This window comes from Pseudomonas sp. S35, from assembly GCF_009866765.1.
In the GTDB taxonomy this organism is placed as follows: domain Bacteria; phylum Pseudomonadota; class Gammaproteobacteria; order Pseudomonadales; family Pseudomonadaceae; genus Aquipseudomonas.
Genome location: NZ_CP019431.1, coordinates 4,985,109 through 5,041,242, shown reverse-complemented (window position 1 = coordinate 5,041,242; position 56,134 = coordinate 4,985,109). Strand labels below are relative to the sequence as shown.

At 60.4% G+C, this 56,134-nt stretch carries 58 protein-coding genes and 4 tRNA genes (2 of these 62 only partly in view); 47 read left to right on the top strand and 15 right to left on the bottom strand.

The genetic code is table 11. The features are described from left to right. The 5 genes from csrA to mgtE form a co-directional block, all read left to right on the top strand. Positions 1-10, top strand: the final stretch of a protein-coding gene (gene csrA / locus PspS35_RS22595) for a carbon storage regulator CsrA (RefSeq protein ID WP_003175645.1). Its footprint begins 179 nt before the window's first position; the window shows 10 of its 189 coding nt (coding positions 180-189); its start codon lies off the left edge, out of view; its stop codon occupies positions 8-10. A gap of 62 nt (positions 11-72) precedes the next feature. Next, positions 73-163, top strand: a tRNA-Ser gene (locus PspS35_RS22590). 108 nt (positions 164-271) lie between these two features. Further along, positions 272-348, top strand: a tRNA-Arg gene (locus PspS35_RS22585). Between the two features lie 72 nt (positions 349-420). Further along, a tRNA-Arg gene (locus PspS35_RS22580) sits at positions 421-497 on the top strand. A 339-nt stretch (positions 498-836) separates the two neighbouring features. Next, on the top strand, positions 837-2,279 hold the full coding sequence (mgtE, locus tag PspS35_RS22575; RefSeq protein WP_159936863.1) for a magnesium transporter: 1,443 nt from the start codon (positions 837-839) through the stop codon (positions 2,277-2,279). A gap of 102 nt (positions 2,280-2,381) precedes the next feature. Here mgtE and PspS35_RS22570 read toward each other — a convergent pair whose 3' ends face one another. The 3 genes from PspS35_RS22570 to PspS35_RS22560 form a co-directional block, all read right to left on the bottom strand. Beyond that, the gene (locus PspS35_RS22570; RefSeq protein ID WP_003193592.1) at positions 2,382-2,708 is read right to left on the bottom strand and encodes an Arc family DNA-binding protein; all 327 of its coding nucleotides are present in this window, start codon (positions 2,706-2,708) and stop codon (positions 2,382-2,384) included. Positions 2,709-3,098: 390 nt separating this feature from the next. Continuing rightward, positions 3,099-3,278, bottom strand: coding sequence for a PA3371 family protein (locus PspS35_RS22565; protein WP_159936862.1), 180 nt, complete (start codon positions 3,276-3,278; stop codon positions 3,099-3,101). A gap of 11 nt (positions 3,279-3,289) precedes the next feature. After that, a complete protein-coding gene (locus PspS35_RS22560; protein WP_159936861.1) occupies positions 3,290-3,517 on the bottom strand; it encodes a hypothetical protein in 228 nt (75 codons plus the stop codon). A 327-nt stretch (positions 3,518-3,844) separates the two neighbouring features. Between PspS35_RS22560 and PspS35_RS22555 the strand changes: the two genes are divergently transcribed. Beyond that, a tRNA-Arg gene (locus PspS35_RS22555) sits at positions 3,845-3,921 on the top strand. A 320-nt stretch (positions 3,922-4,241) separates the two neighbouring features. Then, entirely contained in the window at positions 4,242-5,624 is a 1,383-nt protein-coding gene (locus tag PspS35_RS22550; protein ID WP_159936860.1) for an MFS transporter, read from the top strand. Between the two features lie 61 nt (positions 5,625-5,685). On the opposite strand, the gene PspS35_RS22545 is transcribed toward PspS35_RS22550, so the two are convergent. From PspS35_RS22545 to flgA, 4 genes are all read right to left on the bottom strand, one after another. After that, positions 5,686-6,435 (bottom strand): flagellar brake protein, encoded by a 750-nt coding sequence (locus PspS35_RS22545; RefSeq protein ID WP_159936859.1) that lies wholly within the window; start codon positions 6,433-6,435, stop codon positions 5,686-5,688. A 96-nt stretch (positions 6,436-6,531) separates the two neighbouring features. Beyond that, complete coding sequence (locus tag PspS35_RS22540) at positions 6,532-7,002, bottom strand: flagellar protein FlgN (protein WP_159936858.1); 471 nt, start codon at positions 7,000-7,002, stop codon at positions 6,532-6,534. A gap of 48 nt (positions 7,003-7,050) precedes the next feature. Further along, positions 7,051-7,368: a flagellar biosynthesis anti-sigma factor FlgM gene (flgM, locus tag PspS35_RS22535; protein ID WP_099587193.1), complete on the bottom strand. Its 318-nt coding sequence runs from the start codon at positions 7,366-7,368 to the stop codon at positions 7,051-7,053. A 140-nt stretch (positions 7,369-7,508) separates the two neighbouring features. After that, complete coding sequence (gene flgA, locus PspS35_RS22530; RefSeq protein WP_159936857.1) at positions 7,509-8,273, bottom strand: flagellar basal body P-ring formation chaperone FlgA; 765 nt, start codon at positions 8,271-8,273, stop codon at positions 7,509-7,511. A gap of 80 nt (positions 8,274-8,353) precedes the next feature. Between flgA and PspS35_RS22525 the strand changes: the two genes are divergently transcribed. The 6 genes from PspS35_RS22525 (at position 8,354) to flgE (ending at position 13,317) form a co-directional block, all read left to right on the top strand. Beyond that, positions 8,354-9,286, top strand: coding sequence for a chemotaxis protein CheV (locus tag PspS35_RS22525; protein WP_159936856.1), 933 nt, complete (start codon positions 8,354-8,356; stop codon positions 9,284-9,286). A 43-nt stretch (positions 9,287-9,329) separates the two neighbouring features. After that, a complete protein-coding gene (cheR, locus tag PspS35_RS22520; RefSeq protein WP_032886774.1) occupies positions 9,330-10,157 on the top strand; it encodes a protein-glutamate O-methyltransferase CheR in 828 nt (275 codons plus the stop codon). 233 nt (positions 10,158-10,390) lie between these two features. After that, positions 10,391-10,798 carry a flagellar basal body rod protein FlgB gene (gene flgB, locus PspS35_RS22515; RefSeq protein WP_159936855.1) on the top strand — a complete coding sequence of 136 codons (408 nt, stop codon included), beginning with the start codon at positions 10,391-10,393 and terminating at the stop codon, positions 10,796-10,798. Positions 10,799-10,801: 3 nt separating this feature from the next. Continuing rightward, positions 10,802-11,245, top strand: coding sequence for a flagellar basal body rod protein FlgC (flgC, locus tag PspS35_RS22510; protein ID WP_003175632.1), 444 nt, complete (start codon positions 10,802-10,804; stop codon positions 11,243-11,245). 16 nt (positions 11,246-11,261) lie between these two features. Then, positions 11,262-11,981, top strand: a complete 720-nt coding sequence (gene flgD, locus PspS35_RS22505; protein WP_159936854.1) for a flagellar hook assembly protein FlgD — start codon at positions 11,262-11,264, stop codon at positions 11,979-11,981. A gap of 31 nt (positions 11,982-12,012) precedes the next feature. After that, the gene (flgE, locus tag PspS35_RS22500) at positions 12,013-13,317 is read left to right on the top strand and encodes a flagellar hook protein FlgE (protein ID WP_159936853.1); all 1,305 of its coding nucleotides are present in this window, start codon (positions 12,013-12,015) and stop codon (positions 13,315-13,317) included. A gap of 372 nt (positions 13,318-13,689) precedes the next feature. On the opposite strand, the gene PspS35_RS22495 is transcribed toward flgE, so the two are convergent. Next, positions 13,690-16,584 (bottom strand): ribonucleoside-diphosphate reductase subunit alpha, encoded by a 2,895-nt coding sequence (locus tag PspS35_RS22495; protein WP_159936852.1) that lies wholly within the window; start codon positions 16,582-16,584, stop codon positions 13,690-13,692. A 715-nt stretch (positions 16,585-17,299) separates the two neighbouring features. Between PspS35_RS22495 and PspS35_RS22490 the strand changes: the two genes are divergently transcribed. Then, positions 17,300-18,025: a response regulator gene (locus PspS35_RS22490; protein WP_159936851.1), complete on the top strand. Its 726-nt coding sequence runs from the start codon at positions 17,300-17,302 to the stop codon at positions 18,023-18,025. After that, positions 18,022-19,632 carry an ATP-binding protein gene (locus tag PspS35_RS22485; protein WP_159936850.1) on the top strand — a complete coding sequence of 537 codons (1,611 nt, stop codon included), beginning with the start codon at positions 18,022-18,024 and terminating at the stop codon, positions 19,630-19,632. Before PspS35_RS22490 ends, PspS35_RS22485 begins: the two co-directional genes overlap by 4 nt. A 10-nt stretch (positions 19,633-19,642) precedes the next feature. On the opposite strand, the gene PspS35_RS22480 is transcribed toward PspS35_RS22485, so the two are convergent. Then, positions 19,643-20,359 (bottom strand): 4'-phosphopantetheinyl transferase, encoded by a 717-nt coding sequence (locus PspS35_RS22480; RefSeq protein ID WP_159936849.1) that lies wholly within the window; start codon positions 20,357-20,359, stop codon positions 19,643-19,645. A 125-nt stretch (positions 20,360-20,484) separates the two neighbouring features. Between PspS35_RS22480 and PspS35_RS22475 the strand changes: the two genes are divergently transcribed. From PspS35_RS22475 to PspS35_RS22465, 3 genes are read left to right on the top strand one after another with little or no spacing between them, the layout of a single operon-like run. Then, complete coding sequence (locus PspS35_RS22475) at positions 20,485-20,793, top strand: hypothetical protein (protein WP_159936848.1); 309 nt, start codon at positions 20,485-20,487, stop codon at positions 20,791-20,793. A gap of 18 nt (positions 20,794-20,811) precedes the next feature. Further along, positions 20,812-21,489, top strand: a complete 678-nt coding sequence (locus PspS35_RS22470; protein ID WP_017138377.1) for a response regulator — start codon at positions 20,812-20,814, stop codon at positions 21,487-21,489. Next, positions 21,486-22,832, top strand: a complete 1,347-nt coding sequence (locus PspS35_RS22465) for an ATP-binding protein (RefSeq protein ID WP_159936847.1) — start codon at positions 21,486-21,488, stop codon at positions 22,830-22,832. Before PspS35_RS22470 ends, PspS35_RS22465 begins: the two co-directional genes overlap by 4 nt. 49 nt (positions 22,833-22,881) lie before the next feature. Here PspS35_RS22465 and PspS35_RS22460 read toward each other — a convergent pair whose 3' ends face one another. Next, complete coding sequence (locus tag PspS35_RS22460; RefSeq protein WP_159936846.1) at positions 22,882-23,880, bottom strand: AraC family transcriptional regulator; 999 nt, start codon at positions 23,878-23,880, stop codon at positions 22,882-22,884. 339 nt (positions 23,881-24,219) lie between these two features. On the opposite strand from PspS35_RS22460, the gene PspS35_RS22455 reads away from it, so the two are divergent. From PspS35_RS22455 to PspS35_RS22445, 3 genes are all read left to right on the top strand, one after another. Then, positions 24,220-25,551, top strand: a complete 1,332-nt coding sequence (locus PspS35_RS22455; RefSeq protein WP_099587180.1) for a dicarboxylate/amino acid:cation symporter — start codon at positions 24,220-24,222, stop codon at positions 25,549-25,551. Positions 25,552-25,696: 145 nt separating this feature from the next. Continuing rightward, a complete protein-coding gene (locus PspS35_RS22450) occupies positions 25,697-26,683 on the top strand; it encodes an XdhC family protein (RefSeq protein WP_159936845.1) in 987 nt (328 codons plus the stop codon). Beyond that, a complete protein-coding gene (locus PspS35_RS22445) occupies positions 26,680-27,258 on the top strand; it encodes a nucleotidyltransferase family protein (RefSeq protein WP_159936844.1) in 579 nt (192 codons plus the stop codon). The genes PspS35_RS22450 and PspS35_RS22445 overlap by 4 nt, the downstream gene beginning before the upstream one ends. Before the next feature lie 74 nt (positions 27,259-27,332). Here PspS35_RS22445 and rne read toward each other — a convergent pair whose 3' ends face one another. Then, positions 27,333-30,485 (bottom strand): ribonuclease E, encoded by a 3,153-nt coding sequence (gene rne / locus PspS35_RS22440; protein ID WP_174244833.1) that lies wholly within the window; start codon positions 30,483-30,485, stop codon positions 27,333-27,335. A gap of 758 nt (positions 30,486-31,243) precedes the next feature. On the opposite strand from rne, the gene rluC reads away from it, so the two are divergent. The 3 genes from rluC to PspS35_RS22425 are packed head-to-tail and all read left to right on the top strand — an operon-like array spanning position 31,244 to position 33,857. After that, positions 31,244-32,203 (top strand): 23S rRNA pseudouridine(955/2504/2580) synthase RluC, encoded by a 960-nt coding sequence (gene rluC, locus PspS35_RS22435; RefSeq protein WP_159936842.1) that lies wholly within the window; start codon positions 31,244-31,246, stop codon positions 32,201-32,203. Then, entirely contained in the window at positions 32,190-32,852 is a 663-nt protein-coding gene (locus PspS35_RS22430) for an HAD-IA family hydrolase (RefSeq protein ID WP_159936841.1), read from the top strand. The genes rluC and PspS35_RS22430 overlap by 14 nt, the downstream gene beginning before the upstream one ends. A 21-nt stretch (positions 32,853-32,873) precedes the next feature. After that, on the top strand, positions 32,874-33,857 hold the full coding sequence (locus PspS35_RS22425) for a S49 family peptidase (protein ID WP_159936840.1): 984 nt from the start codon (positions 32,874-32,876) through the stop codon (positions 33,855-33,857). A 114-nt stretch (positions 33,858-33,971) separates the two neighbouring features. Here PspS35_RS22425 and PspS35_RS22420 read toward each other — a convergent pair whose 3' ends face one another. Then, positions 33,972-34,550 (bottom strand): nucleoside triphosphate pyrophosphatase, encoded by a 579-nt coding sequence (locus tag PspS35_RS22420; protein ID WP_159936839.1) that lies wholly within the window; start codon positions 34,548-34,550, stop codon positions 33,972-33,974. Positions 34,551-34,655: 105 nt separating this feature from the next. Between PspS35_RS22420 and PspS35_RS22415 the strand changes: the two genes are divergently transcribed. The 20 genes from PspS35_RS22415 to PspS35_RS22320 all read left to right on the top strand — a co-directional run bounded on the left by PspS35_RS22415 (position 34,656) and on the right by PspS35_RS22320 (position 52,241). Beyond that, positions 34,656-35,186: a YceD family protein gene (locus PspS35_RS22415; RefSeq protein ID WP_032886799.1), complete on the top strand. Its 531-nt coding sequence runs from the start codon at positions 34,656-34,658 to the stop codon at positions 35,184-35,186. Positions 35,187-35,199: 13 nt separating this feature from the next. After that, on the top strand, positions 35,200-35,382 hold the full coding sequence (rpmF, locus tag PspS35_RS22410; RefSeq protein WP_008152339.1) for a 50S ribosomal protein L32: 183 nt from the start codon (positions 35,200-35,202) through the stop codon (positions 35,380-35,382). 4 nt (positions 35,383-35,386) lie between these two features. Beyond that, the gene (gene plsX, locus PspS35_RS22405) at positions 35,387-36,397 is read left to right on the top strand and encodes a phosphate acyltransferase PlsX (RefSeq protein ID WP_159936838.1); all 1,011 of its coding nucleotides are present in this window, start codon (positions 35,387-35,389) and stop codon (positions 36,395-36,397) included. A 126-nt stretch (positions 36,398-36,523) separates the two neighbouring features. Then, complete coding sequence (gene fabD, locus PspS35_RS22400) at positions 36,524-37,462, top strand: ACP S-malonyltransferase (protein ID WP_159936837.1); 939 nt, start codon at positions 36,524-36,526, stop codon at positions 37,460-37,462. A 24-nt stretch (positions 37,463-37,486) separates the two neighbouring features. Continuing rightward, entirely contained in the window at positions 37,487-38,230 is a 744-nt protein-coding gene (gene fabG / locus PspS35_RS22395) for a 3-oxoacyl-ACP reductase FabG (RefSeq protein ID WP_032886802.1), read from the top strand. Between the two features lie 191 nt (positions 38,231-38,421). Further along, on the top strand, positions 38,422-38,658 hold the full coding sequence (gene acpP, locus PspS35_RS22390; RefSeq protein ID WP_003442511.1) for an acyl carrier protein: 237 nt from the start codon (positions 38,422-38,424) through the stop codon (positions 38,656-38,658). A 143-nt stretch (positions 38,659-38,801) separates the two neighbouring features. Next, the gene (gene fabF, locus PspS35_RS22385; protein WP_159936836.1) at positions 38,802-40,046 is read left to right on the top strand and encodes a beta-ketoacyl-ACP synthase II; all 1,245 of its coding nucleotides are present in this window, start codon (positions 38,802-38,804) and stop codon (positions 40,044-40,046) included. After that, positions 40,046-40,861, top strand: coding sequence for an aminodeoxychorismate lyase (pabC, locus tag PspS35_RS22380; protein WP_159936835.1), 816 nt, complete (start codon positions 40,046-40,048; stop codon positions 40,859-40,861). The genes fabF and pabC overlap by 1 nt, the downstream gene beginning before the upstream one ends. 1 nt (position 40,862) lies before the next feature. After that, positions 40,863-41,972: an endolytic transglycosylase MltG gene (gene mltG / locus PspS35_RS22375; RefSeq protein WP_159936834.1), complete on the top strand. Its 1,110-nt coding sequence runs from the start codon at positions 40,863-40,865 to the stop codon at positions 41,970-41,972. Between the two features lie 19 nt (positions 41,973-41,991). Further along, a complete protein-coding gene (gene tmk, locus PspS35_RS22370; RefSeq protein WP_159936833.1) occupies positions 41,992-42,624 on the top strand; it encodes a dTMP kinase in 633 nt (210 codons plus the stop codon). Continuing rightward, the gene (locus PspS35_RS22365) at positions 42,617-43,606 is read left to right on the top strand and encodes a DNA polymerase III subunit delta' (protein ID WP_159936832.1); all 990 of its coding nucleotides are present in this window, start codon (positions 42,617-42,619) and stop codon (positions 43,604-43,606) included. The genes tmk and PspS35_RS22365 overlap by 8 nt, the downstream gene beginning before the upstream one ends. Before the next feature lie 63 nt (positions 43,607-43,669). Then, entirely contained in the window at positions 43,670-44,455 is a 786-nt protein-coding gene (locus PspS35_RS22360) for a TatD family hydrolase (RefSeq protein WP_159936831.1), read from the top strand. Between the two features lie 448 nt (positions 44,456-44,903). Further along, the gene (locus tag PspS35_RS22355) at positions 44,904-45,572 is read left to right on the top strand and encodes a TetR/AcrR family transcriptional regulator (protein WP_159936830.1); all 669 of its coding nucleotides are present in this window, start codon (positions 44,904-44,906) and stop codon (positions 45,570-45,572) included. A 113-nt stretch (positions 45,573-45,685) separates the two neighbouring features. Further along, complete coding sequence (locus tag PspS35_RS22350; RefSeq protein ID WP_159936829.1) at positions 45,686-46,654, top strand: radical SAM protein; 969 nt, start codon at positions 45,686-45,688, stop codon at positions 46,652-46,654. A gap of 157 nt (positions 46,655-46,811) precedes the next feature. Continuing rightward, a complete protein-coding gene (locus PspS35_RS22345) occupies positions 46,812-47,417 on the top strand; it encodes a DUF4823 domain-containing protein (RefSeq protein WP_159936828.1) in 606 nt (201 codons plus the stop codon). Between the two features lie 26 nt (positions 47,418-47,443). Then, the gene (locus PspS35_RS22340) at positions 47,444-48,004 is read left to right on the top strand and encodes a DUF1285 domain-containing protein (protein WP_159936827.1); all 561 of its coding nucleotides are present in this window, start codon (positions 47,444-47,446) and stop codon (positions 48,002-48,004) included. A gap of 70 nt (positions 48,005-48,074) precedes the next feature. Continuing rightward, positions 48,075-48,788: a GntR family transcriptional regulator gene (locus PspS35_RS22335; protein ID WP_159936826.1), complete on the top strand. Its 714-nt coding sequence runs from the start codon at positions 48,075-48,077 to the stop codon at positions 48,786-48,788. After that, on the top strand, positions 48,785-49,786 hold the full coding sequence (locus PspS35_RS22330; RefSeq protein ID WP_159936825.1) for an ADP-ribosylglycohydrolase family protein: 1,002 nt from the start codon (positions 48,785-48,787) through the stop codon (positions 49,784-49,786). The genes PspS35_RS22335 and PspS35_RS22330 overlap by 4 nt, the downstream gene beginning before the upstream one ends. Positions 49,787-49,864: 78 nt before the next feature. Beyond that, entirely contained in the window at positions 49,865-51,331 is a 1,467-nt protein-coding gene (locus tag PspS35_RS22325; protein WP_159936824.1) for a cytosine permease, read from the top strand. After that, positions 51,324-52,241, top strand: a complete 918-nt coding sequence (locus tag PspS35_RS22320) for a PfkB family carbohydrate kinase (RefSeq protein WP_159936823.1) — start codon at positions 51,324-51,326, stop codon at positions 52,239-52,241. Before PspS35_RS22325 ends, PspS35_RS22320 begins: the two co-directional genes overlap by 8 nt. A gap of 59 nt (positions 52,242-52,300) precedes the next feature. On the opposite strand, the gene PspS35_RS22315 is transcribed toward PspS35_RS22320, so the two are convergent. The 3 genes from PspS35_RS22315 to PspS35_RS22305 form a co-directional block, all read right to left on the bottom strand. After that, complete coding sequence (locus tag PspS35_RS22315) at positions 52,301-52,561, bottom strand: hypothetical protein (protein WP_112196493.1); 261 nt, start codon at positions 52,559-52,561, stop codon at positions 52,301-52,303. A 51-nt stretch (positions 52,562-52,612) separates the two neighbouring features. Then, a complete protein-coding gene (locus PspS35_RS22310) occupies positions 52,613-52,951 on the bottom strand; it encodes a hypothetical protein (protein WP_159936822.1) in 339 nt (112 codons plus the stop codon). 85 nt (positions 52,952-53,036) lie between these two features. Continuing rightward, the gene (locus tag PspS35_RS22305) at positions 53,037-54,233 is read right to left on the bottom strand and encodes an MFS transporter (RefSeq protein ID WP_159936821.1); all 1,197 of its coding nucleotides are present in this window, start codon (positions 54,231-54,233) and stop codon (positions 53,037-53,039) included. Positions 54,234-54,420: 187 nt separating this feature from the next. On the opposite strand from PspS35_RS22305, the gene PspS35_RS22300 reads away from it, so the two are divergent. The 3 genes from PspS35_RS22300 to PspS35_RS22290 form a co-directional block, all read left to right on the top strand. Next, on the top strand, positions 54,421-54,900 hold the full coding sequence (locus tag PspS35_RS22300) for a GNAT family N-acetyltransferase (protein WP_010208407.1): 480 nt from the start codon (positions 54,421-54,423) through the stop codon (positions 54,898-54,900). Between the two features lie 157 nt (positions 54,901-55,057). After that, on the top strand, positions 55,058-55,879 hold the full coding sequence (locus PspS35_RS22295) for an SDR family oxidoreductase (RefSeq protein ID WP_159936820.1): 822 nt from the start codon (positions 55,058-55,060) through the stop codon (positions 55,877-55,879). Between the two features lie 35 nt (positions 55,880-55,914). Beyond that, a protein-coding gene (locus PspS35_RS22290) for a substrate-binding domain-containing protein (protein ID WP_159936819.1) crosses the window boundary here: on the top strand, positions 55,915-56,134 show its start. 764 nt of this gene lie beyond the right edge of the window; the window shows 220 of its 984 coding nt (coding positions 1-220); the start codon lies at positions 55,915-55,917; its stop codon lies beyond the right edge, outside the window.

The following is a 56,134-nucleotide window of genomic DNA, read 5'->3' as shown; positions in this document are numbered from 1 at the left end:
AAGCCTTTAATTTTTATCGTTTTTTATGTTTGCAAACGGGGAAGAACGTGGTTAATATACGCCCCGTGTTGCGGAGAGCTGGCCGAGTGGCCGAAGGCGCTCCCCTGCTAAGGGAGTACACCTCAAAAGGGTGTCGGGGGTTCGAATCCCCCGTTCTCCGCCATTATTTGCTTAGTACGTTGCAATCTGGTTTTTTCGTTAAGTTGTTGAAATTAAACGAAAAAATAGCTTTACATAGAGATTGAACGGCCTATAATGCGCGGCAACAAATGCACTCGTAGCTCAGCTGGATAGAGTACTCGGCTACGAACCGAGCGGTCACAGGTTCGAATCCTGTCGAGTGCACCATTTAAGAGTTAGTTGCAGTAATGCAGGTGGCTTGGCTTCAACCAGTTGTGATCTGGTCTAAAAACACAATCTGCACTCGTAGCTCAGCTGGATAGAGTACTCGGCTACGAACCGAGCGGTCACAGGTTCGAATCCTGTCGAGTGCACCATACAAACAAAAAGCCCGCCTAGTGCGGGCTTTTTGCCGTCTGGGGTTTGTGTCGGGCTTTATCTTTTTCTCCTTCCTTATGTGTTTTCCATTCGGGCAGTGGCGTCGCAGTTCATAGATGCGGCCAATACTCAGCTTTGGCTCGCAAGCGCTTGTTCTTTCCAGTTTTTTGACGTTAAAGACGGCTGGGCGGTGTATCATTGCGCCCGTCAGCCCCGCCGGGGCTTGTGGAATACCTCCATGGACTTACCCAGTAGTTACTCAGTACCCCGCTTTACCAATCATGAATTGACTGATTGATCCTTCCGGCGTGCCCCGCTGCTGGGAGTGGAGTTCGCCTATGACCGAAGTAGAAGTAAAGAAAACACAAGACAGCCTGCAGGATCGCCTGGCTCAAGTCATCGAGCTGCTGCAGCGCCAGCGTGTGGTCGAAGACCTTACGCACCGCCAGGACGGTCCGCATCAGGACCGCGTCGAAAACCTGGTTCACCGGCAAAACCTCGTCGAGTTGCAACGCAAGCTCGATGATCTGCACTCCGCCGACGTCGCCTATATCCTTGAAGCCTTGCCGCTCGATGATCGACTGGCCCTTTGGCAGTTGGTCAAGGCTGATCGCGACGGCGACATCCTGCTCGAAGTATCCGATTCGGTTCGTGAAACCCTGATCGCCGACATGGACGATCACGAGCTCCTGGCTGCTGCCAAGGAGATGGACGCAGACGAACTGGCGGACCTGGCCCCTGAGTTGCCCCGTGATGTTGTCCATGAGCTGATGGAGGCCCTCGACGGCCAGCAGCGTGAGCGTGTGCGCTCCGCGCTGTCCTACGACGAGGACCAGGTCGGCGCCCTGATGGACTTCGAGATGGTCACCATCCGTGAAGACGTCAGCCTGGAAGTGGTATTGCGCTACCTGCGCCGGCTCAAAGAGTTGCCGAGCCATACCGACAAACTGTTCGTGGTCGACTACGAAGGCATTCTCAAGGGCGTGCTGCCGATCAAGCGGCTGCTGGTCAACGATCCGGAGAAAAGGGTTGCTGACCTGATGGCCAGCGATACCGTGAGTTTTCATCCGGACGAAGATGCCTACGATGCGGCTCAGGCGTTTGAGCGTTACGACCTGATCTCCGCGCCTGTGGTCGACAAGAACGGCAAGCTGATCGGCCGTCTGACCATCGACGAAATCGTCGACTTGATTCGTGAAGAGAGTGAAACCGAAGTCCTCAACATGGCAGGTTTGCGTGAAGAGGAAGATATTTTTGCTTCAGTCTGGCGCTCGCTGCATAACCGCTGGGCCTGGCTGGCGGTCAACCTGATCACGGCGTTTATCGCCTCTCGTGTGATCGGGCTGTTTGAAGGCTCCATCGAAAAGCTGGTGGCGTTGGCGGCGTTGATGCCAATTGTGGCGGGTATCGGCGGCAACTCCGGTAACCAGACCATCACCATGATCGTGCGCGCTATGGCATTGGACCAGGTGAGCACTGCCAACTCCTCGCGTCTACTGCGCAAGGAGCTCGCGGTGGGCCTGATCAACGGTCTGGTATGGGGCGGTGTGATTGGGGTGGTGGCCTACTTGCTGTATGGCAGTTGGTCCTTGGGGGTGGTGATGACTGCCGCCATGACCCTCAACCTGCTGCTGGCCGCGCTGATGGGGGTGCTGATCCCCATGACCCTGGCTCGCCTCGGGCGCGACCCAGCCATGGGCGCCAGCGTGATGATCACGGCCATGACCGACAGCGGTGGCTTCTTCATCTTCCTGGGCCTGGCGACGATCTTCCTGCTCTGATCCCTTCTGACGGGGGCAAGTCTGCCCCCGTCTCGAATTATCTTTCTAAGTTCCAGGCAAAAAAAAGCCAGCACGCGGCTGGCTTCGGCTTTCAGTTGCAGATCAATTGGCTTCTGCGGCCGCCTCGACGTCATGCGCGATGAGCGAGACGAGGGCATTTTGCTGTCGGTGGGAGAGCTGACGAAAACGCTGCAGCAGTTCGCGTTCGTGCAGCGACAGCTCGGGGCTGTCCAGGCGCATGCTCAACTCTTCACCCAGCGCACCTTCCTGAATAAGGCTCTGTTCCAGGCGCGCGATGATTTCGGAGTTCATGCTGCGGTGATGATTGCGAGCCACCTCGGCAATGCGTTCCCGCATTCCGTCTGGCAGACGTACGACGAACTTGTCAGCCGTACGGCTGGAATAAATTGCCTGTTTCAATGGGCGCATATATTTAACCGGTTAGTTCAGGGGAGCGGTTTTTGGAATTGGCCGCAAGCGATGAGTGTTAAGACAAGACTCACGACCAAAGTTCAACCCGGATTGCAAAGAGGCCGCATCATGCCTCAGTTTTGCCATTTACTTGGCGTCAAATCTGTGACAAATATTGAACTGCCTAAAGGCTTTATGCCAGCACTCATTTGCATTTTTGCGGACTGGTTGGAAAACTTTTCTGTGGACGATGCGCACAGACGATCGTCCCGCAGGCCTGGGCCGCAACAGGGTTTCAGGTCGCAGATTGTGTAGCGAAGTGGCCTTTTGCCCTTGTGGTTAAGGATAGTGGCGATTTGCCGATTTACTAGGGGGAGGCGACATAAGGTAGGGCGATGGGGGAGGGTATCAGCGCAAGACCGGGTCGAATTTGATGCGACGTCCCATGATCAGGGTTAACAGCAGCAGGCAGGCACAGACGCCGCTGGCTATCAGTGCGGCGAGTTGCGCATCCTGGGACTCGGCGCCCAAGCCATAGGCGCCAGTGACAGTGGTCAGGCACAGAAACAGCCAGGCAGATTTGGTCATCAGCGGTTTCCTCAGAAAACCCAGTGTTCAGCGGTGGGCGCAGCCTGGGTGCTTTGGATCAGACGTACCGGCGTTTGGGCGTTAGGCGTCATCACCGCCAGTTGCGGACGTTGTTGCAGGTGGTGCGGCACGGCCTGGCTGATCTGCGCAGGGTCGTCATTGCTGGTCGACTGGAGATGGAACATCACCAACGCAGCCAAGGCCACGGCGTTGAGGGTTAACAGAAGGGCACTGTTCATGGTCTTGTTCTCCGCTTGACGCCGTGGCTGAGTGGGTCTTGTAGGAGAAGTATTGCAGGTCTCGTGCCAATCTATTAATTCAATAAAATCAATAACTTGAGTCTACTTTAAAGTGTTGTCAGGTTGCAATTTGCAATGCTGGCACTTTGGGGGAGTGCATTTTGCACGATAGGCGCGTAGTGCCCGTATTTACGGGGCGAAACCACGATTACCGTGGCGCATATCGTCCTACACTCAAAAAGCCCACGGACGACATGACAAAACTGACCTCGGCCGTTAACATGCACGCCGTCCGTCGCTATGCCTTTGGCTCGACGGCTGTCATTTGTCCCAGTAGCTCAATTGGATAGAGCATCCCCCTCCTAAGGGGAAGGTTGGCCGTTCGAACCGGCCCTGGGACACCAGATTCAAAGCCCCGCACAGGTTATCCTGGCGGGGCTTTTTTGTGGGCGGCCGGTCTTTTCAATGATCTATCGAACCTTGCGGTTGATCGAGGTTCACAGGAGGGGAGTGGCGGTAACTTCCAAGCTTCGGGCGGCAAGCCCTGTGCCTTTGCTTGAGGCTCGACGCTGATTTTGTACCTCATGTGCCACCCCGCAGCGTCTGAGCTGTGCAAGCAAAATAATCCCCGGAAACAGCTCATACCGCCTGTCCGGAACCGGCCACCCAGGACTATCATGCCGATAGCCCTGTCTCTCACCGCAAGGAGCCGCTCGGAACGCCGATGCGCCAGATCTGGAAATCTTTTCGAGCCCTTTATTTCGCCTCCTTGATGATGCTGATCGGCTCCGGCCTGCTCAGTACTTACCTGGCCTTGCGCCTGGCGGCCGATCACGTCGACAGCCTGTGGGTCGGTGCGCTGATGGCGGCCAACTACTTCGGCCTGGTGCTGGGCGGCAAGATCGGGCACCGCCTGATTGCCCGGGTCGGGCATATCCGGGCGTATGCCACCTGTGCCGGCATCGTCGGTGCGGCGGTGCTGGGCCACGGTCTGGTCGACTGGTTGCCGGCGTGGATCGTGCTGCGGATGATCGTGGGCCTGGGGATGATGTGCCAGTACATGGTCATCGAGAGCTGGCTCAACGAACAGGCGGACGCCAAGCAGCGTGGCGTGGTGTTCAGCGGCTATATGATCGCGTCCTACCTGGGGCTGGTGCTGGGTCAACTGATCCTGGTCATGCACCCCCAGCTTGGCCTTGAGCTGCTGATGCTGGTGGCGCTGTGCTTTGCCCTGTGCCTGGTGCCGGTGGCCATGACCCGGCGTATTCACCCGGCGCCTTTGCATCCGGCGCCGATGGAGCCGCGCTTCTTTATAAAGCGCGTGCCGCAGTCGCTGAGTACGGTGTTGGGCGCGGGTTTGATCGTTGGTTCCTTCTACGGTCTCGCGCCGCTTTATGCTTCCCAGCAGGGGCTTACGACGGAGCAGGTCGGTCTGTTCATGGGTAGCTGTATTTTTGCCGGGCTGCTGGTGCAGTGGCCGCTGGGGTGGTTGTCTGATCGTTATGATCGCGCGCTGCTGATTCGTTGCTTTGCCTTGTGCTTGGCGGTGGCTGCGTTGCCTTTAGCGATCATGACCGAGGTGCCGCTGGAGGTATTGTTCGTTGCGGGCTTCTTGTGTTCCCTGGTGCAGTTCTGCCTGTACCCGCTGGCGGTGGCGTTTTCCAACGACCATGTGGAAGGTGATCGCCGCGTATCGCTGACCGCCATGCTGCTGGTGACTTATGGTGTTGGCGCGAGCATCGGGCCGTTGCTGGCGGGTGTGATCATGAAGATGTTCGGAAGCCAGATGCTGTATGCCTTCTTCAGCCTGTGTGCGTTGATCCTGGTGTGGCGCATCCGGCCGAAGGCGGTGACCAACCTGCATCAGGTGGAAGATGCGCCGCTGCATCACGTGGCGATGCCCGACAGCATGTCGAGTTCGCCACTGGTCGCCGCGCTTGACCCGCGGGTCGATGAGCAAGTGGTGCAGGATCAGATGCAGACTGCTCCCGATCCTGAGCCGGCAGTCGATCCGCAGCCGCCGGTGGACGAGCCGGCCTTTGTTGGGCCGCCGGAACCCCTGGGGCCGCAAGAGCATCCTCACGACCTGAGCAGGGCGCGCCCCTGAAAGCAAAAACGGGCAGATCCCCAAAGGATCTGCCCGTTTTTTTTGCCGCGACGGTTACCGATTAAAAATCGTCGTCCTTGTCGAAGCGTCGTGCTTCACGCTGCAATTGGTACACAAAACGCTCGACCTGGCGCTGCACCAGGCCGCTCATGTTGTGGAAGCGCACGCCGGCGAAGGTGGTGTTGATCTTCTCTTCGAAGTGCAGGTAACGCAGCTCGACAGAGGTGGTCATGCTGCCAAAGGGCAGGGCGGCGATAAAGCGATCGTAGACCTGGCCCAGTTGCAGGCGTTCGGAGATATCGCCCTCAAAGCGCAGTTTGCAGCCGGTGGCGGAGATATCCAGCAACTTGCCGTTGACCGGTGCCTTGAGCTTTTCGCCGCCGAGTTCGATGTTGACCAGTTGCGCCAGCTTCAACGCGGCGCGAAATGCATTGCGGCGCTGATGATAGACCACCTCGTCCGGCAGGCTGCCGGTGTAGATGCGGTGGCCGTCTTTCTCACTGATGGTCAGGGTGCCGCTGCTTTCCCAGGCGACGCGCACGCCGTCGTGGAAGCCTTCGATACGGAACGGTTCGCCGTTTTCGAGGTGACGCTCGCCGTCACGGGGGATCATCTCATCCAGCGCCAGCGTATTGCTGTCACGGTTGACGTCCACCAGATAGCTCTGGAAGCGCTGGCTGCGCTCGTGGAAGGTGATGATCAGCGGGTCATGGCTGTCTTGCAGCATCCGCAAGGTGCCGGCGATTTCCAGAGGCGTGGTGAGGACCTTGGGTGGCTGCGGGGCATCTTCCGCATTAAGGGCGTTGAACACGGTTCTTCCATCTCCAGACAAAATACGACTACACGCAAGAACCGGCATTTTGCCAGCATGTGGCGCGCCTTGGATAGGGCGCTCGGTAAACCGGCGTCAGGCTTGGCTGCGGGTGCTTGGCTTGACCAGGCGCGAGGTGGAACCTTGGGCGTTATACAGTGCCGGTGGTTCGCCGCCGTGGAGTATACGCAACTGGTTGGCGGTCGTGGCTTGTTGAAGCTGGATCGACTGACCGTTAAGCAGGTTGGCTTCCTGGCACTGGGCGAGCAACTGATTGAGTTCTTTGCTCTGGCTCAGCAATTGATCGCCGACCGAGGAATGGCTGGCCAATTGCGCCAGGCCATCGTGGTCTGCCGGCAGGCCGAGGGTGATCAGGATCTGGCTGCGTTTTTTGCCGTGCTGTTCCAGCAGGACAATCAACGACTGCTTGCGCGCCAGAATTTCTTCCAGTAGCGGCATATCCCGGCCGTAAAGGGCCAGTGATTCTTCTTTTAGCAGCTCCAGCAATTGTTGCGTCGGCGCTAGATCATCAATGATCAGTTGCAGCAAATGTTCGTCGTGATGCATGGCTGGCCTTGGGGTTTAAGCGTCCAAAAGCCCTGCGCAGGCCTTTGCCTAGCGCTCGGCTTCGAAGTTAAGCAGCTTGCTGGCTACACGGTTGCTGTCGACTTTATAGCTGCCATCGGCGATTGCCTGTTTCAATTCGGCCACACGGGCTTTATTGACGACGGGTTGATCGCGCAGCGAGTCAGTGACCTTCTGCAACTGTTGAGCCTCATTGCTCAGGTGTACGGATTCCCCGCTCTGGCTGGCCTGTTCTGCCTTGGCGGGCAGTGGCGGGGCCTTGGCTTCTACGCTTTCCTTGGTGCCGGTGGTACGCGTAGTGCCTGACGTTGCCGGGGTGTTATTTAAACGACTGAAATCGATGACCATGATAAAAAACCTCTGGGTATTTGGACGCTTGCCATGTTTTCGGCCATACCCGGACAAACTTTAGGCGCAAATGACAATAAATCTACGCACGGGATACCTCGTGCACAGTGTAGGAAAACCCAGCGTCCTGTACCAGTAATCTATAAAGCGACCTCGACTTGCCCTGGGGCTGTCACCCGCGCCTTGATCACGCGGTTGGAGTTGAGGTTCTTGACGCGAATCTGTTCACTCATGCCGCCGTTGGACAGCGCTTCGCCGGGCATCTTCACGTTCAGCGCGCCACTGCTGGCGGAAATCACCACTTGATCGCCCTTGCGAATCACTTCGGCCTGTTCCAAATGCACCAAGGTGATCACCTGGTCGGTGACCACTGGTCGGGTCAGTTTCTGCCCGATGGCCTGATCCAAGGTGGTCAGGTAGCCCTGGCTGATCTGGCTGATGTCGCGTTCACGCAACACAACGTCTTCAAAACCGATGATGCCGGTGCGTTTGAGCGGGCGTGCCACTACCACTACATCGCGGAACAGTTTGACCTGCGCGGGCACGAACACCGTCCAGGGCGAGGCGCCGTCGCAGCGTACCCGCACGGTCACGCGGCCGATGGGCTGGGCAGGGCTTTCCAGGGTGGCTGTCAATTCCTTGTCGCACATGGGCATGCGCAGGCGTGGGTCCAGTTGGTTGACCTGGATTTCATAACGGCCTGGTGTCTGGGTGGTCGCCAGATAATCTTCTACAGTGAACTCAAGAAACCCCTGAGTGACGCCGATAAGTAGATCAGGCAAGGTGACGTTGTCTGCGCGGGCCGCGGTGTTCAGGCCCAAAGCAAGCAGCGCCACCGTGACGCAGAGCAATCTGCGGTAACGTGGGAATCGAAGGCGTCGGGAAACTGTCGTTTTAATGTCCATGGCCAACAAATAGCAAAGCTCGTGCCGTTTAGTGTTGGGTGCGCGTCGCACCCTCAAAGGTTTAGCGTAGGAGTCTGGGCATGGCAGGTGTAATGGATTCAGTAAACCAGCGCACACAGCTGGTAGGGCAGAATCGCCTGGAGTTGTTGCTTTTTCGCCTGGATGGCAAACAGCTATATGGCATCAACGTGTTCAAGGTGCGGGAAGTGCTGCAATGTCCCAAGCTGACGATCATGCCCAAGTCCAGCCCGGTGGTGTGTGGCGTGGCCAACATCCGTGGCGCGACCATCCCGATTCTTGACCTGGCCCTGGCCACCGGTTCGGCTGGCCTGCAGGACCGCGAGAACCCGTTCGTGATCATCACCGAGTACAACACCAAGACCCAGGGTTTCCTGGTGCGCTCGGTGGAGCGCATCGTCAACATGAACTGGGAAGAGATCCATCCGCCACCCAAGGGCACCGGTCGCGATCACTACCTCACGGCGGTGACGCGGGTCGATAACCAACTGGTGGAAATCATCGACGTGGAGAAGATCCTCGCCGAAGTCGCCCCGACCTCCGAAAACATCTCGGTGGGCGTGGTCGATGCAGAGACCGCGCATAAAGCCGTGTCGTTGCGTGTGCTGACGGTGGATGACTCCTCGGTGGCGCGCAAGCAGGTGACACGTTGCCTGCAAACCGTGGGTGTGGATGTGGTGGCGCTCAATGACGGCCGCCAGGCGCTGGATTACCTGCGCAAGCTGGTGGATGAAGGCAAGAAACCGGAAGAAGAATTCTTGATGATGATCTCCGACATCGAGATGCCGGAAATGGACGGCTACACCCTCACGGCTGAGATACGCAGCGATCCACGCATGCAAAAACTGCATATCATCCTGCATACTTCGTTGTCGGGCGTATTCAACCAGGCGATGGTCAAGAAGGTCGGTGCCGATGACTTCCTGGCCAAATTCCGTCCTGATGACCTGGCATCCCGGGTAGTCGACCGGATCAAGGCAGCAGATCACAGCTAAGGGTTTCCCCCTTGGCGGTCATACGATTTTAGAGGCGGTATCAGTGTCTACGGGTAATTTGGATTTTGAACAGTTCCGGGTCTTCCTGGAAAAAGCCTGTGGCATATTGCTCGGTGAAAACAAGCAGTACCTGGTATCCAGCCGTCTTAACAAACTGATGGAGCAGCAGGGTATCAAGTCCCTGGGCGAGTTGGTCCAACGGATCCAGGGTCAGCCGCGCAGTGGCCTCAAAGAGATGGTGGTCGATGCCATGACCACCAACGAAACCCTGTGGTTTCGTGATACCTACCCCTTTGAAGTGCTCAAGAGCAAAGTGCTGCCGGAGGCCATCAAGGCCAGCCCGGGCCAGCGTCTGCGTATCTGGTCGGCGGCCTGTTCTTCGGGGCAGGAACCGTATTCGATCTCGATGTCCATCGATGAGTTCGAGCGGACCAACATGGGCCAGTTGAAAGCCGGGGCACAAATTGTTGCCACTGACTTGTCGGGCACCATGCTCACCAACTGCAAGACTGGCGAGTACGACAGCCTGGCCCTGGGCCGTGGCTTGTCCCAGGAGCGCCTGCAGCGTTACTTCGACCCCAAAGGGGCGGGGCGTTGGGCCATCAAGGCGCCGATCAAGAGTCGTGTGGAGTTTCGCTCGTTCAACCTGCTCGACAGCTACGCCAGCCTGGGCAAGTTCGACATGGTGTTCTGCCGCAACGTACTGATCTACTTTTCGGCAGAAGTGAAGAAAGACATCCTGTTGCGCATCCACGGCACCCTCAAGCGTGGCGGTTACTTGTTCCTCGGTGCATCCGAGGCGCTCAATGGTTTGCCGGATCATTTCCAGATGGTGCAATGCAGCCCTGGGATCATCTACCAGGCCAAATAATAATGTGGGAGGGGATAAGCCCCCTCCCACCTTTGTTTCTGCGGCAAGTTGCGCGAAAGCGGCAACTCCCCATTGCCGCTTTACTGGCGCCACGCGGAAACCCGTTGCCGCTTTTCTGGCATTGCCACCGGCAACCTCCTCGCAAACCCTTGATTCATGGGCTTTTCAGAAACTGGCATGCGCCTTGCTATAACCCAGTTAACGAATAGCAGGTCAGCCTAAAGGTTTCCGCCATGAGCATCAGCTTCGATAAAGCGCTCGGTATCCACGAACAAGCCCTGGGTTTTCGCGCCCAGCGTGCCGAAGTCCTGGCCAACAACATTGCCAACGCCGATACCCCGAACTACAAGGCTCGGGACCTGGACTTCTCCGCCGTGCTCGCTGCACAGCAGGACAAGAACAAGAACGGCACCTTCGCCTTGAACATGACCAACAATCGTCATATCGAAGCGCAAGGCCTGAGCAGTGGTGACGAGTCGCTGCTGTATCGCACGCCGATGCAGCCGTCGATCGACCAGAACACCGTCGACGCACAGTTGGAGCAATCGGCCTACGCCGAGAACTCGGTGAACTTTCAGGCCAGCTTTACCCTGCTCAACAGCAAATTCAAAGGGCTGATGTCAGCCCTGCGTGGAGAGTAAGCCATGTCCCTGTCCAGTGTTTTCAATATTGCCGGTAGTGGCATGAGCGCTCAGACCACGCGTCTGAACACCGTCGCCAGTAACATCGCCAACGCCGAGACCGTGTCTTCGAGCATTGACCAGACTTACCGTGCCCGTCACCCGGTATTCGCCACCATGTTCCAGGCCGGCCAGAACGGCGGCAGCGACTCGCTGTTCCAGGAACAGGACGCTGCCGGCAAAGGTGTGCAGGTGCTCGGCGTCGTCGAAGACCAGAGCAACCTCGAAGCCCGCTACGAGCCCAATCACCCGGCGGCGAACGAAAAAGGCTACGTCTACTACCCGAACGTCAACGTGGTCGAGGAAATGGCCGACATGATTTCCGCCAGCCGCTCGTTCCAGACCAACGCGGAAATGATGAACACCGCCAAAACCATGATGCAGAAGGTCCTGACCCTGGGTCAGTGATAAGGGGCGCCAAATAATGGCCATCGTTGATACGTCTACTAATTCGGCAGTCCAGGACCTTTTCAATTCCAAGGTCAGCACTGCAACAAACAATGTCGCGAGCACGGCTTCTGCTGCTACCGGCAATCAGTCGTTGGGCAAGGATGCATTCTTGCAACTGCTGGTCACCCAGCTGAAAAACCAGAACCCGCTGTCGCCTCAGGACAACGGTGCATTCGTGGCCCAGCTGGCGCAGTTCAGCAGTCTGGAAGGCATCAATACCCTGAATGACTCGGTGAACAACATCTCCAGCAACTTCAGCTCGTCGCAAGCGCTGCAGGCTTCGTCGCTGGTGGGACGTTCGATCATCACCCAGACCGACAAGGCGCTGGTGGATACCAGCAAGAGCATGACCGGCTCGGTGGCGGTGACTGCAGCTACCGGCAACGTCGCCATCAAGATCACCGACAAAGACGGCAACGTGGTGCGCACCATCGACATGGGTGCCCAGAGCGCCGGTACATCGGACTTCATCTGGGATGGCAAGAACGACGCGGGTGAGGTTGCTCCAGCGGGCACCTACACCTTTGCGGCGACGACCAAGAACGACAAGGGCGACTCGGTGGCCCTGGCGACCTCGCTGCCGGCAACGGTGACGAGCGTGACGTTGAGCAAGACCGGCGGCGAAATGCTGCTGAACCTTGCAGGTGGCATGGGCAGCGTCAAGCTGTCGCAAATTCAGACTATCGGTACATAGAGCCGGCTAACTACGGCAGAGGGAGAGAAACATGTCTTTTAACATCGGCCTTAGCGGCCTCTATGCGGCCAACAAACAGTTGGACGTGACCGGCAACAACATCGCCAACGTCGCGACCACTGGCTTCAAGTCGTCCCGTGCGGAATTCGCCGACATCTACGCCGCCTCCAAGTTGGGTACTGGTCAGAACAGCATCGGCAACGGTGTGAACCTGGCGGCTGTCTCGCAGCAATTCACCCAGGGTGACGTCAACAACAGCGGCGGCGTGCTGGACATGGCGATCCAGGGCGGCGGTTTCTTCGTGCAGAAGGCCAGCGACGGTTCGCTGGAATACACCCGCAGCGGTGCGTTCCGTGCTGACAAAGACGGCTACGTCACCAACAACACGGGTACCTCGCGCCTGCAAGGCTACGCGGCAGATGAAGACGGCAATATCATCAAGGGCGGCTTGACCGACCTGCAGTTGAACCTGTCGTACCTGCCGCCGAAGGCGTCCACCAAAGTGGACTCCACCAGTAACCTGAACTCGTCGGAGCCGGTGATCAACCAGACCACCAAGCCGTTTGACCCAACCGACACCACCACGTTCACCACGCAGTACAGCACCACCTTGTATGACTCCCAGGGCAACTCGCACGCCATGGTTCAGTACATGGTGAAAACCGACGCCAACGAGTGGAACTCCTACACGCTGATCGACGGTCGCAACCTTGACGGCACCAAGCCTACGACGACCGGCACCACTGCCCCTGTACCGTCGGTCATCACCTTTGATGGCGCCGGCAAGCTCAAGGATGTTGTGACGGGTGGCGTGAGCAGCAAGACACTGACGCTCACTGGCTGGGTCCCGGGGTCGGTGACCGATGGCAATTGGACGCCAAACGAAGCCACAGCGGGGCCTATTGCTGTGAACATGGGCAATATCACCCAGTACAACTCGGCCAGCTACCGCAACCCGCCGACCACCGACGGTTACGCGACCGGCCAGATCACTGGCCTGAAAATCGACGGCAGCGGCGTACTGTTTGCCACCTTCAGCAACCAGCAGAGCAAGGCCATCGGCCAGATTTCCCTGGCCAGCTTCAACAACGAACAGGGCCTGCAGCCTGCGGGCGGCACCACTTGGAGAGAGACCTTCTCCTCGGGCCAGCCGGGCTTCGACGCTCCGCAAGCCGGCACCCTGGGTTCGATCGTGGCCAACTCCCTGGAGAACTCCAACGTCAACCTGACCAACGAACTGGTTGACCTGATCAAGGCCCAGAGCAACTACCAGGCGAACGCCAAGACCATCTCCACCCAGAGCACCATCATGCAGACCATCATTCAGATGACCTGATGCGGTAGCGCTCCACAAGAAGCCCCTCTTGCGAGGGGCTTTTTTATGGGTGGTGAGCGGGTTTGTTGTGGTGAGGGGGCTTGCTGTGGTGAGCGGGCTTGTTGTGGTGAGTGGGCTTGCTGTGGTGAGCGGGTTTGTTGTGGTGAGTGGGCTTGTTGTGGTGAGCGGGCTTGCCCCGCGCTGGGGGGCGAAGCCGCCCCAAAATCCAGTCACCTCGGTCCAACTGACACACCGCGGTGTCTGGGTTTAGGGCGGCTTCGCCCCCCAGCGCGGGGCAAGCCCGCTCACTACAAAGGCAAAAAAAGCCCCGCCAAACCCAGGGGGCTTGGCGGGGCTTTCAGGTCAGCGCCGTTGGGCGCCTACCGGCTCAGCTTATTGGCAAGCTTCGCAATCCGGCTCATCAATTGCGCAGGCCTTTGGCACTGGCGCCGGGCCGGCTGGAGCAGCGAGTACCGAGTCATCACCATGGTTGCCGCTGGATACAGCGTTCAGCTTACCGGTGTTGATGGTCGACTTCTCGGTGCTGGTCGCGGCCAGGGCACGGAGGTAGTAAGTGGTTTTCAGGCCACGGTACCAAGCCATGCGGTAGGTCACGTCCAGCTTCTTGCCCGAAGCGCCGGCGATGTACAGGTTCAGGGACTGAGCCTGGTCGATCCACTTCTGACGACGGCTGGCGGCGTCAACGATCCACTTGGTGTCCACTTCGAAGGCGGTTGCGTAGAGTTCTTTGAGTTCCTGCGGGATGCGCTCGATCTGCTGCACCGAACCGTCGTAGTACTTCAGGTCGTTGATCATGACCGAGTCCCACAGGCCGCGGGCTTTCAGGTCGCGAACCAGGTACGGGTTGATCACGGTGAATTCGCCCGACAGGTTCGATTTCACATACAGGTTCTGGTAAGTCGGTTCGATCGACTGCGACACGCCAGTGATGTTGGCGATGGTCGCGGTCGGTGCGATGGCCATGATGTTGGAGTTACGAATGCCTTTCTGCACACGCGCACGTACCGGCGCCCAGTCCAGGGATTCTTCCAGGTCAACATCGATGTACTTCTGGCCACGTTGCTCGATCAGGATCTGTTGCGAATCCAGCGGCAGGATGCCTTTGGACCACAGCGAACCCTGGAACGTCTCGTAGGCGCCGCGCTCGTCGGCCAGATCGCAGGAAGCCTGGATCGCGTAGTAGCTGACCGCCTCCATGGACTTGTCGGCGAACTCGACCGCAGCATCCGAACCGTAAGGAATGTGCTGCAGGTACAGCGCGTCCTGGAAGCCCATGATGCCCAGGCCAACCGGACGGTGCTTGAAGTTGGAGTTCTGCGCCTGTGGCACCGAGTAGTAGTTGATGTCGATTACGTTATCGAGCATGCGAACGGCGGTGTTGACGGTGCGTGCAAGCTTTACGGTGTCCAGCTTGCCGTTGACGATGTGGTTCGGCAAGTTGATCGAGCCCAGGTTGCAAACGGCGATCTCGTCCTTGTTGGTGTTCAAGGTGATCTCGGTGCACAGGTTCGAGCTGTGGACCACGCCCACGTGCTGCTGCGGGCTGCGCAGGTTGCATGGGTCCTTGAAGGTCAACCAAGGGTGGCCGGTTTCGAACAGCATGGACAGCATCTTGCGCCACAGGTCTTTGGCCTGGATGGTCTTGAACAGCTTGATCTTGCCAGGGTACTGGGACAGGGCTTCGTAGTACTCGTAACGCTCTTCGAAAGCCTTGCCGGTCAGGTCGTGCAGGTCCGGCACTTCGGATGGCGAGAACAGGGTCCACGGGCCGTCATCGAAGACACGCTTCATGAACAGGTCCGGGATCCAGTTGGCGGTGTTCATGTCGTGGGTACGACGACGGTCATCACCGGTGTTCTTGCGCAGCTCGATGAACTCTTCAATGTCCATGTGCCAGGTTTCCAGGTACGCACACACAGCGCCTTTGCGCTTGCCGCCCTGGTTGACCGCTACGGCGGTGTCGTTCACCACTTTCAGGAACGGTACGACGCCCTGGGACTTGCCGTTGGTGCCCTTGATGTACGAACCCAAGGCACGCACCGGAGTCCAGTCGTTGCCCAGGCCGCCCGCGAATTTGGACAGCATGGCGTTGTCGTGGATCGCGTGGTAGATGCCCGACAGGTCATCCGGCACGGTGGTCAGGTAGCAGCTCGACAGCTGTGGACGCAGGGTGCCGGCGTTGAACAGCGTCGGGGTCGACGACATGTAGTCGAAAGATGACAACAGGTTGTAGAACTCGATCGCACGGTCTTCCTTGTGCTTCTCTTCGATCGCCAGGCCCATGGCCACGCGCATGAAGAACACTTGCGGCAGTTCGAAGCGGATCCCGTCCTTGTGGATGAAGTAACGGTCGTACAGGGTTTGCAGGCCCAGGTACGTGAACTGCTGGTCACGCTCGTGGTTGATCGCCTTGCCGAGTTTTTCCAGGTCGAAGGTAGCCAGGACCGGGTTCAGCAATTCGAATTCGATACCTTTGGCGATGTAGGCAGGCAGCGCCTTGGCGTACAGGTCGGCCATTTCGTGGTGGGTGGCGCTGTCGGCCACGCCCAGGAAGCCCAGGCCTTCGGCACGCAGGGTGTCCATCAGCAGGCGCGCAGTCACGAACGAGTAGTTCGGCTCACGTTCAACCAGGGTACGGGCGGTCATCACCAGGGCGGTGTTGACGTCGGTCAGGGCCACGCCGTCGTACAGGTTCTTCAGGGTTTCGCGCTGGATCAGGTCACCGTCGACTTCTTCCAGGCCTTCGCAGGCCTCGGTGATGATGGTGTTCAGGCGGCCCAGGTCCAGCGGCGCAAAGCTGCCGTCGGCCAGGCTGATGCGGATCGACGGGTGCGCTTGCACGGCGGCTTCTTCGGCCGGGGTGCGTACGGCACGTTCCTTGGAGCGGGCGTCACGGTAGATCACGTAGTCGCGCGCCACTTTCTGCTCGCCGGCACGCATCAGGGCCAGTTCGACCTGGTCCTGGATTTCTTCGATGTGGATGGTGCCGCCCGACGGCATGCGACGTTTGAAGGTCGCGGTGACTTGTTCGGTCAGGCGGGCAACGGTGTCGTGGATGCGCGACGAAGCGGCAGCGGTGCCGCCTTCAACTGCAAGAAACGCTTTGGTGATAGCGACGGTGATTTTGTCATCGGTGTAAGGAACGACAGTGCCGTTACGCTTGATCACGCGCAGTTGGCCAGGTGCAGTGGCGGACAGATCCATATTCGAATCAGCGGCCTGCGGCACGGAGCCCTGCGGGTTCTCGCGAGTTGTGTCGGTTTGCATGGGGGGTTGTCTCCACATTCTATATTTATTTGGGCACCATCACGGTGCCCACCGTTCCGTCCTGAAGCACTTACAGCAGGCCTTGGCCTGGCATAACAACTTCGGGACAGGAGGAAGGGGGGCTGTTCGCGCCGCTTCCATGCCGAAGTCTTCGGTTCGGGGCTAAAAAGCCCTTGGCCGTATTCCTGGTGGGTGACAGTTGCCAGGGTCGAGCACTGCAACACCCGTACCGTTTTCCGCTGTTGGAGCTTGAAAACGGCTGCCATCCGCATGAGCGGTTTGGGCTTTCAAAAAATGCTTGGGTTCGACCAAACAGGAGCAAGAAAGGGCTTGAGTTTCTTGTCTGATTTGTGTTGGGTCTTTTCGCTCAAAACCCTACATGTAGGGTTTTTTTTGCGCCGAGGTACAAGATAATGCGTTTTGGGGGGCTTAGCAACGCACTACCTGTGGATAACGTTGTGGGTAAAATGTGTATGAAACGTGGAACACCCGTGTAGGCCGCAGTGCTGCTGGATTCGGCCGTTTGTCACCGAATATTCCAAGATAAAAACAGCGGGTTGGATTTTTGAGGGCGCGAACCCTATCACAAAAAAACGCGATCACCGAATGGATTTACCGGCTTGTGTTTGAGGGTTGGGGCATGGCTACAATCGGCCTTCAACAGAGGCAGTAGTGTGCTTCCCGTACATGACAATAATTAGAATCGAGGTAGCGCATGGAGCAAGAAGCCTGGCAAGTCCTGATTGTCGAGGACGACGAGCGATTGGCCGAACTGACCCGTGAATACCTGGAAAGCAACGGCCTGCGTGTCTCGGTAGAAGGTGACGGCGCCCTGGCGGCAGCGCGGATCATCGCCGAGCAGCCGGACCTGGTGATCCTCGACCTGATGCTGCCCGGCGAAGACGGCCTGAGCATCTGCCGCAAGGTGCGTGAGCGCTATGACGGGGTGATCTTGATGCTCACCGCGCGTACCGATGACATGGACCAGGTGCTGGGCCTGGACATGGGCGCTGACGACTACGTATGCAAACCCGTGCGCCCGCGCCTGTTGCTCGCACGTATCCAGGCTTTGCTGCGGCGCAGCGAGCCGGCCGAGCCTGCTGCGGTGGAAAACCTGCGCCGCCTGCAATTCGGCCCATTGGTCGTCGACAACGCCCTGCGCGAGGCCTGGCTGCACGACGGCGGCATCGAGCTGACCAGCGCCGAATTCGATCTGCTGTGGCTGCTGGTGGCGAACGCCGGGCGCATCCTGTCACGCGAAGAAATCTTCATCGCCTTGCGCGGCATCGGCTATGACGGCCAGGACCGCTCCATTGATGTACGTATCTCACGGATTCGCCCCAAAATCGGAGACGACCCGATCCACCCGCGCCTGATCAAGACCATCCGCAGCAAAGGCTACCTGTTCGTCCCCGAAGCCTGCGCCGATATGCCGCTGTGAACTCGATCTTCCTGCGCATCTACGGCGGCATGTGCGCGGCGCTGATCCTGGTGGCGCTGCTGGGCGTGCTGGCGCTGCACCTGCTCAACGAGGTGCGCAGCGGCCAATACCGCGAGCGGCTGGCCCACGGCACTTTTGCCTTGATGGGTGACAACCTGCAGCCCATGAGCGCCATCGAACGCCAGCGCGCACTGGCGGTGTGGGAGCGTTTGCTGGGTATACCCCTGCAATTGCGCAGCCTCACCGATGCGCAATTGGACCTCAGCCAGCGCAATCGCCTGCAACGCGGCCAGGTACTTGTGGAGCAAACCGGGCCCCACGCCGCCCGGGTGCTACGCCTGGTCAGCGATAAGGAGCAGTGGGTGCTCACGGGCGAGGTGCAGCAGATCAGCGAACAACTGGCCCGTGCGACCATTTACCTGCTGGCCGACGAACTGGTGCGCTTCCCCGTGGCCGAGCAACCGCAACGGCTGGCCGATATAAAGGAGGCCAAGGGCTTTGGCTTCGATATGCACCTGATGACCCTCGACCAGGCCGATATGGACGACGACCAGCGCCGTCGCGTGTCGGAAGGCGATACGGTGATGGCACTGGGCAAGGGCGGTGATTCGATCCGCGTGTTCTCCGGCATCGTCGGCACGCCCTGGGTGTTGGAACTCGGGCCGTTGTATCAAATGAACCCTTACCCCCCGCAATGGCTGATTCTCATCGCCTTGATCGGCCTGACCCTGATCGGCCTGATCGTCTATCTATTGGTGCGCCAGCTTGAACGCAGGCTGCGCGGCCTGGAAGCCGCGGCTACACGTATCGCCAAAGGCAACCTGGAAGTGCGTGTGCCGGCCCGCGGCGCCGATTCGGTGGGGCGTCTGGCTGCGGCGTTCAATGGCATGGCTGAACACCTGCAGCAACTGCTGGCGATCCAGCGCGAGCTGGTCCGGGCGGTGTCCCACGAGCTGCGCACGCCGGTCGCGCGCCTGCGCTTTGGTCTGGAAATGATCGGCGACGCCGCCACCCCCGAAGCCCGGCGCAAGTACCTGGAGGGCATGGACAGCGATATTCAGGATCTCGACGGTCTGGTGGACGAGATGCTCACCTACGCAAGGCTGGAGCAGGGCGCGCCGGCGTTGAACTTCCAGCGGGTCGACCTGGATGCGTTGCTCGATCAGGTGATCGGCGAATTATCGCCACTGCGCCCGCAGGTGACGGTGGCCAAGGGTATTTGCCTGTCGTCGGCGCATTGGGACGACGCCTGGGTCGATGCTGAACCCCGCTACTTGCATCGCGCCCTGCAAAACCTGGTGAGCAACGCCATGCGTCATGCCCAAGGCCGGGTGCTGATCAGTTACCAGGTGGGCCAGGTGCGCTGTCGCATCGATGTGGAAGACGATGGCCCCGGTGTGCCGGAAAGTGCCTGGGAGCGTATCTTTACGCCGTTCCTGCGATTGGACGATAGCCGCACCCGCGCCTCTGGGGGCCACGGCCTGGGCTTGTCGATTGTGCGGCGGATTATCTATTGGCATGGCGGGCGGGCGTTGATCGGCAAGAGCAACAACCTGGGTGGGGCGTGCTTTAGCCTGAGTTGGCCGAGGGATCAGGACAAACCCTGATAGCGATCGATCAGGCGCCGACCGCCACCAGGCTCAACAACTGCCCATCATCCACCGCAAACTGCCCAACCAGCTCCTTGCCGTGGCACCACTCGCTGGACAGGTCGGTCAACAGCCGCAGACGCACCTGCCCAGCCTGCGACCACTCCACCACCTCGGCATGCTCAAAGTAGAAGCGCTTGTGCACAATCGGGTAGAGCGCCTTGAACAGGCTTTCCTTGACCGAAAACGTCAGCGTCACCAGCAAGGCAACCTGCTCACGCGGTACATCGGCCATACGCTGCTGTTCATCGGCGGTGAGAATTTCCCCGGCCAGGCGCTCTGCGCGTTCCAGTTCCAGTACGTTTTCCAGGTCTATCCCCAGCCCGCGCCACTGCGCCTTGTGCCCGACAATAGCTGCGGCATGCCCGGTGCTGTGGGTGATGGAGCCACTGATATGCGCAGGCCATACCGGCGCTCGGTCTTCGCCGATTGGCGGGACACAGTCAAGTTGATCGAGGCGTCGCAGGGCTGCGCGGGCACACAGGCGACCGGCGAGAAACTCCGCCTGACGCTTGGCCACCGAGCGCTGGATGCTCGCCGGGGGCGGCACGGCGCAGTGCTGGAAATCACTCGCTGCCAACAGTGCTGGGTCAAAGCGGGTGCTGAGAAACACCGTACCCGGCAAGGGTTCGGGCAGCGGCCAATGGGCGTCAAGCGCGGTACAGCAGGCAGGTAGATGGGTCATGGGCGGTATTTTGCCGAGTTGCGCTGCCAGAGGATAGCCTGCCGCGTTGCATTGCCTGTTCAGGGGGAGTTCAGGGGCGTTTGCGTAGGCTGGACCCAACAGCCAAACGCGTACGAGGTAACATCATGACTGCGATCAAAAAGCTGATGTTGGCGTTAACCCTACTCAGTGCCACTGCTGGGGCTCAGGCCTCGGAGGGCGCGTTCGCCGAGTTTGGCAGGGAAAAAACAAAGAAGCCCAGTAGCCTGATCCACCGCGTGAGCTTCGACGATGCAGGCAGTCAGGCATCCCCTTGGGGGCAGGCGCTGGGCCTTGCAACCTCGCAGCCAGCTTACCGCGTCGGTTATGCGCGCCTGACCGGCCAGTTCAATGGCATTAAACTGCGCCCGCAAGACCTGCAGGGCCGCTATGATGTCCCACTGTCGGACAGTTGATTTGCTGTGGAGAGCCTTATGAAATTGCTGGTGGTGGAAGATGAGGCGTTGCTGCGTCATCACCTGTTTACCCGCCTGACCGACAGCGGCCATGTGGTCGAGGCCGTGGCGAATGCCGAGGAGGCGCTGTACCAGACCGGTCAATTCAACCATGACCTGGCCATCATCGACCTGGGCCTGCCCGGCATGGGCGGCCTGGACCTGATTCGTCAACTGCGCAGCCAGGCCAAGACGTTTCCGATCCTGATCCTTACCGCACGCGGCAACTGGCAGGACAAGGTCGAAGGCCTGGCCGCCGGCGCCGACGACTATGTGGTCAAGCCGTTCCAGTTCGAAGAATTGGAGGCGCGGATGAACGCGTTGCTGCGCCGTTCCAGCGGGTTCACCCAGTCGACCATCGTCGCCGGGCCCTTGCTGCTGGACCTCAATCGCAAGCAAGCGTCCCTCGACGAACAGCCGTTGGCATTGACTGCCTACGAATACCGCATCCTTGAATACTTGATGCGCCATCACCAGCAGGTGGTCGCCAAGGACCGCTTGATGGAGCAGCTCTACCCCGATGATGACGAGCGCGATCCAAATGTCATCGAAGTGCTGGTCGGTCGCCTGCGTCGCAAGCTGGAAGGCCCGGCCGGGTTCAAGCCGATCGACACCGTGCGCGGTCTGGGCTACCTGTTCAATGAGCGCTGCCGTTGATCCGCTCGCTACGCGTGCGCTTGATGCTGGCGGCCGCGACCCTGGCCGTACTGTTTATGCTGGGCTTGTTGCCGGCCATGCAAGGTGCGTTCAGCCTGGCGTTGCAGGATTCCATCGAGCAGCGCCTGGCGTCGGACGTCACCACCCTGATTTCTGCTGCGCGGGTCGAAAACAACCGCCTGCTGATGCCGGCGCAGTTGCCGGACGAGCGTTTCAACCTTACCGATAGCCGCCTGCTCGGTTATATCTACGACCGCGAAGGCCATCTGGTGTGGCGCTCGCGGGCGACCCGGGAAGAAAACATCAACTACAAGCCGCGCTATGACGGTCGCGGTAACGAATTTGCGCGGATTCGCGAGGCGGACGGCCAGGAGTTCTTCGTCTACGACGTCGAGGTCAAGCTGCTTGGCGGCAAGAGCGCTGCGTTCAGTATCGTCGCCCTGCAACCGGTGCGCGAATACCAACTGACCCTCGAAGGCCTGCGCGAAAACCTCTACCTAGGCTTTGGCGCGGCCTTGCTGGTGCTGCTGACCTTGCTATGGCTGGGCCTGACCTGGGGCCTGCAAGCGTTGCGGCGCTTGAGCCAGGAACTTGACCAGATCGAAGGCGGCACCCGCGAAAGCCTGTCCGAGCAACACCCGCGCGAACTGCTGCGCCTCACCGGCTCCCTTAATCGCTTGTTGCATAGTGAGCGAGAGCAGCGTGCGCGTTACCGCGACTCCCTCGATGACCTGGCCCACAGCCTGAAAACGCCACTTGCGGTGTTGCAAGGTGTGAGCGAAGACATGGCCCAGCGTCCCGAAGATCGCGATCAGGCCTGGGTGCTGCAATCGCAGATCGAGCGCATGAGCCAGCAGATCAGCTACCAGTTGCAGCGTGCCAGCCTGCGCAAAAGCGGCCTGGTGCGCCATCAGGTGCGTCTGGAACCGGTGCTGCAAAGCCTGTGCGATACGCTGGGCAAGGTGTACCGCGACAAGGGCGTCACGGTGGCCTTTGAATTGCCGGACGAATGCGATGTACCGATCGAGAAGGGCGCCCTGCTTGAATTGCTCGGCAACCTGCTGGAAAACGCTTATCGCCTGTGCCTGAGCGAAGTGCGCGTGAGCCTGGTGGAAAATCTCGAAGGCATCGAGTTGTGTATTGAAGATGACGGGCCGGGTGTACCGCCGGATCAGCGCGCGCGTATTCTGCAACGGGGCGAGCGGCTGGACCGTCAGCACCCGGGGCAGGGGATCGGGTTGGCGGTGGTCAAGGACATCATTGAAAGCTACGGCGCACGGCTGACCTTGGGGGATTCGCCTTTGGGTGGGGCGGCGTTCAAGATTCATTTTCCGGCGCTGTGATCTGCAGTGGCTGGGCTTGCCCCCGATGAGGCCCTCACACACACCACCGCTAACTCTCCTGCGCGCGATAGGCTCCCGGCGTCAGTCCCGTCCACTTCTTGAACGCCCGATGAAACGCCGACGGCTCGGAGAACCCCAACTGCTCGGCAATCTCCTGCAACGACAAATCCGCCCGCCCCAAATGGTAGATGGCGATGTCCCGCCGCAGCTCATCCTTGAGCGCCTGGAAACTGGTGCCTTCTTCGCGCAAATGCCGGCGCAGGGTCTGCGGGCTGATGTGCAGGTGCTGGGCGACGGCTTCCAAGTCTGGCCAAGGCGTGCGGTCGCGGCTCAGCAACCGTCGCAACTGGCTGCTCAAGCTGTCGCCTTCATCCGGGCGTGACAGCAGGTCGGCGGGGGAGCGCTCGAGGAAGTGTTTGAGCGTGCGTTCGTCCTGCAACAGCGGCAGGCTCAGGTAGCGGGCGGGAAATACCAGGCTGCTGTTCGGTGCACCGAACACCTGGGCACAGGGAAACAGCAAATCATATTCCCCCGCGTGTGCGGGCATCGGGTAACTGAATGTGGCCTGGTGCAAGCGAATACGCTGGCCGATCAGCCAACTGCCCAGGCGGTGCCAGATCACCAGCAGGCATTCGCTGAGGAAGTGATCCGGGTCCCAGAGTTGGGAGTCATCCAGGCTCAAGCAGGCCATTTCGCCTTCGCGCGTCAGCTGCCAGCGCGGGCCCTGTGGGAATAGGCTATAAAATAATAAGCCGCGTTCCAGAGCCTTCTCCAGGGTGCGGCAGTGGATAAGGGCGTGGCACATCATGGCGAAGGTTCCGCGTTTGCTCGGGCCGTCGGCAAACCCCAGATACTCATCGTCCAGTGTCAGCCAGAGCATTTGCAGCAGGCGGGTAAATTGTTCCGGGGCGATCCGGGCGCGAGGTTCGCTCAAGAGTTCGGGCGAGATGCCTGCCTGCTGCAGCAGAGCCGAGTCATCGTAACCGGCCCGACGCGCACCGCCGAGGGCGGCCCGTGCGTAGTGACTGGCGATGGTTCGTTCACGCATGCGGGGCCCTCGTCCATGGATTGGCGGATGGTAGTGATCAGTTGGCAGGGCGACAAGGCGGATATCCGCCAAATTGTAGGACGGGATTGGGCGCGGTGGCGGAAACTCGCCAACGGCTTTTGCCCTTGGGAGGGCGCCTTGAACCCCTCAGCCCTGATGCCTAAAGGGCTTTAGCACTTTTGGGCAAAGTGGCACGGCGTTTGCGATAAGCATTACAGCGCAGGCCTGGACCTTCAGGTTTCGCAAACAACAAATCCCTCCAGTGCAGGAGGGTTCGCAATTCAAGTGTCGTGGGCAATGGCGGATATTTGCCACACGGGACGATTGAGGAATTTTGCAATGACGACTCGTCAGCCAATCTACAAATCCCTGTATTTCCAGGTGATCGTTGCAATCGTTATCGGTATTTTGCTCGGTCACTTCTACCCGCAAACCGGTGTGGCCCTCAAGCCGCTGGGTGACGGGTTTATCAAACTGATCAAAATGGTCATCGCCCCGATCATCTTCTGCACCGTTGTCAGCGGCATCGCTGGCATGCAAAGCATGAAATCGGTCGGCAAAACCGGCGGCTACGCGCTGCTGTACTTCGAAATCGTTTCCACCGTTGCCCTGCTGATCGGCCTGATCGTAGTGAACGTTGTGCAACCGGGCGCCGGCATGCACATCGACGTGGCGACCCTGGACGCTTCCAAAGTCGCGGCCTACGTGACTGCCGGTAAAGACCAGAGCATTGTTGGCTTTATCCTCAACGTCATTCCGAACACCATCGTTGGCGCCTTCGCCAACGGCGACATCCTGCAAGTGCTGATGTTCTCGGTGATCTTCGGTTTCGCCCTGCACCGCCTGGGTGCCTACGGCAAGCCGGTGCTGGACTTCATCGATCGCTTCGCCCACGTGATGTTCAACATCATCAACATGATCATGAAGCTCGCGCCAATCGGTGCCCTGGGCGCTATGGCGTTCACCATCGGTGCCTACGGCGTAGGTTCCCTGGTCCAGTTGGGTCAACTGATGATCTGCTTCTACATCACTTGCCTGCTGTTCGTGCTGGTGGTGCTGGGTGGTATCTGCCGCGCCCACGGTTTCAGCGTGATCAAACTGATCCGCTACATCCGTGAAGAGCTGCTGATCGTGCTGGGTACGTCCTCCTCGGAGTCCGCACTGCCACGCATGCTGATCAAGATGGAGCGTCTGGGCGCGAAGAAATCCGTTGTAGGCCTGGTGATCCCGACTGGCTACTCGTTCAACCTTGACGGTACTTCGATCTACCTGACCATGGCTGCCGTGTTCATCGCCCAGGCGACTGACACCCACATGGACATCACCCACCAGATCACCTTGCTGCTGGTGCTGCTGCTGTCCTCCAAGGGTGCTGCAGGCGTGACCGGTTCGGGCTTCATCGTACTGGCTGCAACCCTGTCGGCCGTAGGCCACCTGCCTGTTGCCGGCCTGGCGCTGATCCTGGGTATCGACCGCTTCATGTCCGAAGCCCGCGCACTGACCAACCTGGTGGGTAACGCCGTTGCCACCATCGTTGTGGCCAAGTGGGTCAAGGAACTGGACACCGACAAGCTGCAAAGTGAGCTGGCGTCTGGCGGTACCGGTATCTCCGAAACCCGCGAAATCGATGACCTGGGCGTGGCCGAAGGCCCTGCACCTGTCGTCAAGTAAGCCGCTTATGGCGTGAATCCACGCTAGCCGCTATCCGCAAACGCCCCGACTGGTTCGGGGCGTTTGCGTTTCTGCCCGGCCACTTTTGAAGCGGTTTGCTTTACAGTAAATGAATATTTCATCAACAACGCTGGCGGGAGATTGAATGGACAGTGTGGATTTGAATGTCCTGCGCAGCGTGCTGCAATGGCGTCGCGCCGGGCAGCGGGTGGTGTTGTACAGCGTGGTCCAGACCTGGGGCAGCGCACCGCGCCCGCCGGGGGCAATGCTGGCCCTGCGGGGTGATGGCGTGGTGATTGGCTCGGTCTCCGGCGGTTGCATCGAGGATGACTTGATCGCCAGGCTGCAGGACGGCCGCTTGCCCGATGACGGCCCGCCGGTGCAGTTGGTGACCTACGGCGTCACCCGCGATGAGGCGGCGCGTTTTGGCTTGCCCTGTGGCGGTACGCTGCGCCTGACGCAAGAGCGGGTGGATGACTGGAGCTGGGTCGAGCAACTGCTGGCGCGTTGTGAGGACCATCAGATTGTCGCCCGAGAGCTGAACCTGGCCACCGGCGCAGTGACCCTGAGTGACGCGAGCAAGACGGATGTGGTGAGCTTCGACGGCGAACGCCTGCGCGCCATCTACGGCCCTCGTTGGCGCTTGCTGCTGATCGGCGCCGGGCAGTTGTCGCGCTACGTCGCGGAAATGGCGCGCCTGCTGGATTTCGAAGTGCTGATCTGCGACCCGCGCGAAGAGTTCGTGTACGGCTGGGAAGAGCAGCATGGCCGTTTTGTGCCGGGTATGCCGGATGAAGCAGTGCTGAATATCCAGACCGACGAGCGCACCGCTATCGTGTGCCTGACCCATGACCCTCGTCTGGACGACATGGCCTTGCTCACCGCGTTGAATTCCAGTGCGTTCTACATCGGCGCGCTGGGCTCGCGGGTCAATACCCAGAAACGCCGGGAAACCCTGGCGGCACTGGGCTTGTCGGCGCAGGCTATTGCGCGGCTGCACGGGCCGATCGGCCTGCATATCGGCAGCCATACGCCGGCAGAAATTGCCCTGTCGCTGATGGCGGAAATTGTCGCGATCAAAAACGGCGTGGCCCCCCTGCAGAAAAAACCGTTGCCGGTGGTCGCCGAGTGACAGTCACAGCGATTGTGCTGGCAGCGGGGCAGGGCAGTCGCTTTCGCGCCGAGACAGGCCAGGATAAGTTGCTGGCCCTGTGTGTTGGCCGGGACGGCGTGACGCGGCCAGTCATCGAGCAAGTGCTGGTGAATTTGCCGGTGAGTGTGGTGGATCGCTGGGTAGTGACCTCGCCGGAGCGTGGAGAGGTGATCCGCTTGGCCGAGGCTTATGGCTGTCAGGTCTTGCTGCTGCAATCGGCGGGGATGGGCGACAGCATCGCGGCGGCGGTTGCGGCCAGTGCATCAGCCGAGGGGTGGCTGGTGGTCTTGGGGGATATGCCGTTTGTCCAGTCAGCCAGCGTTGAGCAGGTGATTGACGCGCTTGTGGCGGGAGCTATCAGTGTGCCGGTACAGGCGGGGCAGTATGGGCATCCCGTCGCGTTTGACCGGGCGTTCGGGCCGCACCTGATGGCGCTGACCGGTGATCGCGGCGCCAAGCCATTGTTTGCCCAGGCCGTGTTGAGGGAGGTGCAGGTGGAGGATCGAGGCGTGTTGTGGGATGTGGATGTGCCCGCGACGTTGCAGTACCGATAACCCTGACAGATAAAAAAGCCCCGCCTGATCACTCAGGCGGGGCTTTTTAGTTGCTGCTGGAACCAGACGAGGGGTTAGTCTCGTGCTTCTGTTTCCTGAGCTGCCGCAGCGGCGGCCTCAGCTTCCTTGCGACGGCGACGCACTTCACGTGGGTCGTTCGGCGCACGGCCGTTTTCGGTTAGGGCGCTGGCCGGCGCGGTTTCAGCCACCGCAGCGGCGACTTCGGCAACCACTGGCGCTTCAACCACTGGTGCGGCCTCAGCGATTGGAGCTGGCTCGGCAACCACGGCTTCGACAACCGGTGCTGACGCTTCTTCTACCACAGGGGCAGGTGCTGGCGCTTCAACCGGCGCGGCTGGCTCGGCAGTCCGCTGGAAGGCGGTCTGTTCTTCGCGAACTTCACGTACTTCAGGGGCGGCTTCGACAGCGGGTACTTCGACGACCGCTTCAACCACAGGCTGAGGCTCGACGACCGGTGCAGGCTCGACAGCGGCCACTTCCACTTCTGGCTGGGCTTCTTGAGCCGGTGCAACTTCCACTTGCGGAGCGACTGGCGCTTCGATTGGGGTAGTGGCTTCGACCACAGGCGCTTCAACCACGGCGGCTTCAACAACCGGTGCTTCTACGATGGCGGCTTCAGCGGCTGGCGCTTCAACCGCTTGAGTGTCAGCGACCGGTTCTACTGCAGCGGTTTGTTCGACAGCAGCGGTAGCGCGTTCAGCTTGCTCGTGAGCCTGGGCTTCAGCAGGAGCGCTGATGACCGAGCTGGCAACGGCAGCGGTAACGGCCAGGCCGGCAGCCAGTTCGGCGCCCGTCGGTTCGTTAGCTTCGGTGGTTGCGCCTTCAGCGTTCTCGCCGGTCTCTTCCGAGCCTTCGATCACATTGCCGTTGGCATCACGCTGACGCTCACGACGGTTGCTGCGACGACGCTGGCCACGGGAGCGGCGGCGTGGGCGATCGCCTTCGGCGCCATCCTGACCGTCTTCCTGCAGTTGCTCTTCGCCGGTCAGAACTTCTTCTTCGCTGGCGGCAGCGGCTTGCTCGGCACGTGGTTGACGCTCTTCACGTGGTGGGCGCGGTTGGCGCTCTTCACGAGGGGCGCGTTCTTCACGCGGCTGGCGGGCCGGGCGTTCTTCGGTGGTCGCAACAGCGGCAGCCGCAACGGCGGGTGCAGCGTCCAGGGGTTCACGCAGTTCACGCACGCGTTCTTCACGCTCGCCACGAGGCTTGCGATCTTCACGCGGGGCGCGTGGGGTGCGTGGTGCGCGCTCTTCACGCGGGGCACGTTCTTCACGGGCTACGGCTGGGGTTTCTTCACGGGCTTCGCGAGGTGCACGCTCTTCACGTGGCGCGCGTTCCTCACGCGGTGCACGTTCTTCGCGCGGCTTGCGCTCTTCGTCACGACGACCGTTGCGGTTACGGCTTTGCTGGCGACCGTTGCGACGCTCTTCGTTGCGCGCTGGGCGCTCGGAAGCGGTTTTTTCAACGACTACCGGCGCAGCAGGCTCTTCCTTGGTGGCGAACAGGCTGACCAGTGACTTCACCAGGCCTTTGAACAGGCTTGGCTCAGGCAGGGCGGCCGGTGCGGCAACCGGTGCGGCAACTTCAACCGGCACCGGTGCGTTGGCGCGGGCTGGTGCGGTCTTCACGGCCGCTTCCTGGCGAACCAGGGTGCGGGTTGCGGCGGCCGGCTGGACTTCTTCCACTTCGGCAGCGGCAGCGGCGATTTCGTAGCTGGACTGGCCGCTGTGGGCTTCCGGGCTGTCATCACGCAGGCGCTGGACTTCGAAGTGCGGCGTTTCGAGGTGATCGTTCGGCAGGATCACGATGCGGGCACGGGTACGCAGTTCGATCTTGGTGATCGAGTTGCGTTTTTCGTTGAGCAGGAAGGCGGCAACCGGGATCGGCACTTGTGCGCGGACTTCGGCGGTGCGGTCTTTCAGGGCTTCTTCTTCGATCAGGCGCAGGATCGCCAGGGACAGCGATTCAACGTCACGGATGATGCCGGTGCCGTTGCAACGCGGGCAGACGATGCCGCTGCTTTCGCCCAGGGATGGACGCAGGCGCTGACGGGACATTTCCAGCAGGCCGAAGCGCGAGATGCGGCCGACTTGCACGCGGGCACGGTCAGCTTCCAGGCATTCGCGGACTTTTTCTTCCACGGCGCGCTGGTTCTTGGCTGGGGTCATGTCGATGAAGTCGATCACGATCAGGCCGCCGATATCACGCAGGCGCAGTTGGCGGGCGATTTCTTCAGCCGCTTCCAGGTTGGTCTGCAGGGCGGTTTCTTCGATGTCGCTGCCTTTGGTGGCACGCGCCGAGTTGATGTCGATGGACACCAGGGCTTCGGTCGGGTCGATCACGATGGAGCCGCCGGAAGGCAGTTCGACCACGCGCTGGAAGGCGGTCTCGATCTGGCTTTCGATCTGGAAACGGTTGAACAGCGGCACGCTGTCTTCGTACAGCTTGATCTTGCTGGCGTACTGCGGCATTACCTGGCGAATGAAGGTCAGGGCTTCGTCCTGGGCTTCAACGCTGTCGATCAGCACTTCGCCGATGTCCTGGCGCAGGTAATCGCGGATGGCGCGGATGATCACGTTGCTTTCCTGGTAGATCAGGAACGGCGCGGAACGATCCAGGGACGCTTCTTTGATAGCGGTCCACAGTTGCAGCAGGTAATCGAGGTCCCACTGCATTTCTTCGCTGCTACGGCCCAGGCCGGCAGTGCGCACGATCAGGCCCATGTCGGCCGGTGCGATCAAACCGTTCAGCGCTTCACGAAGTTCGTTGCGCTCTTCGCCTTCGATGCGACGGGAGATACCGCCGGCACGTGGGTTGTTCGGCATCAGCACGAGGTAACGGCCGGCCAGCGAGATGAAGGTGGTCAGGGCTGCGCCCTTGTTGCCACGCTCTTCTTTCTCGACCTGGACGATGACTTCCTGGCCTTCGCTCAGGACGTCCTTGATGTTCACGCGGCCTTCGGGGGCTTTCTTGAAGTACTCGCGGGAGATTTCTTTGAGGGGCAGGAAGCCGTGGCGCTCGGAGCCGAAATCGACAAAGGCAGCCTCAAGGCTTGGTTCGATGCGAGTAATACGGCCTTTATAGATGTTGGCCTTCTTCTGCTCGCGTGCACCGGATTCGATGTCCAGGTCGTAGAGGCGCTGGCCATCTACCAGTGCAACACGCAACTCTTCGGGTTGAGTTGCGTTAATCAGCATTCTTTTCATGTTGTACCGTCGGTTTCCGGGCTGCCGGAAACGGCGTTCGGCACACACGACTTCTCACGGTCGGTGTCAGGTGCGTCAAGAGTGGTTGGCCACTCCAGTGTCCAGCAAAATCGGCCAATTGGGCCGGTATCGCGACGGACGCGTCCTGCTTGTTAGCGGCGGTGACAAAGGCACCGCTTCAACAAAAGCTAAGGTCAGGAGGAGGAATCAACCGGCGACTGTGGACGAGATGAAGCGTCTAAATATAAGCCTAGTGCTACACGGTCCGACGGTTGTGCATCTCCACCCTACACGTATCCCTGATAATTCGGGTGCTGCCGCGCGCAGAATCCGCAGCGGGTTGGCATTTACCGTGTTCTCCAATGGGGAGTTCACGCTCATGGCTAAACAAGACTGAATATGGGCGACTGCGCTCACACTCAGCTCTTAACAGGCGTTGTTTCCGAAGCATTCGCCGTGGTCTGGTTCAAGACTGACTGCACTTTGTGAACTGGCCGTAAATATCGGCGCAGAACGCGAGTATTCACTCTGCTTTCTGCACTCGCTTCAGGCCTCATGTCACCTGCGCTTGTTACAATCCTGAGCCTTCCAAGGTGGCGAAAGCCCCGTAGGACGGCCTCGCGTCCTGATGAATTGCGATGGTCAGGGCCGGCAGTTTGCCGCAAGTCCTCTGTCCAGGCCGCTTTTGGCGGCGTTCGCGACTATAGCAGCAATGATTAAGTGCTTCAATTCCATAAAAAATTGTTATCATCGCCGCCATGACGACTACCGCCCCCCAGACCCCCAGCGTCCAGCTGCTCGAGGTCTCGCCGGAATATGCCGGCCAACGCATCGACAATTTTCTCCTGGCCAGGCTCAAAGGCGTGCCCAAGACCTTGATTTACCGCATCTTGCGTAAAGGCGAAGTGCGCGTGAACAAGGGCCGCATCAAGCCCGAGTACAAGCTGCAGGCGGGCGATATCGTCCGTGTGCCGCCGGTGCGCGTGCCTGAGCGCGATGAGCCCGTGCCGCTGGCGCAGGGCCTGCTGCAGCGCCTGGAGGCCTCGATTGTCTTCGAAGACAACAAGCTGATCGTGATCAACAAGCCTTGTGGTATTGCGGTTCACGGCGGCAGTGGCCTGAATTTCGGCGTGATCGAAGCCTTTCGTCAGTTGCGCCCGGACTGCAAGGAGCTTGAGCTGGTCCATCGCTTGGACCGTGATACGTCCGGCCTGCTGATGATCGCCAAGAAGCGCAGCATGTTGCGCCACCTGCACACCGCCCTGCGTGGCGATGGTGTGGACAAGCGCTACATGGCGCTGGTGCGCGGTAATTGGGCCAGTTCCATCAAGAGCGTCCGCGCGCCGTTGCAGAAGAGCAACCTGCGCTCGGGCGAACGCATGGTCGAGGTGGACGAGGAGGGCAAAGAAGCCCTGACCCTGTTCAAGGTGCTACGCCGCTTCGGCGACTTCGCCACCATGGTGGAGGCCAAGCCGGTCACTGGCCGTACCCACCAGATCCGGGTGCACACCCTGCATGCGGGTCACTGCATTGCCGGCGATACCAAATATGGCGACGAAGGCTTTTCCAAGGAAATTCGCGACTTGGGTGGCAAGCGCCTGTTCCTCCATGCCTACATGCTCACTGTGCCGTTGCCCGATGGTGGCGAATTGAAATTGCAGGCACCGGTCGATGACATGTGGGCCAAGACCGTGGAGCGCTTGAGTGTCGCACCTTGACTACAAGCTGCTGATCTTCGATTGGGACGGCACCCTGGCCAACTCCATTGGCCGGATCGTTGAATCGATGCACGCCGCTTCGACGCGTTCGGGTTTTGAGTTGTGCACTGATTTCGCGGTCAAGGGCATTATCGGGCTGGGTTTGCCGGAAGCGATCCGCACCCTTTACCCGGCCATCAGCGACGCTGAGCTGGTTGCGTTTCGCGACCATTACGCCGACCACTACATCGCCCTGGAGGCCACGCCCTCGCCGTTGTTTGACGGTGTGGTGCAGACCCTGGACGCATTTCGTGCCGAGGGTTACCACCTGGCCGTCGCCACCGGCAAGGCTCGTCGCGGGCTGGATCGGGTGCTCAAGGCCCATGGCTGGGAAGATTATTTCGATATCACCCGTGCGGCGGATGAAACCGCCAGCAAGCCTCACCCTCTGATGCTGGAGCAGATCCTGGCCCATTGCGGTGTGTCGCCGCGCCAGGCCTTGATGGTGGGCGACGCCTCCTTCGACCTGATGATGGCGCGCAACGCCGGCATAGACAGCGTGGCGGTCAGCTATGGCGCCCAGGCTGCCGAGGCTTTGCAGCGATACGAGCCCCGGGTCACGATTGATCACTTTTCTGAATTGCAGGCCTGGCTCGGCCGGGTCCAATAAGTCTTTGTTGGGGTTGATGGCATGAGTGATGAGTGGAAAGCGCCTGAAAAGGCTGGAAGTAGTGACGATAAAAGCTGGAAGCTGCTGGAGAAAACACTCTTGGCCGGTGTCCAGGAGCAGCGTCGCGCACGGCGCTGGGGGATTTTCTTCAAGCTGCTGACCTTCACTTACCTGTTGCTGATGCTGGCGCTGTTCAGCCCGCTGATGGACATGGAAAAGAGCGCAACCCGTGGCGCCAACTACACCGCGTTGATCGAGGTGCGTGGCGTGATTGCCGACAAAGAGCCGGCCAGCGCCGATAACATCGTTGGCAGCCTGCGTGCTGCGTTTGAAGACCCCAAGGTCAAGGGTGTGATCCTGCGCATCAACAGCCCAGGCGGCAGCCCGGTACAGTCGGGGTATGTGTATGACGAAATTCGTCGTCTGCGCGGCCTGCACCCGGATATCAAGCTGTACGCGGTGATTTCCGACCTGGGCGCCTCGGGTGCCTATTACATTGCCAGTGCTGCGGACCAGATCTATGCCGACAAGGCCAGTCTGGTGGGGTCCATCGGTGTGACGGCGGCCGGTTACGGCTTTGTCGGTACCATGGAGAAGCTGGGTGTGGAGCGTCGCACCTACACCTCGGGCGAGCACAAGTCGTTCCTGGATCCGTTCCAGCCGCAAAAGGCCGATGAAACCCAGTTCTGGCAGGGCGTGCTCGACACTACCCATCGGCAGTTCATCGCCAGCGTGAAGCAGGGGCGTGGCGATCGTCTGAAGGATAAAGACCATCCGGAGTTGTTCTCCGGGTTGGTCTGGTCGGGCGAGCAGGCGTTGCCGCTGGGTCTGATCGACGGTTTGGGCAGTGCCAGTCTGGTGGCGCGGGACGTGATCGGCGAGAAAGAACTGGTGGACTTCACCATTGAAGAATCGCCGTTTGACCGCTTCTCCAAGAAACTCGGTGCCAGCGTCGCTGAAAAACTTGCGCTGTACATGGGGTTCCAGGGCCCGACGCTGCGCTGAAGTCAAAATGTGGGAGGGGGCTTGCCCCGATTGCGGTGGTTCGGTCAGGCATGTATTGGCTGGCACACTGCTATCGGGGGCAAGCTCCTTCCCACATTGGGTTTTGGGGTGTGCTCAGGGGGCTTGCACGCCTTCAGCCAGTAGCATGTCCACCAGGCGGATCAGTGGCAGTCCTATCAAACTCGTGGCGTCCGGCCCTTCAGTGCTCTGGAACAGGCTCACGCCCAGTCCCTCGGCCTTGAAACTGCCGGCACAGTCATACGGCTGCTCAATTCGCAGATAGCGCTCAATGCGTTCTGCATCCAGCTCGCGCATGTGCACGGTGAAGGGAATGCAATCCACCTGGCAGTGCCCCGTCTGGCTGTTAAGTAGCGCCAGGCCGGTGAGGAAGCTCACACGCTTGCCGCTGGCAGCCAATAGCTGTTCACGGGCGTTCTCGAACGTGTGCGGCTTGCCGATGATGCGACCTTCCAGTGCGGCGACTTGATCCGAGCCGATAATCAAATGGCCGGGATGGCTGGCGGCGAGGGCGCGGGCTTTCTCTTCGGCCAGGCGTTTTACCAACTCCACCGCTGATTCATTTGCACGGTGGCTTTCGTCGATATCCGGCGAGCTGCAAATGAACGGAATGTGCAGGCGGCTGAGCAATTCCCGGCGATAAACCGAGCTGGAAGCGAGCAATAAAGGCAGCATATACGTCTCCTCAAGGCAGCCGGCGATTCTAGCGGGGCGACCGGCTGACGCACAGGGCTGAATTTCCTTTGACATGGCTGGGTGCATCCCTATAATGCTGCGCCTATGTTGAATGACCCGATTCCACCTCACGTTGACCCGCGCAAATTGGCTGATCGTGGCACTTCCCTTCAAGGTGAATTGCTGCTGGCCGATTTGGAGAGACTCTGCGACCCGCTTTCCGACACTGTCGGTACGGTGCAGGCCAAATTCGTTTTTGAACGAGATGAACGTAAATCTGTGGTAATCCACAGCTTTATCGACACCGAGGTCAAAATGGTTTGCCAGCGTTGTCTTGAGCTGGTCACCCTGCCGATCCACAGCGAGTGCAGTTATGCCGTGGTGAAGGAGGGTGCGAATACCCAGTCGTTGCCGAAAGGTTATGACGTGCTGGAACTGGGCGAAGATCCATTGGATCTGCATGCACTGATCGAGGAGGAGCTTTTGCTCGCCTTGCCCATTGTGCCTGCTCATCATCCGGAAGAATGCCAGCAGCCGGAGGGTCTCGATGACGAGGCCGAACCGAGCGAGGACGAGGTAACGCGGTCCAACCCGTTCAGTGTATTGGCGCAGTTAAAGCGTGACCCAAACGTTTAGGAGTTAATCAATTATGGCTGTTCAGCAGAACAAAAAATCCCGTTCCGCCCGTGACATGCGTCGTTCGCACGATGCCCTGACGGCGAGCACTCTGTCTGTAGAAAAAACCACCGGTGAAATTCACCTGCGTCACCACGTATCGCCAGAAGGCGTATACCGTGGCCGTAAAGTGATCGACAAGGGCGCTGACGAGTAATCACTTGTCTGCTCAAGTCATCGCGATTGACGCAATGGGCGGGGACTTCGGTCCCCGCAGCATTGTTCAGGCCTGCATTGCCAGCCTGATTGCTACGCCCTCGCTGCACCTGACCCTCGTCGGTCAACCCTCACTCCTTGAAGAATTGATTACCAGCCATCCGGTTGTGGATCGCGCGCGCCTGACGATTACGTCAGCCAGCGAAACCATCAGCATGGATGACAAGCCGGCGACGGCCCTGCGTGGCAAACCTGACTCCTCAATGCGGGTGGCCTTGGAGTTGCTGCGTGATGGCAAGGTGCAGGCCTGTGTCAGTGCCGGTAATACCGGGGCATTGATGGCGTTGTCGCGGCATGTGCTCAAGACGTTGCCCGGCATTGACCGGCCGGCGATGGTCGCGGCGATTCCGACACAGAAAGGCTACTGCCAGTTGCTGGACCTGGGCGCGAACGTGGATTGCAGTGCCGAGCACTTGTTCCAGTTCGCCGTGATGGGCTCGGTGGCCGCCGAAGCGCTGGGCGTGGCGCGGCCGCGTGTGGCCTTGCTGAATATCGGTACCGAGGACATCAAGGGCAACCAGCAGGTCAAGCTTGCCGCCACTTTGCTGCAAGGCGCGCGGGGCTTGAACTACATCGGTTTTGTCGAAGGTGACGGTTTGTACCGCGGCGAAGCGGATGTGGTGGTGTGCGACGGGTTTGTCGGCAATATCTTGCTTAAATCCAGTGAAGGCCTGGCGACCATGATCGCCGCGCGCATCGAGACGTTGTTCAGGCGCAACCTGGCATCGCGCTTCGTCGGTGCCTTGGCGTTGCCGTTGATGCGGGTCCTGCAGGCCGACCTGGCCCCGGCGCGACATAATGGCGCGAGCTTCCTCGGGTTGCAGGGCATTGTGGTGAAAAGCCACGGTTCGGCGGGTGTGGAGGGCTTTCAAAGCGCGATCGCGCGGGCGTTGATCGAGATCCAGGAAAACTTGCCGCAACGTTTGCACGGCCGTCTTGAGGACCTGTTGCCTTAGGCGAATTGGCCTGGGAGTGCTTAAATGTGACCGGCCAGTTCAATTGACCATCCAATCTGTCAGTTTCGTGCGCTCCCATCGTCGGTGCGCGCATTTTTGACGACCAGATCATTAGGGGCTTGTTACATGTCTACATCCCTCGCATTCGTCTTTCCAGGGCAGGGTTCGCAGTCCCTCGGCATGTTGGCCGAGCTGGGCGCGCAATACCCGCTGATCCTGGACACTTTCAAGGAAGCTTCCGAGGCCCTGGGTTACGACCTGTGGGCGCTGACACAGCAAGGGCCGCAAGAGCAGCTCAATCAGACCGATATAACCCAGCCGGCCATCCTGACCGCTTCGATCGCCCTGTGGCGCTTGTGGCTGGCCGAAGGCGGCGCGCGCCCGGCATTCGTGGCCGGTCACAGCCTGGGCGAATACAGCGCCCTGGTGGCGGCGGGCAGCCTGACCCTCGCAGAAGCGGTCAAGCTGGTCGAGCGTCGTGGCCAACTGATGCAAGAAGCCGTTCCGGCCGGGCAGGGCGGCATGGCCGCTATCCTGGGCCTGGACGATGCGGTGGTGATCGAAGCCTGCGCCGAAGCGGCACAGGGCGAAGTTGTTAGCGCGGTGAACTTCAACTCCCCTGGCCAAGTGGTAATCGCCGGTGCCAAGGCGGCAGTCGAGCGTGCCATCGAAGGCTGCAAGGCCCGTGGGGCCAAGCGTGCATTGCCGTTGCCGGTGAGCGTGCCGTCGCACTGTGAGCTGATGCGTCCGGCGGCTGAGCGCTTTGCCGAGTCCATCGCCGCCATCAACTGGCAGGCGCCACAGATCCCGCTGGTGCAGAACGTCAGCGCGGCCGTGGCCGCCGACCTCGACACCCTCAAGCGCGACCTGCTGGAGCAGCTGTACAAGCCAGTACGCTGGGTTGAGTCGGTCCAGACTCTGGCCGCCAATGGCGCGACCGAGCTGGTCGAGTGCGGCCCGGGCAAAGTCCTTGCTGGCCTGAACAAGCGTTGCGCCGACGGCGTGTCGACCGCCAACCTCAACACCCCAGATGCCTTCGCTGCCGCTCGTGCGGCGCTGGCCTGAACCCTGAACTTAGGAGAAGCCTGCATGAGTCTGCAAGGTAAAGTTGCACTGGTTACCGGCGCTAGCCGTGGCATCGGCCAGGCGATCGCCCTGGAACTGGGCCGTCAGGGCGCCGTTGTGATCGGCACCGCCACTTCCGCGTCGGGCGCTGAGCGTATCGCCGCGACCCTCAAGGAAAACGGCGTTCAAGGCACCGGCCTTGAGCTGAATGTGACCAGCGATGAGTCCGTGGCTGCGGTACTGGCTGAAATCACCGCACAGTTCGGCGCACCGGCGATTCTGGTGAACAATGCCGGTATCACCCGCGATAACCTGATGATGCGCATGAAAGACGACGAGTGGTACGACGTAGTCGATACCAACCTGAACAGTCTGTTCCGCCTGTCCAAGGGTGTTTTGCGCGGCATGACCAAGGCGCGTTGGGGTCGAATTATCAATATTGGCTCCGTAGTGGGTGCCATGGGCAACGCAGGCCAAGTAAACTACGCAGCCGCTAAGGCCGGTCTGGAAGGTTTCAGCCGTGCTTTGGCACGTGAAGTCGGCTCGCGGTCGATTACGGTCAACTCGGTGGCCCCAGGGTTCATCGACACCGATATGACCCGCGAGCTGCCAGAAGCGCAGCGTGAAGGCTTGCTGACGCAGATTCCGCTGGGCCGCCTGGGCCAGGCTCAAGAGATCGCGAATGTGGTCACTTTCCTGGCATCAGACGGTGCGGCATACGTGACTGGGGCTACAATCCCGGTGAACGGCGGGATGTACATGAGTTAAATTGTGACGGATCGCTTCAAAAAAATGTCATACGAGCTGTCTAAAATCCGTTATAAAGCTGCAACTTAATTTATAGACAGGTGGTCAGGCGGGTACAGGGTGAAGCTTTCAGTTGAAAAGCTGAAAAGGCTTTCTATACACTTACCCACTGGCCAGCTGCCTGAATTTGTCCATTAGGAGTTAAACAAGGTATGAGCACCATCGAAGAGCGCGTCAAGAAAATCGTTGCCGAGCAACTGGGCGTCAAAGAAGAAGAAGTGGTCAACACTGCTTCCTTCGTAGAAGACCTGGGTGCCGATTCCCTTGACACCGTTGAGCTGGTGATGGCTCTGGAAGAGGAATTCGAGACCGAAATCCCGGACGAAGAAGCTGAAAAAATCACTACTGTTCAAGCTGCTATCGACTACGTTACGAACCACCAGGCGTAATAGTTTGTAGTCGTCGCTTGCTGTTGGGGAAAAACCGCACTGCTGTAACGGCGTGCGGTTTTTTCTTTAGCGTCTATGAAAAGTAGCGCCGATGAAAAGTAAGCTCTGAAGCAAAGTGTCGTCATTAGAAAAAGGAGAGTGCTGTGTCGCGTAGACGCGTCGTAGTCACCGGTATGGGTATGTTGTCGCCACTGGGTACGGATGTGCCGAGCAGTTGGCAGGGCATTCTGGCTGGCCGCAGTGGTATTGGTCTGATCGAACACACGGACCTTTCTGCCTATTCCACCCGTTTTGGCGGCTCGGTAAAGGGTTTCAATGTCGAGGAATATCTCTCGGTCAAAGAATCCCGCAAACTCGACCTGTTCATTCAATACGGCCTGGCAGCCGGTTTTCAGGCAGTGCGTAATGCCGGCCTGGAAGTCACCGACGCCAACCGTGAACGCATCGGCGTGGCCATGGGTTCGGGTATTGGCGGTTTGACCAATATCGAAGAAACCAGCCGCACGCTGCATGATTCGGGCCCTCGTCGAATTTCACCGTTCTTCGTGCCTGGCTCGATCATCAATATGATTTCCGGTTTCCTGTCCATCCACTTGGGTGCACAGGGACCTAACTACGCCATTGCCACGGCGTGCACCACGGGTACGCACTGCATCGGCATGGCGGCGCGCAACATCGCCTATGACGAAGCCGACGTGATGATCGCCGGCGGCGCCGAAATGGCCGCCTGCGGCCTGGGCATGGGCGGCTTCGGCGCCTCGCGCGCACTGTCGACCCGCAACGACGAGCCGACCCGTGCCAGCCGTCCGTGGGACAAGGGCCGTGATGGTTTCGTACTGTCCGACGGCGCCGGTGCGCTGGTGCTGGAAGAGTTGGAGCACGCCAAGGCGCGTGGTGCCACCATCTACGCCGAGCTGATCGGTTTTGGCATGAGCGGCGACGCCTACCACATGACCTCACCACCGTCTGACGGTGCTGGCGCTGCGCGTTGCATCACCAATGCCCTGCGTGATGCCAAGGTCAACGTCGACCAGGTGCAGTACATCAACGCCCATGGCACTTCGACTCCCACCGGTGACCTGGCGGAAGCCGAGGCCATCAAGTCGGTGTTCGGCGAACACGCCTACAAGCTGGCGGTCAGCTCCACCAAGTCCATGACCGGTCACCTGTTGGGGGCGGCGGGCGCGGTCGAGGCGATCTTCAGTGTGATGGCCATCAAGGACCAGGTCGCTCCGCCGACCATCAACCTGGATGAGCCGGACGAAGGCTGCGACCTGAACTTCGTGCCGCATGAGCCGCAGCCGATGCCGATCGACGTAGCGATCTCCAACTCGTTCGGGTTTGGGGGCACCAACGGTTCCCTGGTGTTCCGCCGGTTCGCCGAGTGATGCACAGCTGGGTCGACGGTCAGCCAGCGGACAGTGTGCCCCTGAAAGATCGCGGCCTGGCATATGGCGATGGGCTGTTCGAGACCATCGCCGTCAAGGCCGGGCAGCCCGTGCTGCTCGACCGCCATCTGCATCGCCTCGATGAGGGCAGCAAGCGGCTGGCCTTAACGGCTGATCACGGGTTGATCCGCAGCGAAGTGCTGGCCTACGCCGCTGCCCTTGGCGACGGTGTCCTCAAATTGATCCTCACTCGTGGCGATAGCTTGCGCGGTTATGGCCTCAATCCCGGCGCGCCGGTGCGGCGTATCTTGCAGGGCAGTCCGCCAGCGACCTACCCCCACGCGCATGAAGTCGACGGCATCCGCCTGTTTCCGTGTGCGACCCGCTTGGCCGAGCAGCCGCTCTTGGCTGGGCTCAAACACCTCAATCGCCTGGAGCAGGTGATCGCCCGCGCCGAGTGGCAAGATGCCGAATATGCCGAAGGTTTGATGCTGGATATGTCTGGGCGCGTCATTGAGGGCGTATTCAGCAATCTGTTTCTCGTGCGTAATGGCTTGTTACTAACCGCCGATCTACAGCGTTGTGGTGTTGCGGGCGTGATGCGCGCCGAGGTCCTGGCCCAGGCGCGCGCCCTGGGGGTCCCGGTGGCCGTGGCCGACATCAATGTCGAGCAATTGCAGCAGGCCGACGAAGTCTTCGTATGCAACAGCGTATATGGCATTTGGCCGGTCCGTGGGTGCGCTGCGATGAGCTGGTCGGTTGGGCCGCTCACCCGTAAACTGCAGGGCATTGTTCGCGCACTATTGGATATTTGAGTTGATACGAAAACTGGTTGTACTGCTGCTGATCGGTCTGTTCTCGGCAGCGTTGCTGGCGGGCTTTTCTGCCTGGAAATACGATGCGGCCTTGAAGCAGCCGCTGAATCTGACGCAGGAGCAGTTGCTCGATGTACCGGCAGGGGCGACCCCTACCGGGACGTTTAACCGCCTCGAAGCCGACGGCGTGCTCGATGGCGCGTTCTGGCTGCGCCTGTATTGGCGCTTCAACCTCGACGGCCAGCCACTGCACAGCGGCGAATACCGCATGACGCCTGGCATGACCGCCGAAGGCCTGATCGGCCAGTGGCAGCGTGGCGAAGTGGTGCAATACAGCCTGACGCTGGTGGAAGGCTGGAACTTTCGCCAAGTGCGCTCGGCCCTGGCCAAGCATGAAAAGATCGTACAGAGCCTCTCAGGCCTGACTGACAGCGAAGTGATGGAGAAGCTCGGCCACCCCGGCGTGTTCCCCGAAGGGCGGTTCTTCCCCGACACCTACCGTTTCGTGCGCGGCATGACCGACGTTGAGTTCCTGAAAAAAGCCTACAACCGCCTAGACGACGTACTCGCCCAGGAGTGGAGCAAGCGCGCCGCCGACGCGCCTTACACTGACCCTTATCAAGCGCTGATCATGGCCTCCCTGGTCGAGAAAGAGACCGGTGTGCCGCAAGAGCGCGGCCAGATTGCCGGTGTGTTCGTCCGCCGCCTGAAGATCGGCATGCTATTGCAGACTGATCCCACGGTTATCTATGGCCTGGGTGAGCGTTACAACGGCAAGTTGACCCGTGCTCATCTCAAGGAAGCCAACCCTTACAACACCTACATGATCGCGGGGTTGCCGCCGACGCCGATCGCGATGGTTGGGCGCGAGGCCGTCCATGCCGCGTTGAACCCGGTGCCGGGCAGCAGCCTGTATTTTGTCGCCCGTGGCGATGGCAGCCATATTTTTTCCGATAACCTGGATGCGCACAACGCCGCCGTCCGTGAGTTTCAGCTCAAGCGCCGCGCCGATTACCGCTCCAGTCCGGCGCCAGTGGTTAAGCCGCCGGTAGACGTTACGCCGCCCGCTGAACCCGCGCCGGACACCGCCGCGCCGCAAAGCCCGCAATGACTCTGATTAAGGACCGCCTGTGACTGGCTTGTTTATCACCCTGGAAGGCCCCGAAGGCGCCGGCAAAAGCACCAACCGCGATTACTTGGCCGAGCGCCTGCGCGCCGAGGGCGTCGAGGTGGTCTTGACCCGCGAGCCCGGCGGTACGCCGCTGGCCGAACGCATCCGCGAAGTGCTGCTGGCCCCAGGCGAAGAACAGATGAACCCGGACACCGAGCTGCTGCTGGTGTTTGCCGCCCGAGCCCAGCACCTGGCCGAAGTGATTCGCCCTGCCTTGGCACGCGGTGCGGTGGTAATTTGCGACCGTTTCACCGATTCAACCTATGCCTATCAGGGCGGTGGTCGCGGCTTGTCCCTGGAGCGCATCGCCACCCTGGAAGCTTTCGTGCAAGGTGATCTGCGCCCTGACCTGACCCTGCTGTTCGACTTGCCGGTTGAAGTGGGCATGGCCCGTGCCAGCGCCCGTGGTCGTCTCGATCGCTTCGAGCTGGAAGGCCAAGCATTTTTCGATGCGGTGCGCAGCGCGTTCCTCAAGCGTGCCCGGGCCGAACCTGTGCGCTATCACCTGCTGGACGCAGCGCAGCCGTTGTCCCAGGTGCAGCAGGCCATCGACGGCTTGTTGCCAACGCTGTTGGAGCGCGCCCGTGGCTGAAGCCTACCCGTGGCAGGACAGTCTCTGGCAGCAATTGGCCGGCCGTGCCCAGCACGCCCACGCTTATTTGCTGCACGGGCCAATCGGTATTGGCAAGCGCGCCCTTGCCGAGCGCCTGATGGCCAGCCTGCTGTGCCAGCGCCCGGTCAACCTGCAAGCGTGCGGCGAGTGCAAATCCTGCCTGTTGCTCAAGGCCGGCAGCCACCCGGACAACTACCTGCTGGAACCTGAAGAGGCCGACAAGGCGATCAAGGTCGACCAGGTGCGTGATCTCGTCGGTTTCGTGGTGCAGACCGCGCAGATGGGTGGGCGCAAGGTGGTGTTGATCGAGCCGGTGGAGGCGATGAATATCAACGCCGCCAACGCCTTGCTCAAAAGCCTGGAAGAACCCTCCGGCGACACTGTGTTGTTGCTGGTGAGCCACCAGTCCAGCCGCCTGTTGCCGACCATCCGCAGCCGCTGCGTGCAGCAGGCCTGTCCGCTGCCCAGCGAGGCCATGAGCCTGCAATGGCTGGCGCAGGCGTTGCCTGACTGTTCCGCAGACGAGCGCGGCGAACTGCTGACCCTGGCCGCCGGTTCGCCCCTGGCCGCCGTGAAGCTGCAAGCCCAAGGCGTACGTGAGCAACGTGCGCTGGTGGTGGATGGGGTGAAAAAACTGCTCAAGCAGGAGCTGTCCGCGACACAGTTGGCCGAATCGGCGTGGAAAGACATCCCGCTGCTGCTGCTGTTCGATTGGTTCTGCGACTGGTCGAGCCTGATCCTGCGCTACCAACTGACCCAGGATGAAAATGGCCTGGGCCTGCCGGACATGCGCAAGGTTGTGCAGTACCTCGCGCAGAAAAGTGCGCAGGACAAAGTGCTGAACATTCAGGACTGGATCCTCGCCCAGCGCCAGAAAGTGCTCGGCAAGGCCAACCTCAACCGTGTGTTGTTGCTTGAAGCCCTGCTCGTGCAGTGGGTTGGTTTGCTCGGCCGCCGTTAATTTCCGTGGCCGACGGGTGTATCGTCGGCCAGACACTTTCCGAGACTCAAGTTGTAATTTCCTATGCTCGTAGATTCCCATTGCCACCTTGATCGCCTTGACCTCGCCCAGCACGGCGGCTCCCTCGACGCAGCCCTGGACGCTGCTCGCCAGCGCGGGGTAGGGCACTTCCTGTGCATCGGCGTCAGCGCCGACAACGCCGCCGACGTCAAAGCCCTGGCTGAACGCTATGCCGACGTGGATTGCTCGGTAGGTATCCACCCGTTGGACCTCAAGCCCGGCGAAGCTCCGGCCCTCGACTGGTTGCTGGGCGAGCTCAACCACCCGCGTGTCGTGGCTATCGGCGAGACCGGCCTGGATTACCACTACGAGCCCGAGGCCGCCGAGTTGCAGCAGGCCTCCTTCCGTTTGCACCTGCAAGCGGCCCAGCAGACCGGCAAGCCGGTGATCGTCCACACCCGTGGCGCCCGTGCCGATACGCTCACCTTGTTGCGCGAAGCGGCGTTGCCCCAAGCGGGCGTGTTGCATTGCTTTACCGAGGATTGGGACATGGCCAAGGCTGCCCTGGACCTGGGTTTCTATATTTCCCTGTCGGGCATCGTGACTTTCCGCAACGCCGACGCACTGCGTGACGTGGCGCGCCAGGTCCCGGCCGACCGCCTGCTGGTGGAGACCGACTCGCCCTACCTGGCGCCCATCCCCCATCGCGGCAAGCCGAACCTGCCGGAGTATGTGCGGGATGTGGCAGATTACCTGGCGATGCTGCGCGGTGAGTCCTACGAGCGCTTTGCCGAGCAGACGACCGAGAACTTCAAGCGCCTGTTTGCCTTGGCTCACGTTACTGGGTAGGCCCACGGTCAAATTACAGGCAAAAAAAACCCGGGTTCTGGGGGGTGAATCCGGGTTAAGACCATTAGGAGTAAAACAAGGGCACACAGTCCGTCGGTACCCAGGTCGGCGCTTCACTTGGGGGAGATGTCACGCCGACAGTTCAAGTATTGATCAGTATCTGATTCAGTCCAGTCACGACTGATCGTTTTTTAAACAGATTTGGAATACGTGCGCTTCGCTTGAGTTCTCATCGAGGCGGTGCACGGGCCTAGTTGTTGCGTATTATTTCTGACTGATTTGAATGAAAACGTTGGCGCTCTGAAAGTAAAGTGCGTGGCGGGTTCACATAGGCGTTGCCCAACGACCGTTCAGTCGGGATAATCCCTCGCACTGGGTAAATCGTATCGCCGTGTATTCGTGGCCCTGCGCAACCCTCCCTATCCCGACCTTTGCAGACCTCTTCCTCATGCACAAAGAACCCCGTAAGGTCCGTGAATTTCGCCGCCGTGAGCAGGAAATTCTCGACACCGCACTCAAATTGTTCCTCGAACAAGGCGAAGACAGCGTCACCGTCGAGATGATCGCGGATGCCGTGGGTATCGGCAAAGGCACGATCTACAAGCACTTCAAGTCCAAGGCCGAGATTTACCTGCGCCTGATGCTCGACTACGAGCGCGACCTGAACGAGCTGCTGCATTCGGCCGATGTCGACAAAGACAAGGAAGCTCTGTCCCGCGCCTACTTCGAATTCCGCATGCGTGACCCGCAGCGCTACCGCCTGTTCGACCGCCTGGAAGAGAAGGTGGTCAAAGGGCATCAAGTGCCGGAGATGGTCGAGGAACTGCACAAGATCCGCGCCTCGAACTTCGAACGCCTGACCCTGCTGATCAAGGGTCGCATCAGCGAAGGCAAGCTTGAAGACGTACCGCCTTACTTCCACTACTGCGCTGCCTGGGCGTTGGTGCATGGCGCCGTAGCGCTGTACCACTCGCCGTTCTGGAGCAATGTGCTGGAAGACCAGGAAGGTTTCTTCCAGTTCCTGATGGACATCGGCGTGCGCATGGGCAACAAGCGCAAGCACAGCACCGAGCCAGCCGCCGTCGAGTCTGCGCCCGTTGAGACGCCGGCGTCGTAATCTTTACTGCCAGGCGTAGTACCCCAGGAATATACTCAGGCAAGGACCTTGCTAAAAGCTGATTTATCAGTCAGCTTTTGCTGCGCCCGAATTATCCTCTGCCGGAGTGATCCATGATCGTTGATCGTCAAGGCAGGCGTTTTCGCAATTTGCGGATCAGCCTGACCTCAGCCTGCAATTACGCGTGTACCTACTGCGTGCCCAACGGCAAGCGGCTGGTGGCTGCCCAGGACGAACTCTCGGCCGAGGCCATGGCCCGTGGCGTGGCTTACCTGATCGAAGCGGCGGGCATCGACCGCCTGCGCATTACCGGTGGCGAGCCGTTGGTGAGCCCCAAGCTGGAAGCCTTCATGGGCGCCGTCGGTGGCATGGGCCTCAGCGATATCAGCCTGACCACCAACGGCCAGTTGCTGGCGCGAAAACTGCCGTTGCTGGTGGATGCCGGAATCAAGCGCATCAACGTCTCCCTCGACACCTTGGACGCAGGCGCTTTCCGCAGCATCGCCCGTGGTGGCGACCTGGCCACCGTGCTCGATGGCATGGACCAGGCGCGTGCCGCAGGAATCAAGATCAAGGTCAACATGGTGCCGTTGCGCGGCCAGAACCTCGACCAAGTGATGCCGCTGCTTGATTACTGCCTGGAGCGTGGCTACGAGCTGCGCTTTATCGAGTTGATGCGCATGGGCCACCTGGCCAAGGATTCCAACGCGTTCCTGCAGCAATTCGTCAGCTTGCAGCAATTGCTCAGCCTGATCGGCGAACATCACGAATACCTACAAGCCAACGCCCCGGTTGACGCCACTGCAGTTCGCTACGAGGTGCCGGGCAAGGGTTACTTCGGCGTCATTGCCAACGAAAGCGTGCCGTTCTGCCGTACGTGTTCGCGGTTGCGCCTGTCGTCCACCGGTTGGCTGCATGGCTGCCTGTCGTCGAGCAATCGCCACTATGTCGGCGACCTGCTCGACAAGCCGCGCCACCAGGCACTGCCGGCGCTGCAAGGCTTGCTGATGAAGGCCCTGGGCGACAAACAGGAAGTGGCGTTCTCGGGTGGTGCCACCATCATGAAGATCATCGGCGGCTGACGCTATCCGAGATTACACATCATCCAATGTGGGAGGGGGCAAGTCGAATCGTCGCACCGCCCCTCCCACATTTGATTTGAGTTGCCCCAAGCTGGCGCAGAACCTGCATCTCACGCCCATTCGCCGGTTTTCCGTCACCGGCTTCTGGAGGATTAGGATGCGTAGTCTGGTTTTGTTGCTGGCGTCATTGACGCTGAGTGGTTGCATGACCGTCAGCGATATGGCCGAAGGCACCCGCTATCAGATGAGCGACGCCGGGTTGCTCGACCACAGCGATACGCGCCGTAGCGCCTCAGTTCGCATACAGCCGGACTCCTTCGTCTTTATCGCCCAAGGCGCGTTCGTGCCGCCGGGCAGCGCCTATCCACGTCCGAACGTGGTGGCTGAAGAAGCCTTCAACGGCTTCGTCGAATACTTCCCCATGGTGCGCCGCGCCCGTCAGCCCGAGGGGCTTGAGCAGGCGATGGCTGAAGCCCGTGCGGCGGGTGCCCACTACCTGCTGTATTGCCGATTCGCCAAGGCGGATGACCGTATCGGCAACGCCGATGAATGGGCCGATCAAGAGGCCCTGGACCGGGTTGGCCTGGACAGCGGTGTGATCCAGATCATGTTGATCGAGACCAGTACCCAGTATTTGATTGATACTGCACGTATTCGCAGTCGTGGCGGTTTACTGACGTTCCACGACAATCGGCCACAAGACCTGATTGCCCGCCCGCTGGCGCAGTACGCCCGAGGCCTGCTGGGCATGAGTGATCAGTAAGGCCAGTTCAAAAAAGGGAGAACCCCATGACCGATTCCGCCAAGGGCAACGACCTGTTGGCCCAACTCCCTAAAGGCAAGGGGCCGGCGCCGGTGCACCTGTGGAACCCGGATTTCTGCGGCAACATCGACATGCGCATCGCCCGCGATGGCACCTGGTTCTACCAAGGCACGCCCATCGGGCGAAAGCCGATGGTCAAGCTGTTCTCCAACATCATTCGCCGCGATGGCGATGATTACTTCCTGATTACTCCCGTGGAAAAAGTCGGCATCACCGTCGATGATGCGCCCTTTGTCGCGCTGACCCTGGAAGTTGAAGGGCAGGGTGAAAGCCAGTTGCTGCGCTTTACCACCAACGTCGATGAACAGATCGAAGCCGATATCGAACACCCGCTGCGGGTGGTGATCGACCCCGTCACCCAGGAACCTGCGCCCTACCTGCGAGTACGCACCAACCTCGAAGCCCTGGTGCATCGCAACGTGTTCTACCAATTGGTCGAGTTGGCCGTGAGCCGTCCGATCAACGGTCAGAACTGGCTGGGCGTGTGGAGCGGCGGCGAGTTTTTCCGCATTGGCCTGGAGCCCTGAGGCCGGTTTTTTCATCTCCCTGAAATAATTCGCTTGCTGCAAACGGGCGCTTTCGGTTATCAATTTGTACATGATTAGACATGTTCGATTTGATAAGAAAAAACGCGTCGTCGACGAGCTCATCCGCCGTATCGAGGGTGGAGTGATGGCCGACGGTTTCCTGCTGCCGGGCGAGCACCAACTCGCCGAAGAGTTCGCGGTCAGCCGTGGCACCCTGCGCGAAGCGTTGGCCGAGCTCAAGCGGCGCAATTACATTGCGACCCAGAGCGGTGTCGGCTCCATCGTCACGTTTGACGGCATGGTGCTCGACCAGAACAGCGGGTGGGCCCAGGCCTTGGCAGACACCGGCGCCTTGGTGATCACCGACATCCTGCGCCTGGAAGCGGTGACGCGTCCCGACCTGTCCAGCCGGTTCGGCACCGAGCGATTTATCGCCCTCGATCGCCGCCGGCGCACCACCGATGGCACCGCCGTGTCCCTTGAACGTTCGCTGATGCCTGCATCTGGCGGCCTGGAAAGCCTGCCCCACGTCGGCCTGATCGACAACTCCCTGACCATCACCCTGGCGGCCTACGGCTATGTCGGCGCCGACGGTGACCAATGGATCGGCGCCGAGCCCTTGAGCGAGGAAGACGCACAGTTGCTCGGCCGCCCGGCGGGCAGCGTGTTTCTCAAGGCTTCGCGCACCACCTACGACCGGCGCGAGCGGTTCATGGAACACGTCGAAAGCTTGCTCGACCCTCTGCACTTTCGCCTGCACCTGCAATTTGGATCTTCGAAATGACCCCGAATACTCGCGCCCTGGGCGCTTTCTACGGTCTTGCGCTAGGCGATGCCCTGGGCATGCCCACTCAGTCCCTGAGCCGCGAGCAAGTGCGACAGCGCTTCGGTGCCATCACCGCCCTCGAAGATGCCGGTGCCGACCAACCTATCGCGCCGAACATGCCCGCCGGTTCCATCACTGACGACACCGAGCAGGCGATTCTGGTCGGCGAGTTGCTGGTGCAGGGCCAAGGCAAAATCGAACCCACCGTACTCGCCCAGCGCCTGATCGACTGGGAAGCGGTGATGCGGGCCAAGGGGTCCCAGGACCTGCTCGGCCCGTCGACCAAGCGCGCCATCGACATGATCCTGGCCGGGCATACCCCGGAAGAATCCGGGCGCTACGGCACCACCAATGGCGCCGCCATGCGCATCACGCCCGTGGGCATCGCCGCCGATGTCAGCGACCCGGCAGCGTTTATCCAGGCGGTGATCCAGGCGTGCCAGGTCACGCACAACACGACCTTGGGCATCTCCAGTGCGGCAGCGGTGGCGGCGGTGGTGTCTGCCGGGATCAACGGCGTGGACCTCGGCGAAGCGCTGAACATCGGCACCCAGATCGCCCAGCAGGCCGAAGGCCACGGTCATTGGGTTGCCGGCGGCCGTATTTCTACCCGCATCAGTTGGGCGCGCACCTTGAGTGTCGGCAGTGGCGACACCGCCTTGTTTGCCGACTTGCTGTACGAATTGATCGGCACCTCCGTCGCCTCCCAGGAGTCGGTGGTGGTGTCGTTCGCCCTCGCCCAGCAAGTGGCGGTGGGTGACCTGAATGCGTTCCAAGCCCTGTGCCTGGCCGCCAGCCTGGGGGGCGACACCGACACCATCGCGGCGATTTTGGGCGCGATGCTCGGCGCGTGTCTGGGCATGCAGTGCTGGCCTGCGGCAATGATCGAACAGGTCAAGGTCGTGAATGGGTTGGACCTGCAGCCGTTGGTTGAAGCTTTGTTGAAAATGCGCTGAGTCAGGACGACCGGGAATACCGATTCACCTTGCATACCTGCCACAACCACAACAATACAGGCACCAGGAGCACCCCTCATGAGCAGCACTTCTTCCGGCCAAAGCGCCGGGCAATTGGAAACACGCGGCATTGAACCGGTCCCCGAAGGCGAGTGCAACGGCCATCCGCTGCAACTGTTCTGGGTCTGGTTCGCCGCCAACATCAGCATCCTCGGCTTGCCGCTCGGCGCGACGCTGGTGGCGTTCCGGGGCCTGGCGATCTGGCAGGCGATCATCGTGGCGATCCTCGGCGCTGCTGGCTCCTTTGCGGTGGTGGGCATCATCTCCATTGCTGGCCGCCGTGGCCGTGCGCCGAGCCTGACCCTGTCCCGCGCCATCTTCGGGGTGCGCGGCAATATCGGCCCGACGTTGGTCTCGCTGATGTCGCGCCTGGGTTGGGAAACCGTCAACACCACCACGGCGGCGTTCGTGTTGCTGTCGTTGTGTTCGATCCTGTTCGGCTCGCCGGTCGAGGCCAAAAGCGCGCCGGTGCTGACGCTGATCTTCATCGCCATTTTCGTGCTGCTGACCCTGGCCGTTTCCGGCCTGGGCCACGCCACCTTGCTGGTGATCCAGAAGTGGGCCACCTACGTGTTCGGTGCGTTGAATATCCTGGTGGGCGGCTTCCTGTGCGCCACCATTGACTGGAGCGCGGTGTTCAACGCCACGCCGGCACCGCTGAGCGCGATGATCATCGGCGTCGGCACGATGGCCGCCGGCACCGGTATCGGCTGGGCCAACGCCGGTGCCGACATGTCGCGCTACCAGCACCGCAGCGTCAAGGCCGTGCGCCTGGTAGCGTCCGCCGCGTTTGGTGCGGGGATTCCGCTGGTGCTGCTGATTACCCTCGGCGGCCTGCTGTCGGTGGGCAACAATGATTTGGCCTCGGCCACCGACCCGATCATCGCGATCCGCGACATGCTGCCCACCTGGATGGCCGTGCCGTACCTGATCACCGCGTTCGGCGGGTTGCTGCTGTCGAACAACCTGTCGGTGTACTCGGCCGGCCTCACCACCTTGACCCTCGGGTTGAAGGTCAAGCGTGTGCACGCGGTGATCGTCGACATCGTGGCGATCTTCGCCGGTTCGATTTACTTCATGCTGATCGCCGACAGTTTCTACGGCCCGTTCATCACCTTCATCTCGTTGCTTGCGGTGCCGATCACCGCATGGGTCGGGATCTTTGTGGTCGACCTGATCCACCGTCATTACTACAGCCCCAAGGATCTGCTGGACGTCAGCCCAAGCAGCGCCTACTGGTATCGCGGCGGCGTGGAGTGGCGTGCCTTCGGCGCCTGGGCGGTGGCGATTGTGCTGGGTTTCAGCTTCACCACCATCGGCACTACCGCCGAAAACATCTGGTTCGCCGGGCCGTTGTCCGACTCCTGGCTGGGCCACAACGGCCTGGGCTGGATCGTCACCTTCCTGGTGGCTGGCGGGATTTATGCCGTACTGGGCGGCGCGGCGGATCGTCGCCCAGCGTTAGTAGAGCGTCCCAATGTCTAGATTGCTGCACACCGGCCAGGTCATCGTCGACCTGGTCATGGCCCTCGACACCTTGCCCGCCACCGGCGGCGACGTGCTCGCGCAATCGGCGAGTTTCGAAGCCGGTGGCGGTTTTAATGTGATGGCGGCGGCGCGACGCAATGGGTTGCCGGTGGTTTACTTGGGACGTCACGGCGACGGCCGCTTCGGCGACCTGGCCCGCGCGGCAATGCAGGCCGAAGGCGTGCAGATGGCCCAGTGTGCCAGCGAGGGCAAGGACACGGGGTTGTGCGTGTCGTTGACCGAGGCCACCACCGAGCGCACCTTCATTTCCCATATCGGCGCTGAAGGCGATTTAAGTGCCGAGGATTTGGCCCGTGTCGTTCCTCTGGCTGACGATTATGTGTACGTCAGCGGCTACAGCCTGTTGCTGGAGGGCAAGGCGCAGGCGTTACTCGATTGGCTGCTGGCGATGCCGCGCGATATCACTGTGGTGTTCGATCCTGGGCCGCTGGTCAAGGCGCCGGATTCGGCGCTGATGGTTGCCTTGCTGCCACGTATCGATATCTGGACCAGCAATGGCCCGGAAGCCCTGGCGTTTACGGGGGCGAAAACACTGGCGCAAGCGTTGCTCGACCTCAACCGGCATCTGCCCGATGGCGCGCTGCTGGTGGTGCGTGATGGGCCGAATGGCTGTTGGGTCAGCCGTCACGGGCGCGCCGACCATATGCCGGGTTTCAAGGTGAGGGCGGTGGACAGCAATGGCGCGGGAGACGCGCATGCGGGGGTGTTTATTGCCGGTTTGGCGTCTGGTTTGACACCGGTTGAAGCGGCGTGTCGGGCGAATGCGGCCGCAGCGTTGGCGGTAACGCGTTGGGGGCCGGCCACCTCGCCCGGCACCGAAGAAGTTGACGCCTTGCTTGCTCAGTAACCTCGGACCAGAGATGTGGGAGGGGGCTTGCCCCCGCCCACATTTGGTTTATGTGGACGCTACTGAAGGGCGTCCAATTTGCGCGCCTCATCCACCCCGGACGCCGTCAGCTTGATCGGCAGGTTCAGCGAGTATTCACCGGCGTCGTCGGTGGTCACATGCCCATCCTTGATCAGGCCGCGATCCTGCAGGAACGCCAACACACTGGCCACCTCCTTTTCGCCGCGGTAGTTGTCCAGCACCTCTTTGCCCAAACCTTGCGGGTGGGCGTGCAGCAGGCGGGTGAGGACTTCTTTTTCAAGGTTTCTATCGACGTTCATGCGTACCTCTTCATGGGGAAATGATCGGGTGTTCGGCTTGCGGTCGAGCGCTTAAGGCGCGGGTTGTTTCGGCGCGCCGGGCAGGTTCGAGTCGTCGCCTTTGTTGACCTTCGGCTCATTGATCGAGGGGCCCATTTTGCCGTTGCCCACAGCTGCGGGTGCCTGGCGCTCGGTGTCATGACCCTTGGTGTGCGGGTCGGCGCCGTTGGTGTTGTCGATGATGGCGCCACCATTGGTCTCCAGGCCGGTGCCCATGGATTTTTGCGATTCGGTGGTGGCGTCCGGGGTTGGATCGGTTGGGCCGGTGGTGGAGCTGGCGGCAAAGGCGCTCAGCGAAGTAGCGCACAGCAGGCCGGTGAGGGCGAGGGCAGCAAACTTGGTATTTTTCATGAGGGTGTCTCCATAGGATTATTGTCCTTACCCTTTATTGGTCAGCCCCCCTTTGTTGATGGTGCCTTGATGGCGACGAACGGTATCAGCCCACCTGTAAAATTTTGTGTGCCGTTGCTCGACGCCAAACCAGGCGCGCCACGCTGATCATCCAATTGCCCAAGGCCACGACCACTACGCCGAACATCAGCGCTGGCAGGCCGAAGTCGACGATGATCCAGCCCGCCAACCAGGGAAACCCGAAGACGCCGACAAAGTACGCCAGGCTGAACAACAGCAATGCCTGGGACGTGGTGCCGGCCGGTGCTTCGTTGGCCACCAGCCCGTTGATCACCGAATACGTCAGGCCATAACCGACCCCCAGCGTCACGGCCGCCAGCAGGTAACTCACGTTGCCACTGACACCAAAGGCAAACAGCAGGATCGACCCCAGCATCACCCCGGACAACACGCAGGCGGCCACATAGGCATCACGCTTGACCACGTAGCCGGCGATCAACAGGCGACTGGTAATCGCCGCACTGACGAACCCTGCAAAGAACAGCGAATAATCCAGCCCGTGAGCCGCCGCGTAGCTGGTCTGGAACGAAGACAACCCACCAAACACGCAACCCCCGAGCCCCACCATGACAATGGCAAACACCGCCCGTGAAGACAGCACACGACGGCAGGCCCCCCAGGAAATTTTCGACACCGGCGCCGTGGCATGGCGTTTGAGCGCCGTGCCCAATAACCAGAACATCACCACCCCGACCAGGCTGGCCAGCGCGGCAATGTAGAAGGCACTGGTCAAGGGCAGCCCCAGCGCATTGGCGGCCCGGCCCAGCAGAGGCCCCGAACCGATACCGCTCATCATGCTGCCCGACAGGAGTGCGAAATATTTGGCGCGCTGCTGGGGCGCCACCAGCATGGCCACGATGATCGGGCCCAAGGTGTAGAACACCCCCCAACCTAAACCCAGGGACAACCCGAACAGCATCAAACCCTCACCAAACCCCGGCATCAACGCAAAGCCCAGGCATGCCACCACCAGCAACACACCCATCCCGGCAATGGCCCGCGCCGCGCCCAACGCATCCGCCAAATGCCCGGACAGCAGCACCGCCACAAAAGTGCTGAGCATTGCCGTGGAGATCACACTGCCGGCATCGTGCTCGTTGCCACCGCGCGCGTGAATCAGCAACGACAGTAAAAACGTCGAGCCGTAAGACAGCGACAGCAGGAAACTGGCGAGGCAAAACAGCGCGAACAACGGGGTGCTCACCGGGGGCGTGGACTGCATGGGGCCGCCTATAGGTGGTTGGAGTTATGGCCCACTGTTTACCACGCACGTTGAGCGGGTTTGTTGTGTGGTTGCTGATGCTTGCATGAGTGCTGGCCGGAGTAACCCGGCAGCCTGCGAAAATGCGCTGCAATCCGTCATCAAAGCGCCTTAGTATGTGCGCTTTGAAATTGCCCAAGGCTTGCCCATGACCATCGAGATTCGCCCCGCCGTGCCCAGCGATGCTGCGCAGATCCTGACGTTCATCACCGAGCTTGCCGAGTACGAGAAAGCCCGGCATGAAGTGATCGCCAGCGTGGTGGATATCGAGCGCAGCCTGTTCAGCGAGGGCGCCACCGCCCACGGCCTGATCTGCTTGCGTGATGGTTTGCCGATTGGTTTTGCGGTGTTCTTTTTCAGCTATTCCACCTGGCTGGGCAGCAACTGCCTGTACCTGGAAGACCTCTACATCAACCCCGAGCAACGCGGTGGCGGGGCGGGCAAGAAGTTGCTGCGCCACTTGGCCAAGATCGCGTTTGATAACGGCTGTGGCCGCTTCGAGTGGAGCGTGCTGGACTGGAACGAGCCGGCGATTGCCTTCTACAAATCCATCGGTGCGCAACCGCAGGAGGAGTGGGTGCGCTACCGCATGGAAGGTGATGCGTTGCGCGATTTTGCCTTGGGCTGATGGTCAGCCCGATCAAAAAAACCGGCCGATCCAAGGCCGGTTTTTTATAAATAAGCTCACAATATGGGATGCAAATTTATATATTGAGATGTTTCAGGGTCTGGGTTTATAGTCGGCGGCATCAGCACTCACTACCAAAAATAAAACAGGTGAAGCGATGCAGGCACAACCGTTGTCACTCCCCGCCGTGCCCGAACCCACTTACGGCGAGCGGCTCAAAGGCAAGGTGGTGATCATCACCGGCGCCGCCCAAGGCATCGGCGAGGCCATCGTCGCGTGTTTCCAGGCCCAGCAGGCGCGCCTGGTGATCGCGGATATCCAAGGCGAAAAAGTCGAAAAAGTGGCCGCCCACTGGCGCGAACGCGGTGCCCAAATATATGCGCAAGCCGTCGATATCACCTCAAAAGAACAATGGCAGGCGCTGGTCAATATGGCCATCGAACGCTTCGGCCGCGTGGATGTGCTGGTCAACTGCGCTGGCGTCAACGTGTTCTGCGACCCGCTGGAAATGACCGACGAGGACTGGCGCCGCTGCTTCGCCATCGACCTCGACGGCGCCTGGTTTGGCTGCCGCACGGTGCTGCCGCACATGATCGAGCAGGGCATCGGCAACATCATCAACATAGCCTCCACCCATTCCAGCCACATCATCCCCGGTTGCTTCCCGTACCCGGTGGCCAAGCACGGCCTGCTCGGCCTGACCCGCGCCTTGGGCATCGAATACGCGCCCAAGGGCATCCGTGTGAATGCCATCGCGCCGGGCTATATCGAAACCCAACTCAACGTCGACTACTGGAACGGTTTCGCCGACCCCCACGCCGAGCGCCAGCGCGCCTTCGACCTGCACCCGCCCAAGCGCATTGGCCAGCCGGTGGAAGTGGCGATGACCGCGCTGTTCCTGGCCACCGACGAGGCGCCCTTTATCAATGCCACCTGCCTGATGATCGATGGCGGGCGGTCTGTGATGTACCACGACTAGAACGTTTAACGCTCAATAACAACAAGAGGTGGTTCATGTTTAAGAAAACACTAGGCACCCTGGCACTTGCCCTGGCGTTCAGCGGCGTTGTATCGGCCGCCGAAGAAGTGAAGATCGGCTTTTTGGTCAAACAAGCCGAAGAACCCTGGTTCCAGACCGAATGGGCCTTCGCCGAAAAAGCCGGTAAGCAACACGGTTTTACCGTGATCAAGATCGCCGTGCCCGATGGCGAAAAGACCCTTTCCGCCATCGACA

Coding starts and splice junctions, on each gene's coding strand:
- PspS35_RS22475 (WP_159936848.1), top strand. CDS start 20,485: ATGACTGCGATCAAAAAGCTGATGTTGGCGTTAACCCTACTCAGTGCC.
- PspS35_RS22415 (WP_032886799.1), top strand. CDS start 34,656: ATGTTGAATGACCCGATTCCACCTCACGTTGACCCGCGCAAATTGGCT.
- PspS35_RS22315 (WP_112196493.1), bottom strand. CDS start 52,561: ATGAACGTCGATAGAAACCTTGAAAAAGAAGTCCTCACCCGCCTGCTG.
- PspS35_RS22305 (WP_159936821.1), bottom strand. CDS start 54,233: ATGCAGTCCACGCCCCCGGTGAGCACCCCGTTGTTCGCGCTGTTTTGC.
- flgA (WP_159936857.1), bottom strand. CDS start 8,273: ATGGACATTAAAACGACAGTTTCCCGACGCCTTCGATTCCCACGTTAC.
- PspS35_RS22525 (WP_159936856.1), top strand. CDS start 8,354: ATGGCAGGTGTAATGGATTCAGTAAACCAGCGCACACAGCTGGTAGGG.
- PspS35_RS22345 (WP_159936828.1), top strand. CDS start 46,812: ATGCGTAGTCTGGTTTTGTTGCTGGCGTCATTGACGCTGAGTGGTTGC.
- PspS35_RS22550 (WP_159936860.1), top strand. CDS start 4,242: ATGCGCCAGATCTGGAAATCTTTTCGAGCCCTTTATTTCGCCTCCTTG.
- PspS35_RS22425 (WP_159936840.1), top strand. CDS start 32,874: ATGAGTGATGAGTGGAAAGCGCCTGAAAAGGCTGGAAGTAGTGACGAT.
- PspS35_RS22570 (WP_003193592.1), bottom strand. CDS start 2,708: ATGCGCCCATTGAAACAGGCAATTTATTCCAGCCGTACGGCTGACAAG.
- PspS35_RS22560 (WP_159936861.1), bottom strand. CDS start 3,517: ATGAACAGTGCCCTTCTGTTAACCCTCAACGCCGTGGCCTTGGCTGCG.
- PspS35_RS22300 (WP_010208407.1), top strand. CDS start 54,421: ATGACCATCGAGATTCGCCCCGCCGTGCCCAGCGATGCTGCGCAGATC.
- PspS35_RS22330 (WP_159936825.1), top strand. CDS start 48,785: ATGACCCCGAATACTCGCGCCCTGGGCGCTTTCTACGGTCTTGCGCTA.
- flgD (WP_159936854.1), top strand. CDS start 11,262: ATGGCCATCGTTGATACGTCTACTAATTCGGCAGTCCAGGACCTTTTC.
- PspS35_RS22565 (WP_159936862.1), bottom strand. CDS start 3,278: ATGACCAAATCTGCCTGGCTGTTTCTGTGCCTGACCACTGTCACTGGC.
- fabD (WP_159936837.1), top strand. CDS start 36,524: ATGTCTACATCCCTCGCATTCGTCTTTCCAGGGCAGGGTTCGCAGTCC.
- PspS35_RS22350 (WP_159936829.1), top strand. CDS start 45,686: ATGATCGTTGATCGTCAAGGCAGGCGTTTTCGCAATTTGCGGATCAGC.
- rpmF (WP_008152339.1), top strand. CDS start 35,200: ATGGCTGTTCAGCAGAACAAAAAATCCCGTTCCGCCCGTGACATGCGT.
- PspS35_RS22455 (WP_099587180.1), top strand. CDS start 24,220: ATGACGACTCGTCAGCCAATCTACAAATCCCTGTATTTCCAGGTGATC.
- PspS35_RS22490 (WP_159936851.1), top strand. CDS start 17,300: ATGGAGCAAGAAGCCTGGCAAGTCCTGATTGTCGAGGACGACGAGCGA.
- PspS35_RS22495 (WP_159936852.1), bottom strand. CDS start 16,584: ATGCAAACCGACACAACTCGCGAGAACCCGCAGGGCTCCGTGCCGCAG.
- PspS35_RS22460 (WP_159936846.1), bottom strand. CDS start 23,880: ATGCGTGAACGAACCATCGCCAGTCACTACGCACGGGCCGCCCTCGGC.
- PspS35_RS22355 (WP_159936830.1), top strand. CDS start 44,904: ATGCACAAAGAACCCCGTAAGGTCCGTGAATTTCGCCGCCGTGAGCAG.
- PspS35_RS22540 (WP_159936858.1), bottom strand. CDS start 7,002: ATGCATCACGACGAACATTTGCTGCAACTGATCATTGATGATCTAGCG.
- fabG (WP_032886802.1), top strand. CDS start 37,487: ATGAGTCTGCAAGGTAAAGTTGCACTGGTTACCGGCGCTAGCCGTGGC.
- PspS35_RS22335 (WP_159936826.1), top strand. CDS start 48,075: ATGATTAGACATGTTCGATTTGATAAGAAAAAACGCGTCGTCGACGAG.
- acpP (WP_003442511.1), top strand. CDS start 38,422: ATGAGCACCATCGAAGAGCGCGTCAAGAAAATCGTTGCCGAGCAACTG.
- PspS35_RS22310 (WP_159936822.1), bottom strand. CDS start 52,951: ATGAAAAATACCAAGTTTGCTGCCCTCGCCCTCACCGGCCTGCTGTGC.
- PspS35_RS22480 (WP_159936849.1), bottom strand. CDS start 20,359: ATGACCCATCTACCTGCCTGCTGTACCGCGCTTGACGCCCATTGGCCG.
- flgB (WP_159936855.1), top strand. CDS start 10,391: ATGAGCATCAGCTTCGATAAAGCGCTCGGTATCCACGAACAAGCCCTG.
- pabC (WP_159936835.1), top strand. CDS start 40,046: ATGCACAGCTGGGTCGACGGTCAGCCAGCGGACAGTGTGCCCCTGAAA.
- PspS35_RS22320 (WP_159936823.1), top strand. CDS start 51,324: ATGTCTAGATTGCTGCACACCGGCCAGGTCATCGTCGACCTGGTCATG.
- PspS35_RS22360 (WP_159936831.1), top strand. CDS start 43,670: ATGCTCGTAGATTCCCATTGCCACCTTGATCGCCTTGACCTCGCCCAG.
- PspS35_RS22340 (WP_159936827.1), top strand. CDS start 47,444: ATGACCGATTCCGCCAAGGGCAACGACCTGTTGGCCCAACTCCCTAAA.
- mgtE (WP_159936863.1), top strand. CDS start 837: ATGACCGAAGTAGAAGTAAAGAAAACACAAGACAGCCTGCAGGATCGC.
- flgC (WP_003175632.1), top strand. CDS start 10,802: ATGTCCCTGTCCAGTGTTTTCAATATTGCCGGTAGTGGCATGAGCGCT.
- flgE (WP_159936853.1), top strand. CDS start 12,013: ATGTCTTTTAACATCGGCCTTAGCGGCCTCTATGCGGCCAACAAACAG.
- PspS35_RS22295 (WP_159936820.1), top strand. CDS start 55,058: ATGCAGGCACAACCGTTGTCACTCCCCGCCGTGCCCGAACCCACTTAC.
- flgM (WP_099587193.1), bottom strand. CDS start 7,368: ATGGTCATCGATTTCAGTCGTTTAAATAACACCCCGGCAACGTCAGGC.
- PspS35_RS22470 (WP_017138377.1), top strand. CDS start 20,812: ATGAAATTGCTGGTGGTGGAAGATGAGGCGTTGCTGCGTCATCACCTG.
- rne (WP_174244833.1), bottom strand. CDS start 30,485: ATGAAAAGAATGCTGATTAACGCAACTCAACCCGAAGAGTTGCGTGTT.
- PspS35_RS22420 (WP_159936839.1), bottom strand. CDS start 34,550: ATGCTGCCTTTATTGCTCGCTTCCAGCTCGGTTTATCGCCGGGAATTG.
- rluC (WP_159936842.1), top strand. CDS start 31,244: ATGACGACTACCGCCCCCCAGACCCCCAGCGTCCAGCTGCTCGAGGTC.
- PspS35_RS22450 (WP_159936845.1), top strand. CDS start 25,697: ATGGACAGTGTGGATTTGAATGTCCTGCGCAGCGTGCTGCAATGGCGT.
- PspS35_RS22325 (WP_159936824.1), top strand. CDS start 49,865: ATGAGCAGCACTTCTTCCGGCCAAAGCGCCGGGCAATTGGAAACACGC.